This window comes from Paraburkholderia sp., assembly GCF_036488795.1.
GTDB lineage: Bacteria > Pseudomonadota > Gammaproteobacteria > Burkholderiales > Burkholderiaceae > Paraburkholderia.
The window spans coordinates 1-56,548 of record NZ_DASXHA010000095.1 but is presented as its reverse complement, the minus strand read 5'-3'; the positions used below and the strand labels follow the sequence as shown (position 1 = coordinate 56,548).

The 56,548-nt window shown below is 64.0% G+C and carries 53 protein-coding genes and 2 tRNA genes; 29 read left to right on the top strand and 26 right to left on the bottom strand.

From position 1 onward, the window contains the following. Positions 1–82 precede the first annotated feature (82 nt). Positions 83–1,705: a glucose-6-phosphate isomerase gene (gene pgi, locus VGH41_RS12825; RefSeq protein WP_331597825.1), complete on the top strand. Its 1,623-nt coding sequence runs from the start codon at positions 83–85 to the stop codon at positions 1,703–1,705. A 305-nt stretch (positions 1,706–2,010) separates the two neighbouring features. On the opposite strand, the gene VGH41_RS12820 is transcribed toward pgi, so the two are convergent. Continuing rightward, positions 2,011–2,697, bottom strand: a complete 687-nt coding sequence (locus VGH41_RS12820; protein WP_331597824.1) for an ABC transporter ATP-binding protein — start codon at positions 2,695–2,697, stop codon at positions 2,011–2,013. Between VGH41_RS12820 and VGH41_RS12815 the strand changes: the two genes are divergently transcribed. Both VGH41_RS12815 and VGH41_RS12810 read left to right on the top strand, forming a co-directional pair. Next, positions 2,696–3,391 carry an arylesterase gene (locus tag VGH41_RS12815; protein ID WP_331597823.1) on the top strand — a complete coding sequence of 232 codons (696 nt, stop codon included), beginning with the start codon at positions 2,696–2,698 and terminating at the stop codon, positions 3,389–3,391. The two genes, VGH41_RS12820 and VGH41_RS12815, sit on opposite strands and share 2 nt — an antisense overlap. 119 nt (positions 3,392–3,510) lie before the next feature. After that, positions 3,511–3,846 (top strand): hypothetical protein, encoded by a 336-nt coding sequence (locus VGH41_RS12810; protein WP_331597822.1) that lies wholly within the window; start codon positions 3,511–3,513, stop codon positions 3,844–3,846. 124 nt (positions 3,847–3,970) lie between these two features. Here the strand turns inward: VGH41_RS12810 and VGH41_RS12805 are convergent, their stop codons facing one another. The 8 genes from VGH41_RS12805 to VGH41_RS12770 form a co-directional block, all read right to left on the bottom strand. Then, positions 3,971–5,902, bottom strand: coding sequence for a SurA N-terminal domain-containing protein (locus tag VGH41_RS12805; RefSeq protein ID WP_331597821.1), 1,932 nt, complete (start codon positions 5,900–5,902; stop codon positions 3,971–3,973). A gap of 86 nt (positions 5,903–5,988) precedes the next feature. Beyond that, a tRNA-Asp gene (locus VGH41_RS12800) sits at positions 5,989–6,065 on the bottom strand. Positions 6,066–6,366: 301 nt separating this feature from the next. Then, positions 6,367–6,909, bottom strand: coding sequence for a DUF3280 domain-containing protein (locus VGH41_RS12795; RefSeq protein ID WP_331597820.1), 543 nt, complete (start codon positions 6,907–6,909; stop codon positions 6,367–6,369). A 9-nt stretch (positions 6,910–6,918) separates the two neighbouring features. Further along, complete coding sequence (locus VGH41_RS12790) at positions 6,919–7,890, bottom strand: LysR family transcriptional regulator (RefSeq protein WP_331597819.1); 972 nt, start codon at positions 7,888–7,890, stop codon at positions 6,919–6,921. A gap of 31 nt (positions 7,891–7,921) precedes the next feature. Beyond that, positions 7,922–8,680: a hypothetical protein gene (locus VGH41_RS12785; protein WP_331597818.1), complete on the bottom strand. Its 759-nt coding sequence runs from the start codon at positions 8,678–8,680 to the stop codon at positions 7,922–7,924. Further along, on the bottom strand, positions 8,677–9,588 hold the full coding sequence (locus VGH41_RS12780; RefSeq protein ID WP_331597816.1) for a substrate-binding domain-containing protein: 912 nt from the start codon (positions 9,586–9,588) through the stop codon (positions 8,677–8,679). The genes VGH41_RS12785 and VGH41_RS12780 overlap by 4 nt, the downstream gene beginning before the upstream one ends. 56 nt (positions 9,589–9,644) lie before the next feature. Continuing rightward, complete coding sequence (locus tag VGH41_RS12775) at positions 9,645–10,067, bottom strand: c-type cytochrome (RefSeq protein WP_331597814.1); 423 nt, start codon at positions 10,065–10,067, stop codon at positions 9,645–9,647. A gap of 157 nt (positions 10,068–10,224) precedes the next feature. Next, positions 10,225–12,033 carry a methanol/ethanol family PQQ-dependent dehydrogenase gene (locus VGH41_RS12770; RefSeq protein WP_331597842.1) on the bottom strand — a complete coding sequence of 603 codons (1,809 nt, stop codon included), beginning with the start codon at positions 12,031–12,033 and terminating at the stop codon, positions 10,225–10,227. Positions 12,034–12,490: 457 nt separating this feature from the next. Between VGH41_RS12770 and VGH41_RS12765 the strand changes: the two genes are divergently transcribed. The 9 genes from VGH41_RS12765 (at position 12,491) to VGH41_RS12725 (ending at position 20,616) form a co-directional block, all read left to right on the top strand. Next, the gene (locus VGH41_RS12765) at positions 12,491–12,889 is read left to right on the top strand and encodes a 4a-hydroxytetrahydrobiopterin dehydratase (protein ID WP_331597813.1); all 399 of its coding nucleotides are present in this window, start codon (positions 12,491–12,493) and stop codon (positions 12,887–12,889) included. Positions 12,890–13,191: 302 nt separating this feature from the next. Further along, positions 13,192–14,217: a beta-ribofuranosylaminobenzene 5'-phosphate synthase family protein gene (locus tag VGH41_RS12760; RefSeq protein ID WP_331597812.1), complete on the top strand. Its 1,026-nt coding sequence runs from the start codon at positions 13,192–13,194 to the stop codon at positions 14,215–14,217. A gap of 122 nt (positions 14,218–14,339) precedes the next feature. Next, a complete protein-coding gene (locus VGH41_RS12755) occupies positions 14,340–15,278 on the top strand; it encodes an NAD(P)-dependent methylenetetrahydromethanopterin dehydrogenase (protein ID WP_331597811.1) in 939 nt (312 codons plus the stop codon). 28 nt (positions 15,279–15,306) lie between these two features. Continuing rightward, complete coding sequence (locus VGH41_RS12750) at positions 15,307–16,533, top strand: ATP-grasp domain-containing protein (RefSeq protein ID WP_331597809.1); 1,227 nt, start codon at positions 15,307–15,309, stop codon at positions 16,531–16,533. Beyond that, positions 16,508–17,536, top strand: a complete 1,029-nt coding sequence (mch, locus tag VGH41_RS12745) for a methenyltetrahydromethanopterin cyclohydrolase (RefSeq protein WP_331597808.1) — start codon at positions 16,508–16,510, stop codon at positions 17,534–17,536. The genes VGH41_RS12750 and mch overlap by 26 nt, the downstream gene beginning before the upstream one ends. Then, positions 17,533–18,588, top strand: a complete 1,056-nt coding sequence (locus tag VGH41_RS12740; protein WP_331597806.1) for a RimK family alpha-L-glutamate ligase — start codon at positions 17,533–17,535, stop codon at positions 18,586–18,588. The genes mch and VGH41_RS12740 overlap by 4 nt, the downstream gene beginning before the upstream one ends. Next, positions 18,581–19,459, top strand: coding sequence for a triphosphoribosyl-dephospho-CoA synthase (locus VGH41_RS12735; RefSeq protein ID WP_331597805.1), 879 nt, complete (start codon positions 18,581–18,583; stop codon positions 19,457–19,459). The genes VGH41_RS12740 and VGH41_RS12735 overlap by 8 nt, the downstream gene beginning before the upstream one ends. 158 nt (positions 19,460–19,617) lie before the next feature. After that, positions 19,618–20,127 (top strand): formaldehyde-activating enzyme, encoded by a 510-nt coding sequence (gene fae, locus VGH41_RS12730; protein WP_331597804.1) that lies wholly within the window; start codon positions 19,618–19,620, stop codon positions 20,125–20,127. A gap of 84 nt (positions 20,128–20,211) precedes the next feature. After that, positions 20,212–20,616 carry a hypothetical protein gene (locus VGH41_RS12725; protein ID WP_331597803.1) on the top strand — a complete coding sequence of 135 codons (405 nt, stop codon included), beginning with the start codon at positions 20,212–20,214 and terminating at the stop codon, positions 20,614–20,616. Positions 20,617–20,727: 111 nt separating this feature from the next. On the opposite strand, the gene VGH41_RS12720 is transcribed toward VGH41_RS12725, so the two are convergent. Beyond that, on the bottom strand, positions 20,728–21,231 hold the full coding sequence (locus tag VGH41_RS12720) for a dihydroneopterin aldolase (RefSeq protein WP_331597801.1): 504 nt from the start codon (positions 21,229–21,231) through the stop codon (positions 20,728–20,730). Between the two features lie 407 nt (positions 21,232–21,638). Between VGH41_RS12720 and VGH41_RS12715 the strand changes: the two genes are divergently transcribed. Genes VGH41_RS12715 through VGH41_RS12705 form a run of 3 tightly spaced genes read left to right on the top strand, consistent with a single transcriptional unit; the run spans position 21,639 to position 25,659 of the window. After that, positions 21,639–23,693, top strand: coding sequence for a sigma-54-dependent Fis family transcriptional regulator (locus tag VGH41_RS12715; protein WP_331597800.1), 2,055 nt, complete (start codon positions 21,639–21,641; stop codon positions 23,691–23,693). 8 nt (positions 23,694–23,701) lie between these two features. Then, positions 23,702–24,298 carry a flavoprotein gene (locus VGH41_RS12710; protein WP_331597799.1) on the top strand — a complete coding sequence of 199 codons (597 nt, stop codon included), beginning with the start codon at positions 23,702–23,704 and terminating at the stop codon, positions 24,296–24,298. Then, positions 24,277–25,659, top strand: coding sequence for a DUF6513 domain-containing protein (locus VGH41_RS12705; RefSeq protein WP_331597798.1), 1,383 nt, complete (start codon positions 24,277–24,279; stop codon positions 25,657–25,659). The genes VGH41_RS12710 and VGH41_RS12705 overlap by 22 nt, the downstream gene beginning before the upstream one ends. 64 nt (positions 25,660–25,723) lie before the next feature. Here VGH41_RS12705 and rpe read toward each other — a convergent pair whose 3' ends face one another. From rpe to VGH41_RS12665, 8 genes are all read right to left on the bottom strand, one after another. Continuing rightward, on the bottom strand, positions 25,724–26,434 hold the full coding sequence (gene rpe / locus VGH41_RS12700) for a ribulose-phosphate 3-epimerase (protein WP_331597797.1): 711 nt from the start codon (positions 26,432–26,434) through the stop codon (positions 25,724–25,726). 69 nt (positions 26,435–26,503) lie between these two features. After that, positions 26,504–27,541, bottom strand: a complete 1,038-nt coding sequence (fba, locus tag VGH41_RS12695) for a class II fructose-bisphosphate aldolase (RefSeq protein ID WP_331597796.1) — start codon at positions 27,539–27,541, stop codon at positions 26,504–26,506. Between the two features lie 31 nt (positions 27,542–27,572). Next, positions 27,573–29,624: a transketolase gene (tkt, locus tag VGH41_RS12690; protein WP_331597794.1), complete on the bottom strand. Its 2,052-nt coding sequence runs from the start codon at positions 29,622–29,624 to the stop codon at positions 27,573–27,575. Between the two features lie 40 nt (positions 29,625–29,664). Further along, positions 29,665–30,537, bottom strand: coding sequence for a phosphoribulokinase (locus VGH41_RS12685; RefSeq protein ID WP_331597793.1), 873 nt, complete (start codon positions 30,535–30,537; stop codon positions 29,665–29,667). 57 nt (positions 30,538–30,594) lie between these two features. After that, the gene (locus VGH41_RS12680; protein WP_331597792.1) at positions 30,595–31,698 is read right to left on the bottom strand and encodes a class 1 fructose-bisphosphatase; all 1,104 of its coding nucleotides are present in this window, start codon (positions 31,696–31,698) and stop codon (positions 30,595–30,597) included. Positions 31,699–31,791: 93 nt separating this feature from the next. After that, a complete protein-coding gene (gene cbbX / locus VGH41_RS12675) occupies positions 31,792–32,751 on the bottom strand; it encodes a CbbX protein (protein ID WP_331597791.1) in 960 nt (319 codons plus the stop codon). Between the two features lie 58 nt (positions 32,752–32,809). Then, a complete protein-coding gene (locus VGH41_RS12670) occupies positions 32,810–33,238 on the bottom strand; it encodes a ribulose bisphosphate carboxylase small subunit (protein ID WP_331597790.1) in 429 nt (142 codons plus the stop codon). Between the two features lie 123 nt (positions 33,239–33,361). Then, on the bottom strand, positions 33,362–34,888 hold the full coding sequence (locus tag VGH41_RS12665; protein ID WP_331597789.1) for a form I ribulose bisphosphate carboxylase large subunit: 1,527 nt from the start codon (positions 34,886–34,888) through the stop codon (positions 33,362–33,364). 457 nt (positions 34,889–35,345) lie between these two features. Here VGH41_RS12665 and pqqA point away from each other — a divergent pair, with 457 nt between their 5' ends. The 3 genes from pqqA (at position 35,346) to VGH41_RS12650 (ending at position 36,907) form a co-directional block, all read left to right on the top strand. After that, positions 35,346–35,420 (top strand): pyrroloquinoline quinone precursor peptide PqqA, encoded by a 75-nt coding sequence (gene pqqA, locus VGH41_RS12660; protein WP_013342881.1) that lies wholly within the window; start codon positions 35,346–35,348, stop codon positions 35,418–35,420. Positions 35,421–35,527: 107 nt separating this feature from the next. Further along, positions 35,528–36,136, top strand: a complete 609-nt coding sequence (locus tag VGH41_RS12655; protein ID WP_331597787.1) for a DUF447 domain-containing protein — start codon at positions 35,528–35,530, stop codon at positions 36,134–36,136. 18 nt (positions 36,137–36,154) lie between these two features. Beyond that, on the top strand, positions 36,155–36,907 hold the full coding sequence (locus VGH41_RS12650) for a (5-formylfuran-3-yl)methyl phosphate synthase (RefSeq protein ID WP_331597786.1): 753 nt from the start codon (positions 36,155–36,157) through the stop codon (positions 36,905–36,907). A 56-nt stretch (positions 36,908–36,963) separates the two neighbouring features. Here VGH41_RS12650 and VGH41_RS12645 read toward each other — a convergent pair whose 3' ends face one another. From VGH41_RS12645 to VGH41_RS12635, 3 genes are read right to left on the bottom strand one after another with little or no spacing between them, the layout of a single operon-like run. Then, entirely contained in the window at positions 36,964–37,554 is a 591-nt protein-coding gene (locus VGH41_RS12645; protein ID WP_331597785.1) for an aspartate kinase, read from the bottom strand. Continuing rightward, entirely contained in the window at positions 37,524–38,678 is a 1,155-nt protein-coding gene (locus tag VGH41_RS12640) for a hydantoinase/oxoprolinase family protein (RefSeq protein WP_331597784.1), read from the bottom strand. Before VGH41_RS12640 ends, VGH41_RS12645 begins: the two co-directional genes overlap by 31 nt. Then, on the bottom strand, positions 38,675–39,739 hold the full coding sequence (locus tag VGH41_RS12635; RefSeq protein WP_331597782.1) for an ATP-grasp domain-containing protein: 1,065 nt from the start codon (positions 39,737–39,739) through the stop codon (positions 38,675–38,677). Before VGH41_RS12635 ends, VGH41_RS12640 begins: the two co-directional genes overlap by 4 nt. 13 nt (positions 39,740–39,752) lie before the next feature. On the opposite strand from VGH41_RS12635, the gene VGH41_RS12630 reads away from it, so the two are divergent. The 9 genes from VGH41_RS12630 (at position 39,753) to VGH41_RS12590 (ending at position 48,949) form a co-directional block, all read left to right on the top strand. Further along, positions 39,753–40,532, top strand: a complete 780-nt coding sequence (locus tag VGH41_RS12630) for a HisA/HisF-related TIM barrel protein (protein WP_331597781.1) — start codon at positions 39,753–39,755, stop codon at positions 40,530–40,532. 319 nt (positions 40,533–40,851) lie between these two features. Then, a complete protein-coding gene (locus VGH41_RS12625; protein WP_331597780.1) occupies positions 40,852–42,207 on the top strand; it encodes a formylmethanofuran dehydrogenase in 1,356 nt (451 codons plus the stop codon). Further along, entirely contained in the window at positions 42,204–43,904 is a 1,701-nt protein-coding gene (locus VGH41_RS12620; protein ID WP_331597779.1) for a formylmethanofuran dehydrogenase subunit A, read from the top strand. The genes VGH41_RS12625 and VGH41_RS12620 overlap by 4 nt, the downstream gene beginning before the upstream one ends. A 55-nt stretch (positions 43,905–43,959) precedes the next feature. Next, entirely contained in the window at positions 43,960–44,919 is a 960-nt protein-coding gene (fhcD, locus tag VGH41_RS12615) for a formylmethanofuran--tetrahydromethanopterin N-formyltransferase (RefSeq protein ID WP_331597777.1), read from the top strand. Beyond that, entirely contained in the window at positions 44,916–45,773 is an 858-nt protein-coding gene (locus VGH41_RS12610; protein ID WP_331597776.1) for a formylmethanofuran dehydrogenase subunit C, read from the top strand. Before fhcD ends, VGH41_RS12610 begins: the two co-directional genes overlap by 4 nt. A 41-nt stretch (positions 45,774–45,814) precedes the next feature. Further along, positions 45,815–46,378 (top strand): cytochrome b, encoded by a 564-nt coding sequence (locus VGH41_RS12605; RefSeq protein ID WP_331597775.1) that lies wholly within the window; start codon positions 45,815–45,817, stop codon positions 46,376–46,378. After that, positions 46,375–47,088, top strand: coding sequence for a pyrroloquinoline-quinone synthase PqqC (gene pqqC / locus VGH41_RS12600; RefSeq protein WP_331597774.1), 714 nt, complete (start codon positions 46,375–46,377; stop codon positions 47,086–47,088). The genes VGH41_RS12605 and pqqC overlap by 4 nt, the downstream gene beginning before the upstream one ends. Further along, positions 47,085–48,284, top strand: a complete 1,200-nt coding sequence (gene pqqE, locus VGH41_RS12595; RefSeq protein WP_331597773.1) for a pyrroloquinoline quinone biosynthesis protein PqqE — start codon at positions 47,085–47,087, stop codon at positions 48,282–48,284. The genes pqqC and pqqE overlap by 4 nt, the downstream gene beginning before the upstream one ends. 2 nt (positions 48,285–48,286) lie before the next feature. After that, positions 48,287–48,949 (top strand): response regulator transcription factor, encoded by a 663-nt coding sequence (locus VGH41_RS12590; RefSeq protein ID WP_331597772.1) that lies wholly within the window; start codon positions 48,287–48,289, stop codon positions 48,947–48,949. Here VGH41_RS12590 and VGH41_RS12585 read toward each other — a convergent pair. Both VGH41_RS12585 and VGH41_RS12580 read right to left on the bottom strand, forming a co-directional pair. Then, positions 48,919–49,971 carry a histidine kinase gene (locus VGH41_RS12585; protein WP_331597771.1) on the bottom strand — a complete coding sequence of 351 codons (1,053 nt, stop codon included), beginning with the start codon at positions 49,969–49,971 and terminating at the stop codon, positions 48,919–48,921. The two genes, VGH41_RS12590 and VGH41_RS12585, sit on opposite strands and share 31 nt — an antisense overlap. 91 nt (positions 49,972–50,062) lie before the next feature. After that, positions 50,063–51,178 carry a beta-propeller fold lactonase family protein gene (locus tag VGH41_RS12580; protein WP_331597770.1) on the bottom strand — a complete coding sequence of 372 codons (1,116 nt, stop codon included), beginning with the start codon at positions 51,176–51,178 and terminating at the stop codon, positions 50,063–50,065. Positions 51,179–51,556: 378 nt separating this feature from the next. Here VGH41_RS12580 and VGH41_RS12575 point away from each other — a divergent pair, with 378 nt between their 5' ends. Further along, on the top strand, positions 51,557–52,321 hold the full coding sequence (locus VGH41_RS12575) for an HAD family hydrolase (RefSeq protein ID WP_331597769.1): 765 nt from the start codon (positions 51,557–51,559) through the stop codon (positions 52,319–52,321). Between the two features lie 162 nt (positions 52,322–52,483). Then, positions 52,484–53,218: a phosphoglycolate phosphatase gene (gph, locus tag VGH41_RS12570; protein WP_331597768.1), complete on the top strand. Its 735-nt coding sequence runs from the start codon at positions 52,484–52,486 to the stop codon at positions 53,216–53,218. A 191-nt stretch (positions 53,219–53,409) separates the two neighbouring features. Here the strand turns inward: gph and VGH41_RS12565 are convergent. The 3 genes from VGH41_RS12565 to lon all read right to left on the bottom strand — a co-directional run bounded on the left by VGH41_RS12565 (position 53,410) and on the right by lon (position 56,547). Continuing rightward, a tRNA-Val gene (locus VGH41_RS12565) sits at positions 53,410–53,485 on the bottom strand. A 95-nt stretch (positions 53,486–53,580) separates the two neighbouring features. Next, a complete protein-coding gene (locus VGH41_RS12560) occupies positions 53,581–53,853 on the bottom strand; it encodes an HU family DNA-binding protein (protein ID WP_091794386.1) in 273 nt (90 codons plus the stop codon). A 360-nt stretch (positions 53,854–54,213) separates the two neighbouring features. Further along, a complete protein-coding gene (lon, locus tag VGH41_RS12555; protein WP_331597767.1) occupies positions 54,214–56,547 on the bottom strand; it encodes an endopeptidase La in 2,334 nt (777 codons plus the stop codon). Between the last annotated feature and the right edge of the window lies 1 nt (position 56,548).

The window sequence follows — 56,548 nt, the reverse complement described above, 5'->3', positions numbered from 1 at the left end:
CGCCCGTGGCGCGCCAGAGCATCCCCCGGGCTGCGCCTCGCGCACTGCCTTTCTTTCGTGCCCCTTCGTTAGACGGACGATCATGACGTTGAACTCGCTCCCTGCCTGGTCCTCGCTGCAAGCCCATTACGAACAGATTCGCAATGCGCATATGCGCGACTGGTTCGCTCCCGCGAACGATCCCGCCCCTACTCGTGCCGAACGCTTCACGTTTGCCGGCGGCGGGCTCGCGGCCGACTTCTCGAAGAATCGCATTACCGACGAAACGCTCAAGCTGCTGGTGCAAGTGGCGCGCGAGGCCGGCGTCGAAAAACGCCGCGACGCGATGTTTGCCGGCGAGATCGTCAACCCCACCGAAGGCCGCGCCGCCCTGCACACCGCGTTGCGCGCGACCGATCCGAACGCGCCGTTTCACGCCCAGATCGCGGCCGAGCGCGCCAAAATGGCGGGGTTCGCCGACAAGGTCCGCAGCGGTGCGTGGACCGGCCATACCGGCAAGCGGATTCGCTACGTGGTGAACATTGGTATCGGCGGATCGGATCTCGGTCCGAAGATGGTCGTGCACGCCCTGCATCATCTGGCCTCGCCCGACATCACCAGCCACTTCGTGTCGAACGTCGACGGTGCCGATCTGTACCGCGTCTTGCAGCAGATCGACCCGGAAGAGACGCTGGCCATCATCGTCTCGAAGACCTTCACGACGCTTGAGACCATGACCAATGCGCGCTCGATGCGCGACTGGTTCGTCCAGAAAGGTTGTCCGGAGAGCGCGCTGTCGAAGCATTTCGTCGGCGTGTCGGCCAACCCGTCCGAGGTCGTCAAGTTCGGTATTGCGAAGGAAAACATCTTCGAGATGTGGGACTGGGTCGGCGGTCGCTATTCGCTTTGGTCGGCAGTCGGCCTGTCGATCATGATCGCGATCGGCCCGCAGCAGTTCGACGAACTGCTCGCCGGCGCGAACGAAATGGATCAGCACTTCCGCGAGGCGCCGCTCGATCGCAATTTGCCGGTGCTGATGGGCATGATCGGCATCTGGTATCGCAATCTGTTCGGCTCGCAAAGCTACCTGGTGGCGCCGTATTCCGAAGCGCTGCATTTCCTGCCGTCGTATCTGCAGCAGCTCGAGATGGAAAGCAACGGCAAGTCCGCGCGGCTCGACGGTGCAACGGTCGACTATCCGACTTCCGCCGTCACCTGGGGAGAGCCCGGCACGAACGGTCAGCATGCGTTCTTCCAGATGCTGCATCAGGGCCCGACCGTCGTGCCGATCAACTTCGTCGCCGTGCTCACGCCGGAACATCCGCTCGTGAGCCATCATCCGCAACTGCTTGCCAACTGCTTCGCGCAAAGCGAAGCGTTGATGCTGGGCCGCACCCTGGAAGAGGCGAAGAAGGTGGCGGGGCCGGACAAGCCGGATCTGGCGCCGCATCTGGTGTTCCCGGGCAATCGTCCAAGCAGCACGCTGCTCCTCGATTCGCTCACCGCGCGCTCGCTCGGCGCGTTGATCGCGCTGTACGAGCACAAGGTGCTGGTGCAGGCGTCGGTATGGAACATCAATCCGTTCGATCAGTGGGGCGTCGAGTTGGGCAAGATTCTCGGCAAGGTGGTCGAGTCGGACCTGAAGGCCGCGAGCGTCGATGCGGCGAAGCACGATTCGTCGACCTCGGCTTTGATCGCGCGGGCGCGCGCGTTGTTGAAGCGCTGAGCGCGCGCGGGGTTAAGCCTGGACTGACCTGCATGACGGTATGCCGGCGGCGCGATTGCCGCCGGCGTGCGATCTGGGCCTGGCAGACGGTCTCACTCAATCAGACACGGGCGCCTGGCGCTTTCGCTCTTGCCGCCCTGCCATCGATTTGCCTGGTTACGGGCAAGGAACGCGCGGCGCGTCGCCGCATGAGGTTTGTGCGGCTTTCACCCATCTTCATTATCACCACCGCAAGTCGGCCCGCTATTCTCTGCCACCCGCATTGAAGCGGCGTTGCCAGCATAGAGAATGACTGCGCGCGATACTCAGACCAGCCGCCCCGCCTCGATCGTCACCGTTGTGTCGCAACGGCGCGCCAGTTCGATGTCGTGGGTAACGAGGATCAGCGTGGCGCCATTGGCGCGATTCATCCGGAACATCAGATCGATCACGGCGTGACCCGTCGCGGCGTCGAGACTGCCGGTGGGCTCATCCGCAAACAGGATGGCCGGATGGGTGACGAACGCGCGCGCCAGTGCGACGCGCTGCTGCTCGCCGCCCGACAACAGCTTCGGGTAGTGGCGCATGCGCTGCCCCAGACCCACCTGTTCGAGCAGCCCGCGCGCCCGTTGCGCGGCATCGCGCGAGCTGATGCCGCCTTGCAGTTCGAGCGGCAAGGTCACGTTCTCGAGCGCGGTCAGATGCGGCATCAATTGAAACGACTGGAACACGAAGCCGACCGAGCCGTTGCGCAGCGCGGCGCGCTCGTCTTCGCCCAGCTCGGTGAGTTCGCGCCCGAGCAGCCGAACCGACCCCGCGCTCGCGCTGTCCAATCCTGCGAGCAGACCCAGCAGAGTAGACTTGCCGGACCCGGATGCGCCGACAATCGCCACGCTGCTGCCCCCTTCAATTGAAAGATCGATCTGATCGAGAATTGTCAGCTCGCCCGTCGCATCCTTAACCCTCTTGGACAAACCCCGCACTTCGATGACTGGATCAGTTTTCTTTTGCATGGTGAAGCGTAGTTTGAAAGTGCGCCTGGTCAGCTCTGGCGTCGCTGCGCTGAAGGCGACGCTGGGCGCGGTCGTCCTCGCCACAACGTTGCCGCTTGCGGCCCATGCCGCCAATTCCCCTGAAGCGCCCAAGCCGGTCATCGTGGTGCTCGGCGACAGCATCTCCGCCGAGTATGGCCTGCCGCACGACACCGGCTGGGTTGCCTTGATGCGTCAGCGCCTCGCGAGTGAGCGCATCGATTATAGCGTTGCGAACGCAAGCATCAGCGGCGACACCACCAGCGGCGGACGCGCCCGCATGCCCGAACTGATGCAGCGCTTAAAGCCCAGCATCGTGATCGTCGAACTGGGCGCCAACGACGCGTTGCGTGGCGTGCCGCTTGCCACCACCCAGGACAACTTGCGCACGATCATCGAGCAGGCTCAGCAGGGTCACGCGAAAGTCGTGCTGGTCGGCATGTACGTTCCGCCTAATTACGGCCCTGACTACACGCAAAAGTTCCACGGGCTGTACGGCGAACTGGCGAAGGAATTTCAGGTACCGCTCGTGCCGTTTCTGCTCGCGGGCATCGCCGACAAACCGGACATGTTCCAGGCCGATCAACTCCATCCGACCCAGCAGGCACAGCCAGTGCTACTCAACAACGTGTGGCCGACACTCAAACCCCTGCTGCACACCGGTTCCTCCCATTGACAAGCCTCTTACATCTTGTTGCCAACACAAGGGGAACGTGCTCAGGGAATGTCGATCTGACACTTTCGCTTAACCGCGAAATCCGGCTCGATTTTTGAGCGCTTTTGAGAGGAGATAACGTGAAATACTTACCGTTAATCGCTTTTACCGTGGCAATTTCTGCCTGCGCCGCTCAACCGCCGGCTGGTGTTCAGTCCGTTGGACAAAGTCAGCAACCGCCGAAGGCAGTCGCGCAGTGTATCGCCCAGAAGTGGGCTGACGGCTCGCAACAGCAAGTCGTCTCGCAGGATACGATGGCCAACGACCAGGCCATGGACGTCTATGTTCCGGGCCAGCAGCCGCCTGGCGGCGCGGCCGCGGTGGTCCGCCCGAACGGCTCGGGATCGTGGGTCGGCTTTCGCTCCGGCAGCGGTGCGGGTAGCGATGCCAGCGGTTCGATCACCGGCTGCCTCTAACTCGCCAGTTAGCACTATCCATCCGGCAATCGACCCAGTCGGCTCGCCGAATGAAAAAACCCCGCAAATGCGGGGTTTTTTCATTCTGATGGTGCGTCGTTCAGAGCGCGGCGCTGCTGGCCGATCAATCGCTGCCTGACTGCGAACTATCCAGTGAGCCGTAGAACTTGACCTTCGAGCGAGCGCGCAGCGCGGCGACATACGCTTCCATTTCGGACTGCGCCTGGGTCTGAGCGATCTGTTGCTGAGCCGCTGCCAGCATGTTCGGGTTGACCGCCGCCGACGGCACCACCGCGTTCACGCGATAGATTGCATACCCCTGGTCGCCCAGATCCACGCCCACGTAGGCCGGCAACTTCTTCCCGTCGACCTTGTAGATCGCGCTCAACGCTGCAGGCGGCACGCCTTGCGTGTCGTTGCGTGAGACCTTCACTGCCGGCGCGAAACCGGTGGTCGCATTCGACTTCTGCAGTTCAGCCAGCTTCGCCGCGCCGTCCTTGTGCGCAGCCTCGTCGGCCTGCACAGCGATCACCTTTTGACGCACCGCGTCCTTGATGGTGTCGAGCGGAGGTACCGCCGCCGGCTTGTAGTCGGTCACGTGCGCAGCGATCAGCGTGTTATTGCCGACGTCGATGGCCTGCGTGTTGTTGTGCGACTGCAAGGCATCGTTCGCGAACACGGCCGTCAGGAACTTCGGATTGTTCAGCGGGCTATCCGGCGGCAACGCGGCGTTCGGTTGTTGCGTGACGGTGGCCGTCTGGATCGGCAGCTTGTACTTGTCGGCGGCCGGCTGCAGGCTCTTCGCCTGTTCGTAGACGGTCGACGTAAAACCGTCGGAGTCGTCGCTGAATGCTTTGGCTGCCTGCTGCGCTTTCAGATCTTTGGCGATTGCTTCCTTCACCGTGTCGAACGGCTGCGTTTCCGACGGCTTCACGTCGGTGGCCTTGAGGATCAGGTAACCCACATCGGTCGCGACGACATCGCTGATCTCGTCCTTCTTCAGCTTGAACGCGGCGTCGTCGAACGCCTGACCGCCCGCCATCATCTTGTGGCCGAAGTAGCCGAGATCGCCGCCCTTCGACGCCGAGGCCGGATCCTGCGAATTCTGCTGGGCAATCTTCGCGAAGTCGTCCGGATGAGCCTTCACTTGCGCGAGCAGCGCATCTGCCTTTTGCTTCGCAGCAGCCTTGTCGGCCGCGCTGGCATTCGGCGCCAGGGAAATCAGGATCAGGCTCGCGCGCATCTGTGCTTCTGTCTGGTAATGCGCGATGTTGTCGTCGTAGAACTTCTTCAGGTCCGCATCCGATGGCTGGATGGCCGCAGCGAGCGACGCCGGCGACAACACGAGGTACTGGATCGAAGCGGTTGCCGGTGTGGCGAATTCCGTACGATGCGCGTCGTAGTACGCCTGCACTTGTGCATCGGTAGGCTGGACCTTCGCGGCGTAGTCTTTCGGAGTGAAGTTGAGCGCCTGTACTTCGCGCTGCTGTTCGGCAAGCTCCGTCAGACTCTGCGCGAGCGTCTTCGGCGTGAAGGCGCCGCTCTCGATGCTGGCCGGCAACTGCTGCATGGCAAGCGTGTAGCGCACGCGCTCGTCGTATTGGTCGGGCGTCATGCCTTGCATCGCGAGCAGTTCCTTGTAGCGGTTCACGTCGATTGAACCGTCAGGATTTTTCAGCGACGAGATGACCGGATCGCTCATCAAGGTGCGGCGCACGGCGTCGTCGGATGCCGTCAGATGCAGGCGCTGCGTTTCATCGGCGAGAACGCGTTGCTCGATCAGTCCGTCGAGCATCTGCTGGCGACGCTCAGGTGTGTCGAACGCCTTCATGTCGAACTGGCTGCCGAGCATCTGACGCGCCTGGTTCAACTGTTGACGCATCGCGTCGTCGTACTCGGCGCGCGTGATCTTGTGACCGTTGACGCTGGCGACGTTGGCACTTTCGTCAAAGAAGCCGCGGAAGCCTTGAATACCCACGAAGCCCAGGCCCGGTACGATGACCAGGATGAGCATGAACATCATCAGGCGTTTGTGATTGCGGAAGAAATCGAGCATGCGTTAAGGATGCCAAAAACAGAACGCCCGATATTACAACAGCGGGCAATAAAAAAGGCGAACCGGAGTTCGCCTTTCAAGGATACTGGCGGAGTGGACGGGACTCGAACCCGCGACCCCCGGCGTGACAGGCCGGTATTCTAACCGACTGAACTACCACTCCTGATACTGCTCGCCGAATCTGCAACCTGGCGTGTGCCGGACTGTCCTGAAGACAACCGCCAAAACCTGATGGAGCCATGCTCCCAGTGCTTCCACGCGGTTCGATTCGGTTCAATTGATACGCTGCAAATTGCAGTGATCCGCAATTCTAGCTGAAGTCGGCCCTGAAGCGCAACGTGCGCCTGTCCTCGCCGTGCGCCGTCATGTCTGCGCCGCCTTTGGTAATTTTCTGCAATTTTCGGCGCTGGCGCATGGGCAGGCGCGCAGCGTCGCACTCCTCCACTAACTTATATAGAGGCCGCTCACGAACTGCCAAGCAGAAGCGCGACCAGCGCCGCGGCGCCGCGGCGCCACGAGGCGTCGGTGTTGCCGCGAATGTCGACGGAACGCTGAAAGACGATTTTGCCGCTCGCGACGTCTTCGACGCGCAGGTTGATGTTCAGAATCAGGTTGCTGACTTTCTGCACCCAGCAGATACCGACCTGTTCGACGCCCAGCTTGCGCCCCACCTGCCGCTCGCAGCCGTTGCACGCGCTCAGGTCCTGGGTCGCGCCGAGCTGATCGAGCAGGCTCGCGGCCGCCGCGTTGTCGGCGACCCGGTAGCGCTGGCTGTCGCGCAGACCGCTGCGCATTGCGTCGCTCACCATGCCGATGCGCGCCTGCTGGATACGATTGATCTGCGCGTCGTTGTAGGCCGCGTTGTCGTCGAGCAGCCCGCAGTCGGGCACGGCAATCGAGGTTTGCGGCGGGACTGCATACGCCGCGGCGCTCGCCACGCACAGCGCCGCCGCGCCGCAGGCGCGCGCCGCGCGCTGCCGTAGCCGTTGCCACCGGACATTCGTCATTGGCCTCCCTCACCGGTCGTTCTTCGGTCCCACGGCCTTCCCCGGCAAGGTCGTGAACGCCGCGTACTCGCGCTCCAGATACGGCGCCGCATGTTCGAGCAGGAAGTGGCGAAACACCACACACGTCGGCGAGAGCTGCTTCGAACGCAGATGTACGATCTGCCACGTGCGCTCGATCGGTGTGCCGCTCACATCGAGCAGCGCCACTTCGCCGGTGCGCAATTCCAGCAGCAGCGTGTGCAGCGAAATCAGGCTCACCCCCATGCCCGCCATCACGGCCTGCTTGATGGTCTCGTTGCTGCCGAGCGTGACCACCTTCGCCGGCGTGAAAAGGTGCTGGCGAAACATCTCTTCGGCAGCCATGCGCGTGCCCGAGCCCGGTTCGCGCAGCAGGAAGGTGTCGCCGCGCAACTCCTGCAGATCGAAACGGCGTGCGTCGCGCAACGGATGCGTAAGCGGCGCGATCACGACTTGTGGATGCCACGCGAGCGGCTCGGTCGTGGTGTCGAGTTCCGGCGGCGGCCGTCCCATGATGGCGAGATCGATGGCATTGTCCTGCAGCATGCGCAAGAGTGCGTCGCGATTGCCAACGGAAAAGTGCACGTCGACCTTCGGATACAGATGCGAATACATCGCCAGCAGTTTCGGCGCGAAGTACGTGGCCGAGCTGACGATGCCCACCGCAATCGAGCCGCTGTCCGCCTGCTTGAGCGAAGTCATCGCATCCTCGGCATCCTTGATCTCGCCAAGAATCCGGCTTGCGTGATGCGTCAGCTTTTCGCCGGCTTCGGTCAGCATGAGTTTGCGCGCCACCCGTTCGAACAGGCGCAAGCCGACCGCCTCTTCGAGCTGATGAATCTGCATCGAAACGGCCGGCTGGGTCAGATGCAGTTCCTCGGCGGCGCGCGCGAAGCTCGTATAGCGGCTTGCCACCACGAAAATCTGCAACTGACGCAAGGTCAGCGAGCGGATGAAATTCACGTTGGTCTGAGTCGCTGCGCAAGGCGCACCGCTAGCGGCTCGCCCGCGGCGCGTTGGACGACTTCCCCGGCACATTGGCCGGTGACGGCAGCTTGTGCAGCTCGGCCTGAAAACTGAGCGTCTCCGTTGCCACCGGATGCGTGAAATCGTTGTTCGGTCCCGGCACTTCGGTACGGATCAGCGCGACCTGACCGGGGATGGTGTCCGCAATCTGAAACGTATAGCGCTTGCCGGTGTATTGCGCGAAGCGTTGTGCGTTCGGATCGTCGAGGTACGGCTGAACGACGATCTGTTGCGCGGTCACGGTCTTGCCGCCAATCTGACGCGAGACCGTTTCGATGTGCGGCCCCGCGGCCAGTGCCAGACGCAGGCGCTGCTGGAAATAGCGGCGCTGGCCGCCGGTGAGGCGTTCCATCTCCGCGATGTCGCGTTCCAGAAAATAGATGATCACCGGATTGCACGCGAGCCCAGAGTTCGGCAACGGCACTGTGCCGCTATGATCCGACACCTGGGCATCTCCTTTGGCGTTGTCGGGACTGACCACCAGTACCTTGACGAGATCCGCGCTACGCGATGGCTGGTCTGAACGGAGCACCGCATAGTCGAGTTCCGTTTGGGCCGCGACGCCGTGCAGGTGCTCCGTCGTGAAGATGAGCTTTTCGGCCGGCGTGATCGGGTCGCCGTCCGCGGCCCGGACGAGCTGCGCCCCGCCCGGCAAACCACCGGCAAGGCATACCGCGATCACGCCATGCAACAGTGTGCGGCGCATTCGCCGCGGTGTGCCCGTCATGGCGACGCGTCCGCTGGCTTGCCTGACGGCGTATCGATCGGCTTCAGAAGCGGCACTTCGTAGCTCGTGAGAATGCTGTCGATCTTGTCGTGGTTCGCGCCGATCCATTGATCGACCTTGTCTTTCCACGCTTTCTCGCCGTAACGCACGCCCATCGAAATCGTGTAGTCGAAACGGATGCCGGGCGTAGCGGGGAACGGCACGAGCTTCACCGAGTCGCCGGCTCGCTTGGCGAAGTAGCCGGCAATCGGTCCCCACAGAAACACCACATCCACGTTACCCGCCTGCAGATCGTGCTCGATCATCTGCCCGGGATATTCGCCCGGGTCGCCGCTTTGTACCTGATACGACACCGCCTGATCGATCAGGTTGTGCGCGAGCAGCCAGTCCACTGCGGGGGTCTGCGAGAAAATCCCGAAGCGCAGCTTTTTCAACTGGTCGGGCGGCAGGTTCAGCAGATCGTCCGGCGTCTTGATGCCGGCCAGTTCGGGACGATTCGTAAACACCATCGCGTACGTGGAGCGCAAGTACGGCTGCGTGGTCGAGGTCATGTCATAACCCTTGGGCACGCCAATGATCAGATCGCACCTGTAGCGCTCGGTATCCGGTACCTTTTCCCGCAGCGTGTGACGCACGAAGCCCATCCGCTGCGGAAAATAGGTGTATTCGAGCTTGTAGCCGAAGTCGCTTGCCATCTGGCTCGCGATGCGGTTCTCGTAGCCCTCGCCCTTGTTGTTGGACAGGGGCATGTTGTTCGGATCGGCACACACTCTGAGCACGCCGTCGGCGCCATCGTTATTGGGCAGCGCATCGCCGTCGGCGTGTACTGCGGCGCTCGCCAGAGCCGCGCAGCACAGCGCGGCGGCCAGCAGCGTGGCGTGCACGGGCAGTCGTTTGCCATGACGCATCGAAATCCTCCGAAAGAAGTGCGGCGCAGGCCGTCTATGTCGCGCGCGTGGCGCGCTTATTTGGCGTCGTCGATGGGCTGCAGATCGCCCGGCTTGATCTGACCATCCGAGCGCCCTTTCAGATAGGCGTACAGGTTCTCCCAATTCTTCTGCATCATCTGACTCGAACTGAAATCGGGCATGCCCTTGGCGACGCGTCCACCGAACACCGTCCGATGGAATTCATCCTTGTCGAGCGTCTTGAACGCGTCGACGAGCGACGGTCCAACCAGCCCCTGCTGTTGCGCACCGTGGCAACGTTCACAAGCGAGAGCACGCCAGGTCTTCCACCCTTGCAGCGTATTGCTATCGACCTTGCTGCCGTCGACCACCTTATACGCGACCTGAGCAACGGCGGGATTGTTCTGGGCGTATGCAGCAGGCAATACGGCGAGCGCGACGGGCAGCACCGTGCGCAACAAGATGGATCGGCCTTTCATGCACATATCTCCTTCTGGATAAGCCGCGCCCCAATCGCGATCGCGAGGCGCGGTAATTTGCTTCGTAAGACTGAGATCGCTTCCGGATGCCGTTCGCGCAGCAACGGCACGCCGGATGCGAATTTCACTGATGCGAGGACGTCTGACCCGACCGGCCTCAGCTCTTGCCGCCGCCGCCCGGAATGGCGAACACGAACAGCGTGCCGCCGAGCGCGGTGTACTTCGCCAGTTCACGATAGCCGCCCACCGCGCCCAGGCCTTCCGTCGATTTTTCCAGACCCGCCGCCATGCCGATGCCGGCCCAGCCGCCAATGCCCGAATACACGCCGACGTACTGCTTGCCCTGATACTCATACGTAAAGACGTTGCCGATAATCCCCGACGGCGTCTTGAAGCGCCACAACTCCTTACCGTCGCTGATGCGCACCGCCTTCAGGTAGCCTTCGAGGGTGCCGTAGAACGCAATGCCGCCTGCGGTAGCCAGCGCGCCGGACCATACCGAGAAACGCTCCGGCTTGGACCAGACGATCTTGCCCTTCGACGCATCCCACGCAATGAAGTTACCCATCGAGTTGTTGTCGTTCGGGCCGGGATACATCGACAGCGTGGCGCCCACATACGGTTGACCGGATACGTAGTCGACATCGAACGGTTCGTAGTCCATACACACGTGATTGGTCGGCACGAGGAACAGATGACTTGCCGGATCGAAGGCCGCCGGCTGCTGGTCTTTGGAACCGAGCGCCGCCGGGCAGATACCCTTCACGTTGTGATCGGCTCCCGCCGCCTGGGTCGAATAGGCCGCATTGCGAATCGGCAGGCCGCTCTTCAGATCGACATGGTCAGCCCAGTTCACCGCCGGATCGTACTTTTGTGCAACCAGCAGTTGCCCCGTCGCGCGATTCAACGTGTAGCCGAAACCATTGCGGTCGAAGTGCACGATCGCGGGCACCTGTTTGCCGTCGATCGAGAGATCGGACAGGATCATTTCATTGACGCCGTCGTAGTCCCACTCGTCGTGCGGCGTCATCTGGTAGACCCACTTCGCTTCACCGGTATTCAGATCGCGGGCGATGATCGACATTGACCATTTGTTGTCACCCGGGCGTTGCGACGGATTCCACGTGCCCGGATTGCCCGTGCCGTAGTAGACAAGATTGAGTTTCGGATCCCACGCATACCAGCCCCATGTGGTGCCGCCACCCAACTTCCACTGATCACCCTTCCACGACTTGAGCGACGAGTCCGCACCGACCGGCACCATCTTGCCGTCGGCATACGTCATGGTCTTGTCGGGGTCCATCAGCATTTCCTTGTCAGGACCTGTGCTGTACGCCGTCCAGGCCGTCTTGCCGGTCTTGATGTCGTACGCGATCAGACGACCCCGCACGCCGAACTCACCGCCCGAGATACCGGTCAGCACCTTGTCGCCGAATACGTGCGGCGCGTTGGTGTTGGTTTCACCGGCTTTCGGATTGCCGTTCTGCGCGGTCCAGACCACGTCGCCCGTCTTCGCGTCCAGCGCGACGAGTTTGGTGTCGGCCTGTTGCAGGAAGATCTTGCCGTCGCCGTAAGCGAGCCCCCGGTTGACGGTGTCGCAGCACATCACGGACACCACCTGCTCATCCTGTTTAGGCAGGTATTGCCAGATGAACGTCTGATCCTTCAGGTTGATTGCAATGACCTTGTTAGGGAACGGCGAGTGAATGTACATCGTGTCGCCTATCACGAGCGGCGAGCCTTCGTGACCACGCAGCACGCCGGTGGACATGGTCCATGCGACCTGTAGTTTGCCGACGTTGCTTTCGTTGATCTGCTTGAGCGGGCTGTAGCGGTGATTGGAATAATCACCGGCCTGAGCTGCCCAGTCAGATGGATTTTTGATGAGCCCGTCCAACTGCGAATCGGCCTGTGCAACTAAAGAGCTAAAAGCCGCCGACGCGAGGATCGCGAGCCCAAGAACCATGGTGCGTAAGTTCATGTCTCCTCCAGAATTGTCTTGCTGTTCAACTCACGAATGACCCACGCTACCTGGTTGCATCGGGCGCGCCTCCACGGATGCAGGTAACGAGCAGCGTCTTTGCCCGATCAATGTCGGCTTGGCGACGCACGAATGGCCAACGCATATTCCATGCCGGAAACGAGCCGCGCCTTTCGCCATCCATCGCAAGACCGGGTTTCCGCACGCTGCACCACGCAGCGCGAGCGTGCGCCGCCTGCGCGCTCAGGCCATCAGGTGTCACACCCCTGATGAGTTGCGCCGGAGGACGCGAGACATACTGTGTCAATTCCGCGATTCGCAGCGCGCTCGTCTCACGCACTGCGCAGCCTGAGCGGGGCTTGCCCGGCAAGCCGCGTCTGGCCCGTGACTTGCGACTTTCCTTTCTCTGATGGGTCGGTCCAACACGCGAGGAGCAGCGGTCATGGCAAACGCAGAGCACGTCTACAGCGACGAGGAAATCCAGCAACGCCTCACCGGGCCGCTACAGCACTGGTATATGGAGGACGGCTGGCTGCGCCGCAAATATCGCACCGAAGGCTGGAAAGGCACGCTGATGGTGGTGAACGCCGTCGGTCATCTCGCCGAGGCCGCCTGGCATCACCCGGATCTGACGGTGTCCTATGCTTTCGTCACCGTAAAACTCAAGACGCATAGCGCCAAAGGCATCACGGATAAAGACTTTGCGCTAGCCGAAAAGATGGAATCGTTCATTCAATGGCAGCCGCGGCTGGAGGGCGGCCCGCTCGAAGGCACGCCGGCGGACGACCAGCGTTTTCGCTACATCAAATACGACGCCCCGAAGGCCGCGCAGGGCAATTGAAAGCGGCTGCCTCGCGCAGATGCGCTTAGCCTGCGCCGCATCTCGCGCACAGGTGACACAGTGCACCTCTGGTGGCGCAAAGCGTCGGGCGTGCCGCGCGGGCAGCGCGCGGAGCGCCACGCGCAACGCGTCAGGACCGCTGCATCTGCAACGACGATGTCTCATGCCGGCGTACCCCGCGCAAGCGTTGCAGCCGCCTGGTATGGCTTCTGCTTGAACTCGCCCGGCGAGCCGTCGCATGGCGGCACACGCTGCCTTGATGCGTTGACCGACGAGCCCCGCCCACTCAAAAGGACCTTGCGATGCAGCTTCCCTTTCGCCGCCTCCCGCCTCAGTCCACCGTGAACGTCGATGCGCCCGCCCGCCTGCATCTGGGTTTTCTTGACCCGAATGCCTCGCTCGGACGCGCGTTCGGTAGCCTCGGGGTGGTCATCGACGGACCGGCTACCAGCATCGAAGCGCGGCTCGCTGAACGCGAACAGATCGACGGCGCGGCGAGCGAGGCGGAACACGAACGCATCGCCCTCTGTCTCGCACGCCTGCAAGCGGCGTTCGGCGCGGCGCCGCTCGCCATCCGCGTAAATCACACGCCGCGTGCCCACAGCGGCCTCGGTTCCGGCACGCAACTGGCGCTCGCCGTGGGCACGGCCTTCGTGCGCCTGCTCGGCCATCACGCCAGCAGCGCCGAACTCGCGAGCCTGCTCGGGCGTGGCGCGCGCTCCGGCATCGGCATCCTCGGCTTCGATGCGGGCGGCCTGCTGGTGGATGGCGGCTCCGCAGGCGCGCTGCATTCGAGCGTGCCGCCCCTGCTGGCACGCCAGCCGTTTCCGGAAAGCTGGCGGGTGCTGCTGGTCAGCGACAACTCGCGCGAAGGCTTGCACGGCGCCGAAGAGCGCCGCGGACTGGCCGCGCTCGAGCCTTTCCCGCAGAAGCTCGCCGCCCATCTGTGTCATCTCGTACTGATGAAGATCCTGCCGGGCGCGGCCGAGCGCAATATCGTGCCCTTCGCCCACGGCGTGACCGAAATGCAGCAAACCATCGGCGAATACTTTGCGCCGGTGCAAGGCGGCGTGTTCGCGAGTCCCGAGGTCGAGCGCGCGCTGCGCGCGGTGGCCGCACAGTGCACCGCGGGCATCGGTCAGACCTCGTGGGGGCCGACCGGTTTTGCGATCGTCGCCAATGCGCGCGAAGCCGAAAGCGCGCTGGCCACTGCGCGCGAGGCCACTCGCGGCATGCCGCAGATCGACTGCGCGATCGTCACGGGACGCAATCGCGGCGCGACGATCCGCTCGACGCAAGCGCGCGAGCCGCACAGCGACGCCGCATGATGCACTGCCAGATCCGGGCGCCCGCGCGGCGACGCGCCTCTCTCACCGACTCTCACCGCACAGACACACGAGCCCTTCCCTTGCGCGGTCCATGCGATTGCCACTGAAACGAGCCTGCTGCCATGTCCGAAACCACTGAAAAGCCCGCTGAACGGCCGTATATCCTGCACATGTTTACGGCCACCCCGCAGATGAGTCCGTTCGACGTCAACATGGCCGCCGACGCCGGCTACCAGGTGATCGTGCCGTATTGCGGCGTCGACGCCGGCATGGTGGCGAACCTGACCCAGGACGCGATCTTTTCGCGTGGTCCGAAAGGCGTGTCGCGCACCGGTATTTTCATTGGCGGACGCGACGTGATGCTCGCCGCCGACATGCTCGACACCGCCCGCAAAGCGATGGTGCCGCCCTTCGAAGTGTCGGTGTTCGCCGATCCAAGCGGCTCATACACTACCGCGGCCGCGCTTGTCGCGCTGGTCGAGCGGCATCTGGCCAAACAGCACGGCATGGAACTGGGCGGCAAGCGCGTGCTGATTCTGGGCGGCACCGGTGCAGTGGGACGGGTGGCCGCGGCAATGGCCACCTCGCTCGGCGCCGACGTCTCGATTGCCAGCCACTCCGAGCTCGCGCGCGCAGTGCGCGTGAGCGATGAAATCAACCACCGTTTCGGCATCCTGACCAAGGGGGTCAGCACGGCGAGCTCCGCGGAACTCAGACAGGCGCTCGCCGACGCGGAAATCGTCCTCGCCACCGCCGTGGCAGGCGTGCAAGTGGTGAGCGCCGCCGACCTCGCCTATGCAAAACGCTTACTGATCGCCGCCGACGTGAACGCCGTGCCGCCTGAAGGGATTGCCGGCGTGAACGTGATGAACGACGGCAAGCCGATCGACGGCGTGCCGGATGCGGGCGCCATCGGCATTGGCGCGCTCGCGATCGGCAACGTCAAATATCAGGTCGAGCACCGGCTGTTCATGCAGATGCGTACCGCCGGCAAACCGGTTTACCTCGGTTTTCCGCAGGCGTTCGACGAGGCCCGCGCCGTCGCCGCGGGCCTCGGTTGAGCGGATGCCGGACGGTGCGCGCGCCATCATGAGTTCGCGTTCCTCGCTTGCGCATGCGCCGTTGGTCGCCGTCGCCGGGCTGTCGGCGCGCATGCTTGCGCAATCGGCCGTGCGTGCCGGCCTGCGGGTCGTCGCGCTCGACGTCTTCGGCGACCGCGATACGCGCGCCGCGGCGGAACTATGGTTCGACATCGGCGGCGACGGGTTGTGCATCGACAGCGCGCGGCTCGTTCAGGCACTCGAGAGAATCGCGCGGCTGCCCCGGCTGCTCGGCTGGATCAGCAGCAGCGGCTTGGAGCCGCTCATCGCACCGCTGTGCCACACGCGCGGGCTGCCGGGTCTGATTGGCAACCGCGCGGAAGCGACGGCAGCGGTGCGCGATCCGCTGCGCTTTTTCCCCTTGCTCGATGAGTTGCGCATACCGCATCCGGAGGTCGCCCTCGCGCATCCGGCCGCGCCGCACGAGTGGCTCCTCAAGCGCGCCGACGGTTGCGGCGGCACGCATATCGAATCGGCCACCGGGTTCAGCGACCTGCACACGCCCGGCGCAGGCTATTTCCAGCGCGTGAGCCCAGGCCGCTCGCTGTCGGCGCTGTTCGTCGCGGCGCGCGGCAGCGCTCACGTGTTCGGCTTCGCTGAGCAGACCGCACAAAGGATGGGCCATCTGCCGTTCGTGCATACCGGCTCGCTCGGCCCGATCGATTTGCCGCCGCACGTCAGCGCGTGCGTACAGGACGCCATCGAAGCACTGTGCGCGCGAACCGGCCTCGTCGGCATCAACAGCTGCGATTTCCTGCTCGACGGCGACGCGTTTCAGATCCTCGAAATCAACGCCCGCCCGTCGTCGACGCTGACACTCTACGAAACCGCCGCGCCGCAAGCGTGGCCGCGCGGACTGCTGGCCTGCCATCTCGAAGCATGCCGCCACGGCCGCCTGCCGCTGCCGGCGCATCCGCCGCCGCACGGAGCACCTGCGGATCACGCATGGCGCGCCGGCCAGCAGGTGCTGTTCGCGCCGCGCCCGTTCGGCGTCTCGCAGGCCTTCAGCGACGCCTGTCTGCAAGACCCCCACTGCCGCGACGTGCCGATGCCTGGCACCTGGATCGAAGCCGGCCAGCCGGTCTGCACGCTGCTCGCGCGCGCCACCTCCATGGACGCCGTACGGCGCGCGCTGCAGCGTCAGGAGGCGCGCGTCCTGCAACGCATCGAAACCTGTCACGAGCCCGACTATGCCTTCATCCAATGCCACTCCTGATGCCTCACCGCCGCTCGCCGGTGCCGCCGCACTGAGCGTCAACGCGCTCAGTGCGCCGCTCGTCGAGCGGCTGGTCGACGCTGCCGCGCGGCTCGGCGTCGCCATCACCCATACCCAGGGCGGCACCGTGCTGGTGGACGCCGGCGTAGCGGCCGCCGGCAGCATCGACGCGGGGGTGCTGATCGCGCGCATCTGCATGGGCGGGCTGGGCCGGGTCGCCATGCGGCCCAGCCTCGAAGCGGCACCGTTGTGGCCCAGCATGATCGAGGTGCGGACTTCCGCGCCGGTACTTGCGTGTCTGGGCAGCCAGTACGCCGGCTGGAGCCTGTCCGCCACCAAGGAGCAAACCGGCGGCAAAAAATTTTTCTCGCTGGGTTCGGGCCCCGCGCGCGCACTGTCCGTCAAGGAACCGCTCTTCGCCGAACTGGGTTATCGCGACGCGCACGACCGTGGGGTGCTGGTGCTCGAAGTAGACCGTCTGCCGCCGCAAGTGGTGATCGACAAGGTGCTGCACGACTGTGGCCTCGCGCCCGACCGGCTGACCCTGGTGATTACGCCGACACACTCTGTCGCAGGTACGGTACAGGTGGTCGCGCGGGTCGTCGAAGTTGCATTGCACAAAACCCACGTGCTCGGCGTGGACCTGGGCGAAGTGGTCGAAGGCTCCGGCTCGGCGCCTTTGCCGCCGCCCGCGCCCGACGGCATTCAGGCCATGGGCCGCACCAACGACGCGATTCTTTACGGCGGCCGCGTCCACCTCACGGTGCGGCACGACGCAGTCGCGAAGCAGCTCGCCGCGGAACTGCCCGCGTCGAATTCGCGCGACTATGGGCGCCCGTTTGCGGACATCTTCACGTCGTTCAATTACGACTTCTACCAGATCGATCCAGCGCTGTTCGCGCCCGCGCAAGTGTGGGTGAGCAGCCTCGAAAGCGGCGCAACCTATCGCGGCGGTGCGCTCGACGCCGCGTTGCTGCAAGCTCAATGGAGCGGCCAGTCATGACGCTGCCGCTCGCCGCCGAAAGCCCACGCCATACCCCCGCGACGCTGCGCATTGCCATCATGTGCGACGAGACCGGCTGGCACACCGGGCGCCTGAAAAAAGCCTTCCGCGCGCGCGGCGCGGAAGCGCGCTGCATCGATCTGGCCGATTGCCGGATCGACACGACCTGGGAACCGTACGGCCTCGCGCTGCCGGGTTTCGGCCACACCCTGCCGGATGCGGTGTTCGTGCGCGGCATTGCCGGCGGCACCTTCGAGCAGGTGACCTTGCGGCTCGGCATCCTGCATGCGCTGCGTGAATCGGGTGTGCCCGTGTACAACGACGCCCGGGCCATCGAGCGCAGCGTCGATAAATCGATGACGAGTTTTCTGCTGCACCGCAACGGCGTAGCCACGCCGGCGACCTGGGCCGGCGAATCCGCCGCGTTCGCCCAGCGGGTGCTGATGCGCGAAGCGGCCGCCGGGCGGCAGGTCGTCCTCAAGCCGTTGTTCGGCTCGCAAGGCCATGGCTTGAAACGGCTCGGCGCGCGCCGCAGCAAAGGCGCGCAAAGCGGCGTTCTCGCGCCCTTGCCTTCGCTCGTGCCGTACCGGCAGGTGGCGTATCTGCAGCGCTACGTCGACGCTGGACGGCCGGGTTTCGACTGGCGCGTGCTGGTGATCGGCGGGCGTGCCGTGGCGGCGATGCGGCGCGTCGGCGGCAAGGGCTGGATCCACAACTTCGCGCAAGGCGCCGTCTGTGAGGCAGCCGAGCTCGATCTGCCGCTCGCGCAAAGCGCGGTGCGCGCCACCCAGGCGCTGGGGCTCGACTACGCGGGCGTCGATCTGATCGCCGATCCGCACGACGCCATGCGTCCGCTCGTGCTCGAAGTCAACGGCGTGGCGGCATGGCGCGGCCTGCAGTCGGTTAGCTCGGTCGATCTCGCCGCGGCGCTGGTCGACGATCTGCTGTACCGCAAGCTGGCCGCGCACCGGCTCGCCGTGGCGCAAGCCGACGGCGCGCCAGGCGAGCCCAGCGAAGCCGCCGTTGTCGCGTTGCCGGAACGCCATGTCTGAAACGATCCGCTCGCCGCTCGCGCTCGAGCTTGAGCACACCGCCCACGCCGCCTTCCTCGGCGCGTGCCGGCTCGATGTGACAACCCGCAAGCCAGGCAACGTCAGCCAGCAAAGCGCCGGACATGGAATGAGCGCGTCCCAGTTCCTGACAAGCGCCGCGGTCGCCGTCGACGCCCTGTTCGCGCACGGCGCACCGGTCGGCCAGCGGATCCTCGACGCGGTGACCCGCACGCGTGAGGCGGTCGGCTGCAATACGAATCTCGGCATCGTGCTGCTGGTGGCGCCGCTCGCAAGGGCGCTGGAGGAAACCGCCGGCTCGCTCTCCATCGAACGCTGGCGCGACGCAACCGAGCGTGTGCTGGCCCGGCTCGATGTCGACGATGCGCGGCTCGCCTACCGCGCCATTGCGCTGGCGAATCCCGGCGGTCTTGGCGATGCGCCCGAACAATCGGTGCACGCGCCGCCCACCACCGGCTTGCGCGAGGCGATGCGGCTCGCCGCGGAGCGCGACAGCATCGCGCGCCAGTACGTCAACGGCTTTCGCGACATCTTCGAAACGGGGCTCGGCGCGTTTCGCGAAGCCGCGCCGGATCAGCCAGAAGCCGCCACGCTCAACGTGTTTCTGACTTTTCTCGGCAACTGGCCCGACTCACACATTGTGCGCAAGCAAGGCATGGCGCTGGCGCAGAGTGTCACGCTTGCGGCACGCGACCATCACGCGCAATCGCGCGTGGCGCAGCTCGACGAGACCCGCATAGCGCTCGATGCATGGGATGCCGACCTGAAGGCCCGCGCAATCAACCCCGGCACCAGTGCGGACCTGACGGTGGCGACGCTGTTCGTCGCCGGCTGTCTCGACGCCCGTACTTGAGCCGCGCTGCGCCGCAGGGAAGGCACCCACTCGCCACTGGCACGGAACATGTTAGTTAGTGCCACCGTGCATCAATCCGCTGCCTTGAGATCGCCATCCGCGACCGCTTCGGGCGGCGCCTAGTCGGCAAGTCCCTATCCACACATCGGAGGAACAGAATGGCCAAGATCAATCGCGTCCTGATAGGAGAGTCGCTGGTGGGCGACGGCAACGAAGTCGCACACATCGACCTGCTGATCGGACCGCGAGGTTCGGCTGCAGAAACCGCGTTCTGCAATGCGCTGACCAACAATAAGGATGGCTTCACATCGCTGCTCGCCGTGGTCGCACCGAACCTGCTCACCAAGCCGAACACGATCCTGTTCAACAAGGTGACGATCAAGGGCGCCAAGCAGGCCGTGCAGATGTTCGGGCCGGCCCAGCATGCGGTGGCGCTCGCGGTCGCGGACAGCGTCGAAGACGGCACGATCCCCAAGGACGAAGCGGACGACCTGTTCCTGTGCGTCGGCGTCTTCATTCACTGGCAGGCAGACGACGACAAGAAGATCCAGCAATTCAACTACGAGGCGACGCGCGAGGCCATCAAGCGTGCCGTCAACGGCGAACCGAGCGCCGCGGAGGTCGTGGCGAAAAAAGGCAGCGTGGCGCACCCGTTTGCGCCGAATTGACCACGCGCCGGTTCGCGAGCATACGACGGGCCCGCTATCGTGCGGGCCTTCGCCGTGGCGCGAACCTTTTTTTAGAGGCATGAGATGACCATACGAAGTCGTGTGTTGCTGGCCGGGTGCTGTCTTGCGCTCGCCGGTCCGCTCGCATGGGCCGACGGCGACGCGCCCCAGGCACAGGCGCCGGCCGGAGGCTACAACTACCCGACGCAGGGGCGCGTCGAATATGTGCTGACCTGCATGGACGATAACGGGCACGATTTCGTGAACGTCTACAAATGTTCGTGCGTGATCGACAAGATGGCGACTGCGCTGCCCTACGACGAGTTCGTCGATCAGTCGACCTTCTCGAAGTACGCAACGCTCGGCGGCGAAGGCGGCTCGGAGTTTCGCGTCGATCAGGCCAAAGCCCAGACGAAGAAATTCCGCACCCTGCAAGCCGCCGCCTATCAGTCGTGTGGACTCGGGACGCAGAAGACGACGGCGAAGTGAGCGGGCGATGATCACGCTCTGATGCAATGCACACCGCGCCTGGAACGGCGCGGTGTGCGTATTTGCGCGTTGCAGCAACGACCGGCTCGCGGCCGGCCGCCCAGTTCATCCTCAATTCGGAATCAGTCCTTCGCCTAGCGAAGCGTAAGTGACGGCCTTCGCGTCTCGTGTAGAGAACTCGCTGCGGCGGCGTTCGATCTGCACGCCGACGGCGTCGACGTCTTCGAATTTGGCGGGCTTGGCGAGCGAAACGCGCACCCAATGCGCGCCAAAATCGGCAATCAGCAGTTGCGCGACGGCTTCAGCCAGCGCTTCGAGGAGCCGCACCTGATGCGTCTGCAGCAGCGTGTGCAGCGCCGTCCTTACCGCAGCGTAATTGACGGTGTCTTCGATGCGGTCCGTCGTACAGGCCCGCAGGGACGGCACGCCGATGGCCAGGTTCATCCGTACCGGTTGCGTGACGTGCAGCTCGCTCGTGTCGATTCCAATGATGGTTTGCCCGACGAAGTTCTCGATGAAGACGATATCCATGGCGTCGGAGGATGCCCCGGCGTCGATGGAACTCGCGCGGACAGCGGGAAAGGAAGCGAGGCGAACGGTATCGATACGGTCCATGGTGGGCTCCGCCGCAGCGCGGCTCGTCAATCGTGCGTAATGGATAAGTGCGTAATGGATAAAGATGGATCAGACGCCAGGCGACAGCGCAGAGCCGGTGGCGCAGCACTGTGTGCCGAAGCTGCAACAATCACCCGCTCATGGGCCTCCTGCACAGGTCACTGCAAGAGCACAGCGCAACGACAAGCAAGTTCCGGGCGCACCCAGTAGGGTTAATGCGACTACTTATTGAATCCGCTCGCCATCGGGCGTAGAGTTTTAAATGATCGCCTGATTCGAGGGTCGGTCGCTTTCAGCGCATACGGGCAGCCAGAACCCGTAGCGTTTCGGGGAACATACTATCGATAAAGCGGCACTCGTGGCACGCAGCATCGCGCGCCTGAATTGACGCACCGGAGACAAACCCCATGTCGTTGCTTGCTGATAGCAATTCGCACGTCCGAGAGGTTTTGAACGTCGTCAATCATCAGTTGACGACCCGTCCAACCAGCCAGTCCGTGGCCCAGTCCTGGACGCGCTGCATCAACGACTTCCAGCTGGACCCCTCGCGTTTCGTCACCCCACCCGTCCTGACGGACTACGAATTAAGCGTGCGCCGCGAGGCACTGGGCGACCTGATTGCGTGCTCCAAACTGGAGATGACCACGCTCTATCAGCAACTCGCCGATCCTGAGCTCGCGGTGGTGCTGGTCGATTCGGGCGGCGTGATCGTCCATCAGGTGTCGTCCGTGCCGTTTGCCGAGGCGGTTGCCGCAGACGGCTTTCGCGTCGGCGCGATCTGGAGCGAACGCGAAGCCGGCACCAATGGCATGGGCACGTGTCTCGCGGAGCGCGACTGCATTGCCGTGTGCCAGCACGAACATTTCTATCCGCGCTATACGTCCCTCACCTGCTCCGCTGCACCCATCTTCGACGACAGCGGCGAAATTGCCGGTGTGCTCGACGTCACGAGCCGCTCGAAGCTGCTGCAGCAGCACTCGCTGGTGCTGGTCGGCATGTCGCGGCAAATGATCGAAAACCGCTTGCTGGATGCACGCTACCGGCACGCCAACATGATCCACTTTCATAGCCGCCCGGAATTCGTCGGCACCTTGCACGGCGGCAAGCTCGCGGTGGCCGACGACAGCACCGTGCTGGCCGCGAACCGCAGTGCGCTATTCCAGCTCGGTTTCCGCTCGCTGAGCGAATTGCGTGGCCGGCGTATCGAAGAGGCCTTCAATGCGTCGCTGGAAGACATGATTGCGCGCAGCATCCGCGGCTCTTTCCATCCGGTCACGGTCTATAGCGCGAACGCCACCAACCGCTTCTTCCTCGTCGCGCAGACGCCGCAAAACAGCGCGGGCCGCGGCACACGCGTGGCCGTCAGCAGTCCGCTGCCCCGCAGCAGCGCGCCCGAAAAACGGCCGCCGCCGGCGCGGCTCGACGAAATTGCGCACCTGGAATTCGGCGACCCGCGCGTGGCTTCGCAAATCCAGCTTGCCGCGCGCGTGATCCAGCGCAAGATTCCGATCATCCTGCGCGGCCAGACCGGCACCGGCAAGGAAGTATTCGCGCAAGGACTGCACAGCATCAGTCCGCACGCAGCCGGTCCGTTCGTGCCGGTGAACTGCGCATCGTTGCCGGAAAACCTCATCGAAAGCGAGTTGTTCGGCTATCGTGCGGGCGCGTTTACCGGCGCGCAGCGCGAAGGACGACGTGGCAAGATCGTCCAGGCCAATGGCGGCACGCTGTTTCTGGATGAAATCGGCGACATGCCGCTCGCATTGCAGGCGCGGCTGCTACGCGTGATCGAAGAACACGAGGTCACGCCATTGGGCGCGGAAACCACCGTCAAGGTGGATTTTCAGCTGATCAGCGCGAGTCACCGCAACCTGCTCGAACTCGTGCATGGCGGGCAATTCCGCGAGGACCTGTATTACCGGCTCAAGGGCGTCGAACTCAATCTGCCGCCGTTGAGCGAGCGGCTCGACAAGCTCGCGCTGATTCACCATCTGCTCGAAAGCGAAACCAGTAACGATCCACCCGAGCTGACGCCTGAGGCCGAGCATGCATTGCTGAGCTATGCGTGGCCAGGCAACATCCGGCAGTTGCGTCACGTGCTGCAGATGGCGATCGCGTTGTGCGACGGTCAGCCGATCCGTTGCGACGATCTGCCCGCGGAAATCACACAACGTGTGCCGGATGCGGACAGGCCGGCGGTTCTACGCGCCTCTACTGCTGAAACCGAAGCGCATCCTGCTGAGGACGTGGACCTCTCCGCGCTGAACGCCATCCAGTTGAACGAGCGCGAAACCGTGTTGTCGCTGCTCGACGAGCATCGCTGGAATGTGAGCAATGTCGCGAAGGCGCTCGGCATCAGCCGCAATACGCTGTACCGCAAGATGCGCCGGCTGCATATCCGGCTGTCGCATGACGGCTCCACGCCCGACGGTCTGCCGTCCGACGCAGACGTCGACGCATAACCAGGCCTATGACCCAGGCCCCTGCGCGCGATCTCGCCGAGTTCAAGCCCGACGCGCGCTTCGCATGGTGCGTAACCGGCTCCGGGCATCTGCTGGAAGAGTCCATCGCGCTCGCACAGCGCTTGCCGCGCGCCGATCTGTTCCTGTCGGCAGCGGCGGAGGAAGTCTTGCCCCTTTATGGCTGGCCGTTGCCGAAACTGCGCAAGCAGTTTCGCGTGTTTCGCGACAATAGCGCGAGCGGCGTGCCGGTCGGCATGCTGTATCACGGCATCTATCACACAGTGGTGATCGCACCGGCCACCAGCAATACGGTCGCCAAATGCGCCTTTGGCATCTCCGATACGCTACCTACCAACATGTATGCGCAGGCCGGCAAGCAATGCATTCCGGGCATCGTCTTTGCATGCGATACGGAGCCCACCGTGGTGACGCAAAGCCCGAATGAATGGGTCGAACTGCGCCCGCGGACGGTCGAACTCGACAACGTAGAGCGCCTGTCGCGCTTCGAATACACCACGCTCGTCCGTTCACTCGACGAACTGAAGACGGCGCTCGATCAACGTTTGTCGACGCTCGATCTCGCATGGACCATATCGTCTTCCTGACCGGGCGTCTCGCCGAACAGAGCCTGTCACGCGTACTCGAAAGCATGGCGCCGACGCCATTCAGTTGGGAGATCCGCGAAATCGGCCTGCAAGTAGCGGCGTTGATGACCGCGGAGATGATTCGCCGCCGGGTGGCCACGCCCGTTGCCGCGCAACGCATCATCGTCCCGGGACGCTGCCGGGGCGACCTCGCGGCCTTGAGCGAACACTTCGGCATGCCTGTGGAGCGCGGGCCCGAAGAAGTGAAGGATCTGCCGCAGTTCTTCGGACGCAAAGCGAAGCCGTTCGATCTGACGCAGTACGAGACCGAGATTTTCGCGGAGATCGTCGATGCGCCGCGCCTCGATCTGGAGGGCATCGCGCAGCGGGCGCGCGAGTATGCCGCGCAAGGCGCCGATGTGATCGACATCGGCTGTCTGCCCGAAACGCCGTTTCCGCATCTCGAAGATGCGGTGCGAATGCTGAAAGCGCAGGGTTATCGCGTGAGTGTCGATTCGATGCGCAGCGACGAATTGCTGCGCGGCGGGCGCGCGGGCGCCGATTACCTGATGAGCCTGAACCTCGATACGCTGTGGATCACAGACGAAGTGCCGGCCACGCCGATTCTCGTCGCGCGCGAACCGCGCGATGCCGCCTCGCTCGATGCCGCGATCGACGCGCTAAGCGCACGTGGCCGGCCGTTTCTCGCCGACCCGATTCTCGATCCGATTCCGTTCGGACTGGCCGCGTCGATTGCGCGTTATGTAGGGCTGCGCGAACGCTATCCGCACATTGCGATCATGATGGGCATCGGCAATGTCACCGAATTGACCGAAGCCGATACCAGCGGCATCAACGCGGTGCTGCTGGGGCTGGCCGCCGAACTGCGCATCAGCGCGGTCCTGACGACCTCGGTGAGTCTGCACGCACGGCGCGCGCTGCGCGAAGCCGATGTGGCACGCCGTGTGATGCATGCCGCCCGTGAAGCGCAGGTGCTGCCCAAGGGCATCAACAGCGAGCTTGCCACCACGCACGCGAAACGCCCGTTTCCCTATAGCGCCGCCGAAATCGACGAGTTCGCCGGCGCCGTGCGCGATCCGAATTTCCGCGTTCAGGTCAGCGCGCAAGGCATCCACGTGTACAACCGCGACGGCCATCAACGCGGCAATGATCCGTTCGCGCTCTACCCTGCGTTGAATCTCGAATCCGACGGCGGCCATGCGTTTTATATGGGCGTGCAGCTCGCCCGGGCGGAAATTGCGTGGCAACTCGGCAAGCGTTTCGATCAGGACCAGCCGCTCGATTGGGGCTGCGCGGTCGAGCGGCCCGAGCAGGACCTCAACGCGTGGTGCGCGCCGGGTGAGACGCTGAAGAAACGGTAACGCGGGTACGTATCGCCGCTTTCCGCGCTTTCCGCGCTTTCCGCGTTTCAGCGTTTTCCGCGTATCAGCGCGCCTCGGCCAGTACTTGCATGTCTTCATCCACGGCGGCCAGTTCGCCGCGCATCTGGCCAATCGCCCGGGCATAGTCATCAGCGCCGAACACGGCCGAACCCGCGACGAACACATCCGCGCCCGCTGCAGCAATCTGCGCGATGTTGTCCGCCTTCACACCGCCATCCACCTCGATCAGCAACGGCCTTCCGGTGCGCTGCATGGTCGCGTCGACCCGCTCACGCAGGATCCGCAGCTTGTCGAGCGTCGCCGGAATGAACGCTTGCCCGCCGAAGCCCGGATTGACCGACATCACGAGCACCACGTCCAGCATTTCCAGCACATGATCGAGCAGGGCGAGCGGCGTGGCCGGATTGAGCGCCAGTCCTGCACGCGCGCCCTTTGACCTGATCAGATGAATGGTTCGATGCACGTGCAACGAGGCTTCAGGATGGAAGCTGATGGTATTCGCGCCGGCCTCGGCAAAGGCGACGACGAGCGGGTCGACCGGCATCGTCATCAGATGCACGTCGATCGGCACGGACGTGTGCGGCCGGATCGCCGCGCACACGAGCGGCCCCACCGTGAGGTTCGGCACGTAGTGGTTGTCCATCACATCCAGATGAATCCAGTCCGCACCCGCTGCGGTCACATTGCGAATCTCGCCGGCGAGACACGCGAAGTCCGCCGACAACAGCGATGGAGCAATCAGGAATTCGCGCATGGGCTTCTCCTTGCAAACGCTTTGAATACTCGAAGTGCTACAGATGATTCAGAGGCCCGCTCGAGCCGCTCAGTGATAACGCCGCGCCATCGCCTCGAGCGGCAGCGGCTTGATGCGCGACGCCTGGCCCGCGCAGCCGAACGCTTCGAAGCGCTCCACGCACACCGCGCGCGCCGCTGCGGTGGCCGCCTTCAAGGCCGCGCGCGGATCGAATTCGGAACGCGCATTGGCGAGCGATTTGCGCATCGCACCGCTCATCGCCAGCCGGATGTCGGTGTCGATATTGACCTTGCGCACGCCATGCGCAATGCCGCGCCGGATCTCTTCGACGGGCACGCCATAGGTGGTCGGAATCTCGCCGCCGTACTCGCGGATTACCGCAAGCCATTCTTGCGGCACGGATGACGACCCATGCATCACGAGATGCGTATTGGGAATCCGCTCATGAATCTCGACGATGCGGTCGATCGCGAGGATGTCGCCGGTCGGCTCACGGCTGAACTTGTACGCGCCGTGCGAGGTGCCGATCGCAATCGCCAGCGCATCGACGCCGGTGGCTTCGACGAAAATCTGCGCCTCGTGCGGGTCGGTGAGCAGTTCGTCGCGGGTGAGCTTGCCCGCGGCACCCACACCGTCCTCCTCGCCCGCCGCGCCGGTTTCGAGCGAGCCGAGGCACCCCAGTTCGCCTTCGACCGACACGCCCACCGCATGCGCCGCGTCGACTACCCGGCGGCTCACGTCGACGTTGTATTCATATGCAGCAGGCGTCTTCTGATCGGGCAATAACGAACCGTCCATCATCACTGACGTGAAGCCCGAGCGGATTGCCTGCTGACACACCGCCGGACTCGCGCCGTGATCCTGATGCAACACGAGCGGTAGATCGGGGTGCGCTTCGAGCGCGGCGAGCACCAGATGCCGCAGGTAGGGCTCGCCCGCATATTTGCGCGCGCCCGCCGACGCCTGCAGGATCACCGGGCTCGCGGTTTGCTCGGCGGCCTGCATGATGGCCTGAATCTGCTCCATGTTGTTGACGTTGAATGCGGGCACGCCATAGCCGTGTTCGGCTGCGTGATCTAAAAGTTGCCGCAGTGCGATGAAGGCCATTGCCATCTCCTTGAGGTCGAATCGAATCCGGTCATGCCGCGGCGTCGACGACCCGACGGGCTTCGTGCACCACCGCCTGCGCGGTCAGGTTGAAATGGGCAAAGAGCGCCGCGGCAGGCGCGGATTCGCCGAAGGTGTCGAGCCCCACCACGCCGCCCTCCAGCCCAACGTATTGCCGCCAGAAAGCGCGCACGCCCGCTTCCACGGCGACGCGCGGCACGCCACGCGGCAACACCGCGTCGCGGACGGCTTGCGCTTGCCGGTCGAACACGCTGGTTGACGGCATCGAGACGACGCGCGCCGCGATGCCCGCTTCGGCGAGCGGTTTAACCGCCTCGAGCGCGAGCGCGACTTCGGAACCGGTGGCGAGCAACACCACCCGCTTGTCCGGCGTACCACCGGTTTGCACTGGCCAGTCGCGCAGCACATAACCGCCCTGCGCAATCGCATCGATCTGCTCGGCGCTGCGGGCGGCAAACGGCAGGTTCTGGCGGCTCAGCAACAGACACGACGGCCCTTCGCGCTCAACCGCACACGCCCACGCCTGCGCGGTTTCGACCGTGTCGCACGGACGCCATACATCGAGACCCGGAATCAGCCGCAAGCACGCTGCATGCTCGACGGATTGATGGGTCGGTCCGTCTTCGCCGAGACCGATCGAATCGTGCGTGAAGACGAAGATCGAACGCGTCTTCATCAATGCGGCCATGCGCAAGGCGTTGCGCGAATAGTCGGAGAACGTGAGGAATGTGCCGCCGAATGGAAGGTGGCCGCGATGCAGCGCAATGCCGTTCATCACCGCGCTCATGCCGAATTCGCGCACGCCGTAGTGCAGATAGTTGCCGCCTTGCAGCCCGGTATCGTCCGTGTGCACGTCCACGGCGTTCTTCCAGTTCGTGAGGTTCGAACCCGTGAGGTCGGCGGAACCTCCCAGCATTTCCGGCAACGTGCGCGCCAGCACGTCGATTGCCTGCTGCGAGGCTTTGCGTGTGGCGATGGATTCGGCTGCTGCGTTTGCGTCACTGATCATCGCGCGGACCGCGTCGCGCCATTGCGCGGGCAGCGTGCCTTGCGTCCTGCGTTCGAACTCCGCGGCTTCGGCCGGATAGTGCTTGCGGTACGCTGCAAGGCGCGTCGACCAGTCGGCTTCGTCGGCGGCGCCGCGCTCGCTCGCGTTCCACAGTTCGTAAGCTTGCGCCGGAATCGCGAACGGTGGATGCGGCCAACCGAGCGCGCGCCGCGTATGCGCGGCCTCGTCGGCACCGAGCGGCGCGCCGTGCACATCGTGCGTGCCGGCTTTCGAAGGCGAGCCTTTGCCGATCACCGTCTGACAGCAGATGAGCGTCGGCCGGCCCGCAAGACGCGCGCCCTTGAGCGCGCGATCGACCGCGTCGACGTCATGGCCATCCACCTCGCGCACCACGTGCCAGCCATACGCGGCAAAACGGGCGGGCGTGTCGTCGCTGAACCACTGTGCGACGTGGCCATCAATGGAAATGCCGTTGTCGTCGTAGAGCACCGTCAGCTTGTCGAGCTTCAGCGTGCCCGCAAGCGACGCGGCCTCGTGTGAAATGCCCTCCATCAGGCAGCCGTCACCCGCAAACACGTAGGTACGGTGATCGACAATCGGGTGACCAGGACGGTTGAACTCGCGCGCGAGTAACGCCTCGGCGAGCGCCATCCCCACCGCGTTCGCCAGACCCTGCCCGAGCGGTCCGGTGGTGGTTTCGACGCCGGGCGTCACGCCCACTTCGGGATGTCCCGGCGTCCTGCTGTGCAGCTGGCGAAAGCGTTTCAGTTCGTCGATGGGCAAGTCGTAGCCGCTCAGATGCAATAGCCCGTATAACAGCATCGAACCATGTCCGTTCGACAGCACGAAGCGATCGCGATCGGGCCACGCCGGATTGCGCGGATTGTGCTTCAGATGCCGGTCCCACAACGCGACGGCAATCTCCGCCATGCCCATCGGCATGCCCGGATGGCCGGACTTCGCGGCTTCCACGGCATCGATTGCAAGCATGCGCAGCGCGTCGGCCATCAGCCGTGTGGCGGGCGCAGCATCTGTTTCGGCGACGGCACTCATTGGACTCTCCTTGCACGTATTGAGAACGAGCGTTTGCGCTTCAGGCTCGCGCCTGCCGGTCGATCAGTTGCAAAATCATCGGCGTGAAAATCAGCTGCATCGCGAGACCCATCTTGCCGCCCGGCACGACGATCACGTTCGGGCGCGACATGAAGGAGTCGTGCAGCATCGTCAGCAGATACTGGAAGTCGATTCCCTTGGGACGCGCAAAGCGGATCACGACAAAGCTCTCGTCCGGCTGCGGAATCTCACGCGCGATAAACGGATTGGACGTATCCACCGTGGGCACGCGCTGGAAGTTCACATGCGTGCGCGAAAACTGCGGGCAGATGTAGTTCACGTAGTCCGGCATGCGCCGCAGGATCGTATCGACCACCGCCTCGTGCGAATAGCCGCGCATGGTCTGGTCGCGGTGCAGCTTCTGGATCCATTCGAGGTTGATGATGGGCACCACGCCGATCAGCAGATCCGCATGCCGTGCAATGTCGACCCGGTCCGTCACTGCCGCGCCGTGCAGTCCTTCGTAGAACATCAGATCGGTGCCGGGTGTGACGTCCTCCCATGGCGTAAATGTGCCGGCGTCCTGCTTGTAAAGACGCGTTTCCACTTCGTCGTGCACGTAGTGGCGCATCCTGCCGGTGCCGTTTTCCGCATAGCTGATGAAGAGCGCTTCCAGTTCTTCCAGCAGGTTGGCTTCCGGCCCGAAGTGGCTGAAGTTGGGTGCGCCTTCGTGCTCATGCTGTTTCAGCGCCTCGCGCATGCCGTTGCGGTCATAACGGTGAAACGCATCGCCTTCGACGACTTGCGCCTTGATATGCTCGCGCCGGAAGATATGCGTGAAGCTTTTCATGACGGTCGTGGTGCCGGCACCGCTCGAACCCGTCACTGCAATGATCGGATGTCTGGTTGACATGCCCTTGTCTCCGTAAGGTGATGTTCCGGTCGGGCCGTATTGAACGCGTGCGCGCCGCTAAGCCGTGAAATCCGGCAAAAACAGCGAGCGGCGGCTGAACAGCGGCGACGAAAACGGCTTGTCTTCACCACGGTCGTATTCGCCGTGATAGCGGCCAATGCGCTCGACCTCGTTGCGCGAACCCAGAATCACCGGCACACGGCCATGCAGCGAGCGCGGGCAGACCTCGAGAATGCGTTCACGTCCGGTGATCGACAGGCCGCCCGCCTGTTCGACCAGAAAGCTCATCGGATTTGCTTCGTACAGCAGGCGCAGACGCCCTTCCATCGCCGCCGTTTTCGAATCGCGCGGATACATGAACACGCCGCCGCGCATCAGGATGCGATGCACCTCGGCCACCATCGAAGCAATCCAGCGCATATTGAAGTCGCAGTCGCGGCAACCGCTGCGGCCGTCCTTGCACTCCTGCACATAGCGGCGCACGGGCGGCTCCCAGAAGCGCTCGTTCGATGCGTTGATGGCAAACTCGACGGTGTCGTCCGGAATGCGGATGTTCGAATGCGTGAGCACAAAGTTGCCGATCTCGCGCTCCAGCGTGAAGCCATGCGTGCCGGTGCCGACCGACAGCACCAGCATGGTCGAAGGTCCGTAGACCGCGTAGCCCGCGGCAACCTGCTCGTAGCCGGGGCGCAGAAACGCGGCTTCACCGACCTCTGCGTCTGGCTCGCCGGTGTTGCGCAGCACCGAAAAGATCGAACCCACCACACCGTTGATGTCGATATTCGACGAACCGTCGAGCGGATCGAATGCCAGCAGATAATCACCGCGCGGATAACGCTGCGGAATCGCGTAGACATCCTCCATTTCCTCGGAAACCATCGCGGCGAGCAAACCATCCCACTCACACTGCTGCACGAAAATTTCGTTGGTCGCGACATCCAGTTTCTTTTGCTCCTCGCCGTGTGTGTTGATGGTCTGCGCGGACCCGTAGTTACCCCCTAGTGCGCCTTTGGTGAGCATCGCCGAAATCGACTTGATCGCGGCGGCCACGTCGATCAGCAAAGCGGAGAGGCCCGCGGTCCCCGTCATGCCCGCCGCAGCCGGTGGCCGGTCGAGCGTGTCGATCAGGAACTTCGAAAGAGTCGTACGTCCGTCTTGCATGGCGCTCTCCTGGTAGGGTCATCGTTCTTTTGCGTGGCTGCTCATTGGGCCAGCTGTTCAGGCAAGCCCAGTGCGCAAGCACAGCCCGCGAGTTCAACCAGACGGCGCCTCCATTGCGCGCGGCTCGTCGAACACGCGGCTCGCGCGGACATCGGCGGCGGCGATCAAGGTCAGCGCGGCGGCATCGAGCGGCGCTGCGCCTTGCATGGCGGTCGCGAACAGGCGGTTCGCCTGGCGCAGGCGCGCGCGGTCGAGCGCATTGCGCACCGAGCGCGCATTGGCAAAATTCGGCTGACGGATACGGCGTGCGAGATAGTCCGCAAAGGCGCGCTGCGATGCGGCGTCGAAACGGTAGTGCATGGTCGCGAGCATGCGCGCGGCAATATCGAGCAGTTCCGTTTCTTCGTAATCGGGAAAGGTGATGTGATGCGCAATCCGCGAACGAAAACCCGGATTGCTTTCGAAGAACACTTCCATCCGCGCGGCGTAGCCGGCCAGAATCACCACCAGATCGTCGCGCTGGTTTTCCATTGTCTGCAGCAGGATTTCGATGGCCTCCTGGCCGTAATCGCGCTCGTTTTCGGGGCGATACAGGTAATACGCTTCGTCGATGAACAGCACACCGCCCATCGCACGCTTCAGCACATCGCGCGTTTTCGGCGCGGTATGGCCAATGTATTGACCGACCAGATCGTCGCGCGTCACCGAAACGAGGTGATTGCGCCGGATATAGCCGAGCCGGTGCAACACCTCGGCCATGCGCAGTGCGACGGTGGTTTTGCCGGTGCCGGGATTGCCGGAAAAGCACATGTGCAGGGTCGGCGCGCCGCCTGCCAGACCCAGCGAAGCGCGCGCGCGTTCGACCAGCAGATGCGCGGCAATTTCGCGGATGCGGGTCTTGACCGGTACGAGGCCCACCAGATCGCGGTCCAGTTCGGCTAGCACGTCGCCGATGCCCGAATCGCGATAGAGCGCGGCCAGATCGACGGCTTGTGCTTCACCTGCATCGTGGACAGCAAGCCGGTCAGTCTGCGCAATGACAGCATCGCTCATGAGCTCTCCTTCGCCGCTCGCGCGGCGATGCGTGGACGTGGAAGCGTCCACGCATCAATTAACGTGCCGGGCCGTAACGTTCACCTTCGGGCCGGTTGCTGGCGTAGCTCGTCAGGCTGTAGCGCTGGACCCGTCCATGCGCGTCCTGACGGGTCAGACGGAAGCCCGGCTCGGCGTCCGGCCGGTTGACGATGAACGACAGCCGCATCGTCTCGAAGCCGCGCACCGAATCGAATGCATTGACCTTGATGTAGTGCTGCGGCCGCGCATCGCGGCATGCCTTCACTTCCTGCAGCACACCGGCCGCATCGTGCAGATCGAACATCGGCAGGCCCCACATGTCCCAATACGTATTGCGCGGATGCGGGTCATCCGTAAACTCGACCGAGCATGCCCAGCCCTGGCGCAGCGCGTAGTCGATCTGCAAGCTGATCTCTGCGTCGCTCAGCTCCGGCAAGAAAGAAAATGTTCCCTGTGTAATGCGCATGACGAACCTCGTGAAAGAGTGTCGCGGTTTGGACGGGCGCGACGCAGACCCCAGGCGCTTCCCGCGCAGTGCGCGAGCGGCACCGCTGCTGCACCTGCGAGGAAGAGCGGTAACTGCGACTGGCTAGGCGGCCGTCGGCGTCGCGGCGAAATCAGGTGTATCCGTGGACGCATAGTTGAACGTCACGTCGCGCCACGTATCGAGCGCCTGCTTGAGCGGGGTGCACCAACGTGCGGCGGCTTCGAGAATCTCGGGGCCTTCGTTGGCAATGTCGCGGCCTTCGTTGCGCGCCTTCACCATGGCTTCGAGCGCGACGCGGTTCGCCACCGCACCGGCCTGAATGCCCGCCGGGTGGCCGATCGTGCCGCCACCGAACTGCAGGATCGCGTCGTCGCCGAACAGGTCGAGCAATTGATGCATCTGCCCGGCGTGAATGCCGCCCGAAGCCACCGGCATCACCTTGCGCAAGCCGGCCCATGGCTGATCGAAGAAGAGACCGCGTGACAGATCGACCTCGTTGTGCGCTTCACGGCACACGTTGTAATAGCCCTGTACCGAAAGCGGATCACCTTCGAGCTTGCCGACTGCGGTGCCGGCATGCGCATGATCGACGCCCGCCATGCGCAGCCACTTCGCGATCACGCGAAACGAGATGCCGTGGTTGCGTTGCCGTGTATACGTGCCGTGTCCGGCCCGATGCAGATGCAGGATCATGTCGTTCTTGCGCGCCCAGCGGCCCATCGACTGAATCGCGGTCCAGCCGACCACCAGATCGATCATCACGATGCACGAACCGAGATCCCTCGCGAATTCGGCGCGCTCGTACATATCCTCCATCGTGCCGGCCGTCACATTCAGATAGTGGCCTTTGACCTCGCCCGTTTCAGCCTGGGCGCGGTTCACCGCTTCCATTGCAAACAGGAACCGGTCGCGCCAGTGCATGAAGGCTTGCGAGTTGATGTTCTCGTCGTCCTTCAGAAAGTCCAGGCCGCCTCGCAGGCCTTCGTACACGACCCGGCCATAGTTCTTGCCGGACAGGCCCAGCTTCGGTTTGACGGTGGCGCCGAGCAGCGGTCGTCCGTATTTGTCGAGCCGCTCGCGCTCGACGACGATACCGGTCGGCGGCCCCTGAAAGGTCTTCAGATACGCCACGGGGATGCGCATGTCTTCGAGACGCAACGCCTTGAGTGGCTTGAAGCCGAACACATTGCCGATGATCGACGCCGTGAGGTTCGCGACCGAGCCCTCTTCGAACAGATCGAGTTCATAGGCGATATAGGCGAAGTACTGCGGCTCGTCAGCGCGCGAAGCCGGCACCGGTTCTACCCGATAGGCCTTCGCGCGATACATGTCGCAAGCGGTCAGCCGGTCGGTCCAGACGACGGTCCACGTCGCCGTCGACGATTCGCCGGCCACCGCGGCGGCCGCCTCTTCGGGTTCGACACCGGGTTGCGGCGTGATGCGAAACAGCGCAATGATGTCCGTCTCTTTCGGCGTGTAATCCGGCTGCCAGTACCCCATCTCGCGGTACTTCATCACGCCTGCGGCATAGCGTTCGCGTGGATTGTGCGGATCGCGCGAATGAGGCTGGCCGCTCGCACTGCCCTGGCTACGCGTTGGCTCGATCACCGGTTGACTGAAATCGTTCATGACGTATCCTCGATTGTGGCAAGCGCGTTGCCGGAAGAACGAAGCGCTTGTGATGCACTGTAAGCAAGGACACGATCATTGGGAATTCACGATTTTATTTGGCAGACTTAACGGATCCCTTATCGATCTCACATCGCAATGTGCGTTTTCATTTGATGCCCGAAGCGTTGCTTACGGATACGTTGCACCATGCAAGCGAAGCGCGTGACAGCAGCGCGGCAATCTTCATACGGTGATGGCACACTTTGCTGCAATATCGGCACACTGCGCGGACGCTTGCCGGTATGCCTGCCCGCGTGGCGCCACGCGGAGCAATTCGGCGGTCGCTGCAAAGCTCGCGAAGCGGCGCCACGACGTTCGTCCGGCATGAACTTTGCGTGACACGCTTTGCCAATGAAGTCCGGCATCATGCCGGGCCGACGGCGCAACGCAGTATCCAGTGACGGAGGAAAGATCTATGCAATGGACGACACCGAGCTACACCGATATGCGTTTTGGTTTTGAAATCACGATGTATATCGCAACGCGTTAAGCCCGCGCGGGCCGCGCATACGCTGCGGCCCTTCTGCGGATCGTGAGTAACCTGTAACCCGTAGCACGGCCGGCTGTTCGGCGCTGCCAGGACACGCGTTCCCATCCATGATCCACGAAACGATCGTCACCACGGCAGCGTGCGATGGCCGCCCTCATATCGCGCCGATGGGCGCCCGCTTCGAGGGCGATTTCGTCGTCCTCTCGCCGTTCCGGCCGTCCGTGACGCTCGACAATATCGTCGCGTCGGGTGCGGCCGTGCTGAACTTCACCACCGACGTGCGGATCTTCGCCGGCTGCGTGACGCACTGCGCGACCGAGTGGCCCACCGTGGCCGCGACGCGCGTGGCAAGCGTGCGGCTCGCCGAATCGCTCGCGCACGCCGAACTCGAACTGGATGAATTGCGCGACGACAAGGAGCGCCCCGTGCTGCGCATGAAGTGCGTACACCGCGAAACCCATGCGCCGTTCGCGGGTTTCAACCGCGCGCAGGCCGCGGTCGTAGAAGGCGCCATTCTTGTCAGCCGGCTCTTCATGCTGCCGCCCGACAAGGTCGATCGTGAGATGGCGTATCTGCAGATCGCCATCGACAAGACCGCGGGCGAGGCCGAACGCACCGCCTGGGGCTGGCTCACCTCGGCCATCGCGCGGCACCGCGCGAGTCTCGAATCAACCGGCGGCGCCGCTGCCGGGCACGTATCCCACCAGGCTCACTAGTCTTTTCGGAGAAACTCGATGACCGCATTGCTCGCAAGCGTCCGCTCGGACGACGAGGCGTTCGCTGCTGCCCAGGCCGGCGCCGAACTGATCGACCTGAAGGAGCCGAACGAGGGTGCGCTGGGCGGCCTGTCGGTTCCCGAGATCAGAGCGATCGCCCGCCATCTGCGTGCACACTATCCGGTCAAGCCGATCAGCGCGACGATCGGTGACGTGCCGGCCGACGAGCTCGACGAAATCGCCATGCGTGTCATCGAAGTCAGCGATGCGGGCATCGACTACGTCAAGGTCGGCGTCGCGCCAGGACCCGCCGCGCGTCGTTGCCTCGACGAGCTTGCCACGCTGCCGGCCGCCGTCGTGCCGGTGCTGCTGTGCGACGGCGGCGTGGACGACACACTGGTCGCGCATGCGGCCTCGCTCGGCTTCGTGGGTGTGATGTTCGACACCGCTGGCAAGGACGGCAGCACGCTGTTCGACCACGTGGATGCGCATACGCTTGCGCGCTGGTTGAGCATGACGCGTGAACGTGGCGCGATGAGCGGCATCGCCGGCTCGCTCGGCTGGGCCCAACTCGCGCAGATCCGCACGCTCGCGCCGGACGTCGCGGGCTTTCGCACCGCATTGTGTGTCGACGGGCGGCGCTCCAGCCTCGATCCGCAACGGGTTGCGCAATGGGCCGACGCGCTGCATCGACCGATTGGCGAGATCGTGCGCAGCAGCAGCGCGGCAAGCGACGCGGGACTCTCCGGCTCTGTCTCTGTACGCGTGTAGACCTCAACGAAGCTTGCGCCGCTTGCCCAAAACAACCGCTCTCAAGCGGCGCAACGCTAGGTGACAGGCATGTTCAGCAAACGATCGCGCATCAACGCTACGTTGTCCTTGTTGAACAGCTCCACCACGTAATTGGCCTCGCTCACATAGTCGACAAAACGGCGGTCCACCACGCCGTTTGCAGCCAGCGTTTCGAGCCGCATGTCCTCGGCAATCGGGCATGACTTCACTACGATCAACCGCTCCGCGTTGAGCATGGTCGACAGCCATGCGGCGAGGCTGTCCGAGGTCGTATCCCAATTGCTCATGGCGTCCGGCGTGTCGCGCATCAATGCGGTCGGCACCCAGACCGCCACGTGGCCGTCGCGCAACGCGCGGCGAATCTTCGCCTCGCTCGAGGCGAGCACGAGTTCAGGCAACACGCCCTGCATCATGATCGCGTATTGCGTCATCGCGAGCAGACACATGTTGTGTGCCGCGAGATCGTCAAAATGCCATTCGCTCTGATATTGCCGCACCTTGTCGGCGAAATCGCCGCCGCCCGGCACGATGACGATGCGCCCGCCGCCTACTTCGCATAGCTGGGTGAGCCAGTCGCGCAGCGTCGGCTCGTGACTCAGGCTGCCCCCGATCTTGACCACCCACATGACCGTTGTCCTCGCGTCCGATTAACTGCGTTTGCCCGTTGCGTCGTGTTGCGATCCGCCACCGCCAGCAGCGCGACCGCGACACTCGGCGCGCACGTAGCGGCCCAATCCGCACAGTGCTCCGGCACACCCGCAAGCGCACCGAAGTCGATATAGCTGCGCGCTTCCTCGCGCGCGAGAGCCGCCGTGACAAAGCGCCCGCATCCCGCGCCCACCAGCGGCGCGGCCGCGAGTGCCGGCTGTGCCGCCATCACGCGGGCGAGATTGATGCCGATTTCGCGCCGCTGCAGATCGCGCCAGCGTAAAGCGAACTGCCGCCATGCGGCGTCGCTCGCCTCGTACGCGTCGCGGCCAATCATCCGCGCCACGCGGACCCGGCTTGCCGCTTCGGTCTTCGGTCCGTTGTCGGCGCTCGGATGCAGATCGTAGTGCGCTTGCAATTCGCCGCTCAGCCGATAGATATCCGCTGAGGTCGCGAACCATTCGTTCATCACGTTGACCATTTCGCCGGCGAATTCGATGCGATGTGCGATTCCGCAGAGCGGCGTGCGCACGATGCCTTGATAGACGAGCTCGCCCGTCGCGAGGCGCCCGGCGTCGGTGGTTGCGCGGGCAACCACCTGGCCGTGTGCGATCGGAATGATGTCCGTCGTGGTGCTGCCGATGTCGACCAGCACCGCGTCCGGCACGCGGCTCGCCACCCAGCGCGCGGTCGCGAGCCAGTTGGCCGACGCCACCGCGCGCCAGCCGTCCGCGCAGTCTTTCGCGAGGAGCCAGTCATCACCCGCATAGAAGCGCAGGTCCGGGCCGAGCCGCTGCGCCAGCGCACCGGCGATCGACCGCACACCTTGTGCGCGGTCCGCGAACAGGTCGACCATTTCGCCCGTCATGGTCACCGCGTGCCGCACAGCGGACGCTCGCGCCGCCGGCCAGCGTTCGAAGACGAGACCGATGACGCGCTCCAGATGATCCAGTCCTTGCCACAACGGACAAGCCCACTGCGCGACATCGAGCACCTTGCCGTCGCTATCGGCCATGCACACCTTCACATGGGCGCCGCCGACGTCCCAGCCGAACGCCGCTGCGTGAGCGGTGCTCACGTCAGTCAGATGAGTCGCGCTCATGGGCGCGCTCCGCACGCCTGCGATCCACAGGCACGGGCAGCGGTCCTGGGGCGCGCCACGCGCACGCCGTGCGCCGCCAGCAAAGCATGGGTGAGCGTGCCTGCCGACGTCGCGACAAGGCCCGCATACGCCATGGTGATACGCGGGTTCACTTCGATCACGACCGGTCCGCGCTGCGGATGCCACACCACGTCGATGCCGACGAAGCCGCGCAAACCCGGCAGCGCGCGCGCCACGCGCTGCGCGAGCGCGCCGAGCAGGCGTCCCTGTTCGCCGCGACGATCGATCTGATCGACCGTCACGCCGTCGAACTCGACGATCTGCGCTTGCCGGCCCGCTCCCTCGCGTCCACGCAGGCCGATCTGCTGCCGGTTGATGCTGATGAGCTCCGCGTGGTCAGGCTCGCAGATCAGCGAGAGGCTGAGCGGCTCGCCCTCCACCCACGCTTGCAGCACCGGATTGCGGACGGCAGCGGCACGCGCATCGTATTCCGCGCAGGCGTCGGCGAAGCGGTCGAACACGAAGGTATCGAGACCGCCTGCGCCATCGTCCGGTTTCACGACCCAGCGAGCGGCCGGGTCAGCGTGCTCCTCTGCCTCCTGTGCGCGGCCGGGTTCGAGCGCGGGCGTGGTCGCGATGCCGTGGGCAGTCAGCAGTGCTGCGCTTGCGCTCTTGCTGGACGTCATCCGTATGGCTTCTTTCGCGCAGCCGAGCCAGCGCGCCGTGCCGACCGCGTCGTGCAGATGCAGCAGCAGACCATCGCATTCCGGCGCGATGATCCACGCGTAATCGTGCTCGCGCGCCACGCGAGCCACAAACGCCGTCATCGATTCGCCCGGCGCGGCTCTACAATGCGCGAGCGCCGGGTCGACTTTTTCGAAGCGCGAGCTCGCGAACGTCACCTCTACCCCGTCGATTTCACGCAACTCCGCGACGAGCGCATCGCGCATCACGCGGCCTTCGACAATCAGCGCGCTAAGATCGGCGAGACTGCTTGAGCCGGCGAGTACCGGATCGATGCCCCCGCCGGTGAGATACTCATAGACAAAGATCTTGGTCAAGGAACGCGCCCCTATGCAGGTGATACCGGTTCTCGATCTGCTCAACGGCCATGTCGTGCGCGCGGTGCGCGGCGAGCGGACAGCCTATCGGCCCATCCGGTCGCCGCTCGCCGCCACCAGCGAGCCGCTCCCCGTCGCCCGTGCGCTGCTGGCAGCAAGCGGCGCACACACGCTGTACATCGCGGACCTCGGCGCGATCCTGAACCACGACGCTCATGCCGAAACGCTCGCCATGCTGCGCGCCGCCCTCCCCGGCACGCAGATCTGGCTCGATGCGGGCTATACCGACTACGCATCGATGCGCACGCTGTTCGACCGTATCGACGACATCGTCACCCGCAACGGCCACCCCATCGACCACACTGCTCACCCCTCCGCCAGCCCCGAACTCGCCACGCTCGTTCCCGTGTTCGGCACTGAAACCTTGCGCGAGCCTCATGCGCTGCGCGAAGCCGGATACGCCGGCCTTGCGCCCATCCTGTCGCTCGATCATCGCGCCGGCCAGATGCTCGTCGCACCGTCGCTCGCCCATCTCGCGCAGTCGTCATCGTGGTGGCCGCAGCGGGTGATCGCGATGACGCTCGATCAGGTCGGCAGCTACGACGGACCCGACCTCGCGACCTTCGAACGCATTCGCGCCAACGCCCCTGCGCATACCACCGTGATCGGCGCGGGCGGCATCCGCCATCCCGACGACCTGCGCTGCGCGAGCCGTACTGGCGCAAGCGCGTGGCTGATCGCCTCGGCGCTGCATGACGGCTTGCTCGGCGCCCCGCTTTGCGCATCCACATAGGTGTGCCATACAAATTCCATGCCACTCGCCAACTCACCCGCATCAGCGCTCACATGTAAACGAAAGGCAAGGCGACGCTCCAGCGCGGGCGCAGCGAGTGACACTCTGTTGCAGAACGACACACAACCTGTGCGGCGCGACAAGGCCCCGAGAGCCCGCGGCGCTTGTACCCACCCGCGTTAATGGGCTGGCGTTTTCTCCGTCAGGCGCTTTTAAGTGCGCGACCGTACAGGACCGACTTCCTTCGTTTGTGTAGACGTTTGCGCAGGCGCTGCGGCAGCGCGAGATCAATCGGCATGGAGTTTGCTAAAAACGCCCCATGCACCTCTCGCCTATCGATCCGTCGAACACGAACCCATCGGGCGCGGCCTATGTGCCTGCGCTATCGAGTACGCATAACTGGACGTGTCCGTTCTGTCCGCTGCTGTGCGACGACCTTAGCGTCGCTTTATATGACGACGGCACGCTCAGTGCCGCGAACACCGATTGCCCGCGGCTCGCGCAAGCGCTCACACGCTTTGGCGCGGCCGATGCGCAGTGCCGCAACCTGATTGATGGACAGGACGCCGACTTCGACAGCGCCCTCGAGCGAGCCGCGCAGATTCTGTCGCAGGCCCGTCGACCGCTGTTCGCCGGACTGGCCACCGACGTCGCCGGTGCGCGCGCGCTATACACGCTCGCCGCAAGCTGTGGTGCGATTCTCGATCATCTGCACGGCGACGCGTTGAGCGCGGCGACGCTTGCGCTACAGGACCGCGGCTCGTTCTTCACGACGCTTTCCGAAGTGCGAAGCCGCGCCGATCTGGTGGTGGTGTTCGGCTGCCAGCCGTCGCAGCACTTTCCGCGCTTCTACGCACGGCTTCTGGACGGCATCGACACGCCGCGCGAATGGATCTTCGTGGGTTGCGACGTGCCGGACCCGGGATTGAGCGGCTTTCAGCAGACGCGGGGCGAGACGATCCTGAGCGGCTGCGATCCGTACGACACGCTGGCGCTCTGGTCGGCGCTCAGCGAAGGACGCAAGCCGGACACGCTGAACGACGGCGGTTCAGGGGCCGCCGCGGCGCTCGCCGCGCTGCAGGCACGCATCGCCGCCGCACGCTACGCCGTGATCGTCTACGAACCTGCCGCGCTGCCCGGTCCGCATGCTGCGTTGTTAGTCGAAGCCTTGAACCGGATCGTCAAGACGGTCAACCGTACCTCCCGCGCCGGGTGTCTTGCGCTCGGCGGCGGCGATGGCGCGTTGACGGTCAATCAAACCGTGACGTGGCTGTCCGGCTGGCCGCTGCGCACGCGCGTGTCGACCCCGGCGCGTCTGGCCGGCACGGCGGCGCTCGAACACGATCCGTACCGTTATCGCACCGGCCGGCTGCTCGCAAACGGTGAGGTCGACGCGTTGCTATGGGTGGCGAGCTTTGCGCCGCACGCGTGGCCGCACGCGCTGGCTCATGACGTCCCTACCGTCGTGCTCGGCCATCCCGCGCTCGCCGAGGCCGCCAGGGCGCGCGGTGCGCCCACCGTCTTCCTGCCGGTCGCGACGCCCGGGATCGACAGCGGCGGCCATCTGTTTCGCGTCGACACCTCAGTGGTGCTGCCGCTCGCCGCCGCGCGCGGCGCCGCGTTGCCCACGGTCGAGACCCTCGCCGTACAACTGGCCGCCCGGGTGCAGCCATGAGCGTGATCCGGCTCAAAGGCGGCACGCTTTACGACCCCGCCAACGGCGTCAACGGCGAGCGCCGCGACCTCGCCTTCCGCGACGGCCGGATCGTCGACCTTGCGGCCCATACGCCGGTCGATCGCGAATACGACGCCACCGGCATGATCGTGATGGCGGGTGGCATCGACCTGCATTCGCACATCGGCGGTGGCAAGACCAACCTGTCGCGCCTGCTGCTGCCCGAAGATCATCGCGACGACCCGGTGCGCGATGCCGCCTACGAAACGGTGCAGGACCACGCCGGACGCTATCTGCGCCTGCCCTCGTGCGGAGTCTGCGCGCCAGGCACGCTGGCAACGGGTTATCGCTACGCCGAAATGGGCTACACGGCCGCGTTCGAGCCGGCGATGATGCCCTCCAATGCGCGTCACACCCACCTTGAAATGGGCGACACGCCGATCATCGATCACGGCGCCTACGTGATGCTCGGCAATGACGAACTGTTCCTGCAAATGCTCGCCGCACGCGACGATTTCGAGCGCTTGCGCGACTACGTGGGCTGGACGATTCATGCCAGCAAGGCGCTCGGCGTAAAGGTGGTCAATCCCGGCGGCATCTCCGCCTTCAAGTTCAACCAGCGCTCGCTCAATGTCGACGAGCCGCACGTCCACTACGGCATCACGCCACGCGCCGTGTTGCACACGCTGTCGCGCGCGCTGACCGAACTGCGCGTGCCGCATCCGCTGCACGTCCATGCGAGCAATCTCGGCGTGCCGGGCAATCTCGACTCGACGATCGCAACCATGGACGCCGCCGACGGCCTGCCGATTCATCTGACGCATATCCAGTTTCATAGCTATGGCGTCGAGGGGCCGCAAAAGTTTTCGTCGGGCGCGCGTCAGATTGCCGATGCGGTGAACGCCCGGCCCAATGTGTCGATCGACGTGGGCCAGATCATCTTCGGACAGACCGTCACGGCTTCGGGTGACACGATGATGCAGTTCCGGAACACGCCGCTCGCGAGGCCGCACAAATGGGTGCTGGGCGATATCGAGTGCGACGCGGGTTGCGGCGTGGTGCCGTTTCGCTACCGCGAGCAAAGCTATGTGAACGCGTTGCAATGGATCATCGGCCTTGAAATATTCCTGCTGGTCGACGACCCGTGGCGCGTTTCGATGACCACGGATCATCCGAACGGCGGTCCGTTTACGAGCTATCCGCATCTGATCCGTCTGCTCATGGACAAGTCGTTTCGCGACGAGCAACTCGCACGGCTCAATCCCGACGCGCAAGTGGCCAGCGCGCTGCCTGAACTGAAGCGCGAGTTTTCGCTCTACGAGATCGCCATCATCACGCGCGCCGGGCCTGCCCGTCTGTTGGGATTGCGCGATCGCGGCCACCTGGGCGTGGGGGCCGCGGCGGACATTGCGGTGTATCGCGACGAGAAGGATCGCGAGCGGATGTTCACCTCGCCCGCGTATGTGTTCAAGGACGGCGAACTGGTGGCGCGCGACGGCACGCTGGTCGCCACGCCCACGGGAGGGATTCATTTCGTCACGCCGGATTTCGACCGTGGCATCGAAAAGACGCTGCGCGCCTACAGCCACGCCAATCTGGCGAGCAACTTCGCGCATGCCGCGATCAGCGACGACGAGGTGTGCAGTTGCTGCCGCGGTGGCCGCCTGTTGCCGGTCGAATGTCTGGCGAACGCCTGATGGCGCGCCCGCAGCCTTGCCCAACCTGCCTGATTGGCCCAATGAACCGCAGACGATGAGCGACCCCGCGACCCTGCAGATCAACGGCACGACGATTGACGCCACCTTCGCGGAAGCCTTTCCGATGAAGGCGACCCGGCTCGTCATCACCGCGCACACCCCGCTTTGGGCCATGCATGCGGCCACTTCGCTGACGGGCTTTGCGACATCGGTGATCGGCTGCGGCTGCGAGGCCGGGGTCGAGCGCCTGCTGACATCCGATGAAACACCCGATGGCCGCCCGGGCGTGACGGTATTGCTGTTTGCGGTGTCGTCGAAGGAATTGGCAAAACAGATCGAACGGCGCGTCGGGCAATCCGTGCTGACCTGCCCGACCACGGCGGTGTTCGCCGGCATCGATCCCGCGACGAGCCGCGCACCGCTTTCCGATCGCGCATCGCTCGGCAGCGGCCTGCGTTTTTTCGGCGACGGCTGGCAGATTTCGAAGATGCTCGGCAGTACCCGTTACTGGCGTGTGCCGGTGATGGACGGCGAATTTGTCTGTGAAGACACGGCGCCCACGGTCAAGGCGGTGGGCGGCGGCAATCTGTTGCTGCTGGCGCGTGACATCGACGCCGCGCTCGCCGCCGCCGAAGCCGCGGTCGCCGCGATGCGCCGGCTGCCGAACGTGATCATGCCGTTTCCGGGCGGCGTGGTCCGCTCGGGATCGAAGGTCGGCTCGAAGTACAAGGGCGCGAGCGCTTCAACCAATGACGCGTTTTGCCCCACCCTGATGGGACTTTCGCCGCGCAGCGAACTGAGCGCGGAAGTCGGCTGTGTGCTGGAGATCGTGATTGACGGCCTGACCGATGCAGACGTCGGCGCGGCCATGCAGGCGGGTATCGCGGCGGCCACCCGGATGGGCCGCGCGGCCGGCATGCTGCGGATTTCGGCGGGCAATTACGGCGGCAAGCTCGGGCCGTATCACTTCCATCTGCATGCGCTTGCGGCAGCGCTCGACGGGAGCCGCCCATGAGCACGACGACCACCTTGCGCGTGAACACGCCACCCGGGTTTCGCGTCGATGCGGCCGCGCTGCAGCCTGCTGCGTTGGCGGACTTGAGTGTGGCCGAGATCGAGCGCATCGTGCTGCCGGCCGGCAACCAGCGGTGCGTGGTGGGCGATCTGTTCGACGTGCTGCGCAGCGACGCTGCGGTGGGCTCGGAGCCGGCGGTGGATGCGTCTCGGAGCGGCGCGGCACTCCTGATCGAAGGTGCAGGGCCGTGGCTCGACCGCGTGGGCGCGCAGCTTGGCGAGGGCCACCTCGTCGTGCACGGTTCAACCGGCGACTACACCGGCCTGCGGATGACGGGCGGCGTGCTGCGGATCGAAGGCAACGCGGGACATTTCACCGCCTGCGAAATGCGCGGCGGCCGCCTCACGGTGAACGGCGACAGCGGCGATTTCGCCGCGGGCGCGCTGACCGGCGACATGGAAGGCATGACGGGCGGCACGCTGACCATCCACGGCAATGCGGGCGCGCGCCTCGCTGACCGGATGCGTCGCGGTCTCGTGCTGGTTGGGGGCGACGCAGGCGATTTTGCCGCGGCACGGCTCGTCGCCGGCACGGTTGGCATCGCCGGCCAGCTGGGCTCGCATTATGCGTACGGTATGAGGCGCGGCACGCTGTTGCTCGCGCGGCAGCCGGCATCCGTGCCGCCGACCTTCACAGCGGGCGGCCACGGCTTCGACGTTTTCTGGGCGCTTCTCGCGCGCAGTCTCGCGGATGAAATTGCGCCCTTTTCGCAGTGGCGCGCGGCACGGCTGCCGGCGCGCCTTACGGGCGACCTGGCCGTCGACGGACGCGGCGAAATCCTGATCGTGGGCTAAGCTGAGATCAGGCGGCAGCACTCATAACAAAGGAGACAGGCATGACGATGGCACATTCTCCCGCAACGCCAGCGTCTGACGCCGGCGAGCCGCGCTATGCCGGCTCGCTGATCGCGCTGCACTGGTTGATTGCGGTGGGCATCATTGGCTTGCTCGCACTCGGTCTGTATATGGTTGGGCTGCCAAAGGGGCTACCTGTCAAAGCGACGCTGCTCAGTCTGCACAAATCGCTTGGGATCACGGTTTTCCTGCTGGTGCTTCTTCGCATCCTGGCGCGTGCGGCCTTCCACCGGCCGCCCTTGCCGCCGATGCGTCCGTGGCAACGCGCCGCCGCGCGCACTACGCAGGTTCTTTTATATGTAGGGATGGTCGCGATGCCGCTGTTCGGCTACCTCGGCTCGTCGTTCAACCGGTACGGAACGCGTTTCTGGGGGATTCTGCTGCCCAGCTGGGGCTGGGACGACGCGGGATTGCGCGCGCTTTTCTTCGGGCTGCATAAGGCTGTCGGGTATACGTTGATCGTGCTGATTGCGCTGCACGTAGCGGGCGCGCTCAAGCATCAATGGATCGACCGCGACAATCTGCTCGCAAGGATGCTGCCATGACGCTGCAATCCGCTCGCGAGGGGCAACCCGCCTGGACGCGCGACGAATTCGAGGCGCAGTTGCGTGCGAGGGGCGCCGCGTATCACATCCACCATCCGTTCAACGTGAAAATGAATAGCGGCGGCTGTTCGCCCGCACAGATTCGTGGCTGGGTCGCGAACCGCTTCTACTATCAGATCAACATTCCGCTGAAGGATGCCGCGGTGCTGTCCAACTGTCCCGACCGCGAGACGCGCCGCCGCTGGGTGCTGCGCATTCTCGATCACGACGGTTACGGCAACGAGGCAGGTGGCATCGAAACGTGGGCCCGTCTTGGCGACGCGGTGGGTCTGTCGCGCGACGATCTGTGGTCGTTGAAGCATGTGACGCCGGGCGTGCGCTTCGCCGTCGACGCCTACGTGAACTTCGCGCGGCGTGCGCCGTGGCAGGAGGCGGTGTGCTCTTCGCTCACCGAAATGTTCGCGCCACAGGTGCATCGCGACCGGCTCGCCAACTGGCCGGAATGCTACCCGTGGATCGAGCCCGCCGGACTCGGCTATTTCCGCTCGCGCATCACGCTCGCGCAGCGTGATGTGCAGCATGGGCTCGAAGTCACGCTGAATTACTTCACGCAGCGCGATCAGCAGGAACGCGCGCTCGAGATCCTGCAGTTCAAGCTCGACATTCTGTGGACCATGCTCGATTCGATCGAAAAGGCTTTCCCGCAATGACCGATCTTTCACACCCCGTTGCCGGCGCACAGCCCGCCAAGCCCGCAGCTGGCGTGGCGCCGCCGCTGTGGCTGCTTGCCGAGCTGACGTATCGTTGCCCGCTGCATTGTGCGTTCTGCTACAACCCGGTGGACTACACCGATCACAGCCGCGAACTGAGTACCGCGCAATGGATCGACGTGCTGCGCGAAGCGCGCGCGCTGGGCGCGGCGCAACTGGGCTTTTCCGGCGGCGAACCTTTGGTGCGCGACGACCTTGAAGTGCTCGTCGGCGAAGCGCGCAAGCTCGGCTTTTATACGAACCTGATCACCTCCGGCATTGGCTTGACCGATCAGCGACTCGGCGATCTCAAAGCGGCGGGTCTCGATCACATTCAACTGTCGTTCCAGGATTCGACGCAGCAACTCAACGACTTCCTGAGCAGCACGCGTACCTTCGACCTGAAACAGCGGGTTGCCGCGTCGATCAAGCGGCATGGTTTCCCGATGGTGCTCAACTGCGTGCTGCATCGCTACAACCTGCCGCACGTCGACAAGATCATCGATATGGCGCTCGCGATGGGCGCCGAATATCTGGAACTCGCCAACACGCAGTATTACGGCTGGGCGCACGCGAACGAGGCGCAACTGATGCCGACGCGCGAGCAGCTGGATGAAGCCGAAGCAGTCGTCGACCGTTATCGGCGCACGCATGGCGAGCGCTGCAAGATCTTCTTCGTCGTGCCGGATTACTTCGAACGTCGGCCGAAGCGGTGTATGAACGGCTGGGGCGCGGTGTTTCTCGGCGTCGCTCCGGACGGTGCGGCGCTGCCGTGTCACGCGGCGCGGAGCCTGCCCGGCCTCGTGCTGCCGAACGTAAAAGACATGACGTTGCGCGAGATCTGGTACGAGAGCGACGCATTCAACCGTTTCCGGGGTTTCGAATGGATGAAGGAGCCGTGCCGCGGTTGCGATGAAAAAGAGCGCGACCTGGGTGGCTGCCGCTGTCAGGCGTATCTGCTCACCGGCGATCCCGCCAATGCCGATCCCGTTTGCGACAAGTCGCCGATGCATGAAAAAGTGGTGACGCTGGTCCGTCACGCTGCCGTCGCGGCCGAGCCGCGCGAACAGCCGATCCTGTTTCGTAACGACGCCAACTCGCGCAAGCTTGCGTCCGTCTCGCACGAGCCGAACGGACGCAGCCGCACAGGAGCCTGACCATGATTGCCGGTGACATTTCCGTCCTGCTCGTCGACGACCATGCGGTGGTGCGCGAAGGCTACCGGCGTCTGCTCGAGCTCAACGCCGATGTGCACGTGTGCGGCGAAGCGGCCGATGCGGCGCAAGCCTATCAGCGTTTCTGCGCGCTTGGCCCGGATGTGGTCGTGATGGACGTAGCGCTGCCGGGCGCGAGCGGCATCGAAGCCATGCGGCGCATGCTCGCCCGGGTGCCGGACGCGCGCGTGCTGATCTTCAGCGTGCATGAGGAAGCGATTTTCGTGCGGCGCGCGCTCGACGCCGGCGCGCTCGGTTATGTCACCAAGGCCAGCGCACCGGATGTGCTGGTGCAAGCCGTGCGCACGGTCGCGCGGCGTGAGAGCTACCTCAGCCCCGATATTTCGCAGACGCTCGCGCTGCGCAATGTCATCAGCGAAGGGCCGCCCGGGCGGCAGTTGTCGCCGCGCGAATTCGAAGTGCTGCGTCTGCTCGTGCAAGGCTATACGCTGCCGAGCATCGCAGAACGGCTGGGGCTGAGCCAGAAGACGGTGGCCAATCATCAATCGGTGATCCGGCAAAAATTCGGTGCCGACAATGGCGTGCAGCTGGCGCAGATGGCGAGCCGGCTCGGGCTTCAGTTCACCGGCTCGGCAAGCCCGGCCTGACTGGCCGCATTGGCAGGCGCATTGGCCGGAATGCGAGCGCAGAACAGAAAGCCGTTGCCAGGTTCGCTCGCCATGTGGAATTCGCCGCCAAGCGCCTCGACGCGCTCGCGCATGCCGATCAGGCCGAGTCCGCTGCGGGGTCTGGAAAGATCGAAGCCGGGGCCGTCGTCCGCCATCGTGACGACGATCTCGTCGATCGGCTGCCTGCTCCCAACCGGCTGTTCAGGCTGTCCGGGCGGTGCTTCGCGCGGCGCCCGCACCATGAACACTTCCACGCGCGCGCTGCGGGCGAACTTCGAGACGTTGGTCAGCCCTTCCTGCACCAGCCGGTACAGCGTGATGGTCAAGGCGTCGCTGAGTCCGGCAAAGTCTCCTTCCACGGTCAGCGAGAAGGACGCTTCCGGCAAACGCTCACGCCAGCCGTCGACGCAGTGTTCGAGCGCGCTCGGCAAGCCGAACTCATCCAGACCGATGGGCCGCAGACGCCGGATCATGCCGCCGATCTGCCGGTAGACATGATTCGCGCTCTGGATCAGCCCGAGCGTCACCCGATGGACCTCCGGCTCGCGACCGCTCGCCAGATCACGGATACGCGCGGCGTCGAGCGCAATGGCGTTCAGATACTGGCCGAGTTCGTCGTGCAGTTCGCGCGCGAGATACCGGCGTTCGTGTTCCTGCGCCTGCAGCGCCTGATTCGCGAGACGCCGGTTGTCGGCGAGCAGCTGTTCGGCCTGCTCTTCCAGCGCGCGGCGCCGGCTCAGTTCGCGCTGGGTCTCGCGATAACGGCGCCATGCGAACCACGCGAGCCCGGTGGCGAGCACGCAGAGGGTCTCCGGCAACTCGTCGAGCTGAAAGCGTTCGAAGCCGCGCGTCCAGCGATAAGCCAGCTCGTTGACATTGAAGAGCGCGCCGAGCACGGCCGCCAGTACGGTCAACCCGAGCACCCAGGCAAGATCGCGCCACACCGTCGAATGCGGCGGCGGGCGTTGAAGCGAAGATGGGGTCGAAGGATCGCTGGACATCACGTTTGCATTCTACTCAGCCCGATCGTGCGTGGCAGGTTCAACGCGGCGCAACGTACTGCATGGCGCCGGCTGGCGGCGCCCGAAGCGATCACTGCGATTCGATCGAACCGTCGCTGCGCGGATACGTGACGATCCCCCAGGCAAGCGGCAATTCGCCGATCTGCTTGACCGGCTGGTAGGTCTGTGCGTCCAGCACGTAGACCGCATCCGAGCGCCCGCACGCCACCATCAGTTTCGCGCCATCGGGCGTGAAGCTGAAATGCCAGCAGCGCTGCCCGACCGGGACGTCGGCGACGTGCTCGTAGCTGTGGGCGTCGAACACCTGGACGGTCTTGTCGCGCGCCGCGGCGATGAACAGACGCCGGCCTTGCGGACCGAATGCGACGCCATAGGGACCCAGCTTCGTATCGACGGTTTTCGTCACCTGGAACGTGTGGGCGTCGATGACGACAAACTTGCTCAGCGATTCGAGCGTCACGATATAGTCCTTGCCGTCCGGCGACAGACGAATACCGCGCGGCCGCCCGCCCGCTGCAAGCTTCACGGTTCTGACCGGCGCGCCGGTCCCGGTACGGTAGATGGATACCGTATCGTCGCCTTCGTTGGTGACGAGCATGGACTTGCCGTCACGCGAAAATTCGATGCCTTCGGTTTCGTGTCCGCTCGTCACCGAATGGACCACACGCCAGCTTTTCATGTCGACGATGGCGATTTCCGCGGGCGGCTTGTTGGCGTCATCGTCGTCGCCGCCGGGTTTGCCGCCGGCCTGATTGTCCGGCTTGCCGCCCGCCTCGCCACTCGCGGGTTTGCCTGCCGGCGGGCCGCCATCCTCACCGGGCTCGTATGTGACGTACGCATAGCCGTTGTGCACGCGCACATATTCAGGGTTCTTGCCGATCTTCACGCGTTGCACGACTTCGCCCGAGGCCGTATCGATGACAGCCAGATCATTCGTGTTCTTGTTGGCGACGAGGAGGCGCGTGCCGTCCGCATTCAGACTCAGGCCACGCGGGCCGTCCGCGCCGACCGGAAAGGTCTTCGCGAGCGTCATCTGATTCAGATCGATTACGCCCACGCCCGCTTTCTCGCTCGTCACATAGGCAGTCGGCGTCGCAGCCTGCGCGGCCGACGCGGCCAACACAACCACTGCGGCCAACGCGAGCGAATGAATGGATGTTGTCAGGGAACTGCATGTCTCCGGCATATTTGAACTCCGTTCTGCGTGATGTCATTGCCGTGCCGCGGAAGCTCGCGTCATCCAGTCAAAGTAGCCTATTGGGCGATTGTTTGACAACCGCCTTCAGGCGGGAGAATTTCCCGAATTGACGAAATCTGCGGGTGAGCTTTCAAAAGCACTGTAAAGGATGGCTTATCGGAGTCCAAATAATCACTGAATTCAAATGGGTGCGCGGCTCGGTTATCGTGGCTACCTGTAAGCGGCGCAACGGCGCACCGGCGCACCGGCATGGCTGCCAGGGCAAGCGCCGTGCATCCCCCGGCGGGCCGTGCCTTGCCGTTTCGTGACGAGGTGCAGGCGTCCCGCTTGTGCATCGGGTCATTACCCCAAGCAAAGGATCGCATCATGCAAGCGCTCATCTTCGACGTGGACGGCACGCTCGCCGATACCGAAACCGCGCATCTGCAGGCCTTCAATGCCGCCTTCGCGGAAGTGGGACTCGGCTGGTACTGGGACGAGGCGCTTTACACGCGTCTGCTCAAGGTGACGGGCGGCAAGGAACGTCTGATGCACTACTGGCACGTGGCCGACCTCGAAGAAGCCGACGGAACGAAGGTGAAGGAAATCATCGATGCGGTGCACGCCATCAAAACGCGACATTATGCAGAACGGGTACGCGACGGCGGCTTGCCACTACGGCCCGGCATTGCGCGTCTGATTGATGAAGCGAATGCTGCGGGTATCCGGGTGGCGATTGCAACGACGACGACGTCGGCCAACCTCGACGCGCTGCTGCAGACACCGTTCGGCACGAGCTGGCGCAATCGCTTCGCGGCGATCTGCGACGCCAGTACGACCCGCGTGAAGAAGCCCGCACCCGACGTCTATTTCGACGTATTGCGTCGGCTCGGTCTGCAAGGCACGCAATGCATCGCTTTCGAAGACTCTGAAAACGGCCTGAGCGCCGCGCGCGCGGCGGGCGTGCCCACGGTGGTGACGCCTACGGCGTACACGTTGCGCGACTGCTTCGATGGTGCGCTTACCGTGCTGCCTCACCTGGGTGAGCCGCATGCGCCGGTTTCATACGCCGGTGTCGACGAGCCGCCCGGCTGGGTCGATCTGGCGGCGCTACGCCGCTGGCATTGGCAAGCTGTGTCCGAGGTCGTCTGAGATGCGGGTGAACTACGCATGGAGTGCGCTGCGCTGTCAATCACGTTGCTGTTCGGCATTTGATAAGGATGCCGGATCAACTGACACCTTGATGTTGCGTTCGAGCAGATCGCTAGATGCAGCCTTCGGGATGGTTGCGTGTCACTTGCGTGCCGGTGTGTCATGGTGAGGGACAGCCACGCTCACGCGGTTCTCATCGATCTGGACGGCACCATGATCGATACCGCGCCGGATATCGTCGATGCGGCTAACCGCATGCTCGGCGAGTTCAGGTTAACCCCGCTGCCGTTTGCGACGGTGAGCGGCTTCATCGGCAAAGGCGTGCCCAATCTGGTTCGACGGGTACTGCAGACAGCGAGGATGGAAGAACGCGTCGACGACGCCGCGCATGCGCTCGCCGTGTTCAATCGGCACTATGCAGAAACCAACGGCCGGCTGGGCCACGTGTTCCCGGGTGTCGTCGCCGGTCTGGATGCATTGCAACGATGCGGGTACCGGCTCGCTTGCGTGACCAATAAGCCGCAGGCCTTGGCTGCGCCGCTGCTGTTGATGAGCGGACTCAGCGGTTATCTGGATGTGCTGGTGGCCGGCGACTCCATTGCGGAGATGAAGCCGGAACCTGAACCACTGTGGCATGCATGCCGGCTGCTCGGCGCAAAGCCCGAACAAAGCGTGCTGGCAGGTGATTCCCCGGTCGACGTGGCAGCGGCGCATGCTGCCGGTATGCCGGTGTTTATTGTGCGTTACGGATATGCGGGCCCGGGCGGATCTGAGGCACTGGCATGCGATGCATTGATCGATTCGCTGGAAGCGCTGCCCGCCCTGCTTGCTGAGCGCGGCTGCGTTCCGGCGGAAAGGGCCGCGTCATTGTCGCCGCGACGGCCTGAACAAGGTTAGCTGCCGTGCCTCTGTGCACTTGGAAAGCAGGCTAAATCCGTATGGCTCCCAGCGCAGCCTGATTGAACATACCAGGCATTGCGACGCAAATTGAGTGCAATAAAAAACCCGCAGAGCGATTTAGCTGTGCGGGTTTTCTGGAATGCCGTGAACGTCTTCAAACTACTCGAGACGTTGCTCGCGAAACGGAATGGTGGGTGCTGAGAGGCTCGAACTCCCGACCTACGCCTTGTAAGGGCGCCGCTCTACCAACTGAGCTAAGCACCCGCCTCGCGATTCTGCGTGCTGCCCGTTCGCGCCGCGTTTCTCAGTTGCCCAACTCCCAACCTTTCGAACCGCGCCACTCTCAAGCAGCGAGCCCATTAGTTTAGCGCATCTTTTAGCGCTTTGCCAGGCCTAAATTTCGGCACCTTGGCTGCCTTGATTTTGATCGCCGCACCGGTGCGCGGGTTACGACCCGTGCGCGCCGTGCGTTTGCCAACCGCGAACGTTCCGAAGCCAACCAGCGTGACTGAACCACCCTTCTTCAACGTGCCTTTGACTCCACCGATCACGGCATCCAGCGCACGTCCTGCCGCCGCCTTCGAAATGTCGGCTTCTTGTGCGATGTGATCGATCAATTCCGTCTTGTTCATTCCAGCCCCCGAGAATGTTATTGGGCAATCGTAATGGCGCTTTTTTGATTGAGAGCGCCGGGTACCAACGCGGCACGGCACGAACACCGAGCCCGCCAATTAGAATTGGACGAAACCCTTGTGTCAAGCGGGGTTGAGCCGGATAAATCGAGGCGTGAGGCCCTTTTTGATGACGAAATCTTGCGGCTGATAGATGCGCGCACAACCATCGATCATCCGCAAACGTTGACGTCCAAAAGTTGGGACAATTACCGACGGGTGACACACAAATGTGCCTCTTGCAGACAAAAAAAGCCCGCGGACAATGCCGCGGGCTTTCGATGCACAAACTACGTGACGAGCTGGCTTACTGCTTCAGCATTAATGCTTCACCACATCCGTTGCCGCGTCCTTGCCTGGCTCAGCCGCAACCGGCGTGGCCGGCTTCGGCTCTTCCTCGGGCAATGCTGCCGGCACACGTTCGAGCGCGAGTTCGAGCACCTTGTCGATCCAGCGGACCGGCACGATTTCAATCGCGTTCTTCACATTGTCCGGAATCTCCGTCAAATCCTTGACGTTTTCTTCCGGGATCAGCACCAGCTTGATGCCGCCGCGATGCGCTGCGAGCAGCTTTTCCTTCAGGCCGCCGATAGGCAGAACTTCGCCACGCAGCGTGATTTCGCCTGTCATTGCCACGTCGGCGCGCACCGGAATACCGGTCAGCACGGACACCAGCGCGGTCGTCATGGCGATACCCGCCGAAGGACCATCCTTCGGGGTCGCGCCTTCCGGCACGTGGATGTGAATGTCCTGCTTCTCGAACGCTTCGTCCTTGACGCCCAGACGACGCGAACGCGAGCGGACTACCGAGCGCGCCGCTTCAACCGATTCCTTCATGACGTCGCCGAGCGAACCCGTGCGGATCACGTTGCCCTTACCCGGCATCACCGCAGCTTCGATGGTCAGCAGATCGCCGCCCACTTCCGTCCACGCGAGACCCGTGACCTGGCCCACCTGATTTTCCTTCGCGGCCAGACCGAAGTCGAACTTGCGCACGCCGAGGAAAGTGTCGAGGTTGCTGCCGTCGACCTTCACCGCGCCTTCTGCCTTCTTCAGCAGAAGCATCTTCACGACCTTGCGGCAGATCTTCGAGATTTCACGCTCGAGCGAACGAACACCCGCTTCACGCGTGTAGTAACGAATGATGTCGCGGATCGCGGTTTCCGTCACATCGACCTCGCCATCCTTGAGGCCGTTGTTCTTCTTCTGCTTCGGCAACAGATAACGTTGCGCGATGCTGACCTTCTCGTCTTCCGTGTAACCCGACAGACGAATCACTTCCATCCGGTCGAGCAACGGCGGCGGAATGTTCAGCGAGTTCGACGTCGCCACGAACATCACGTCCGACAGGTCGAAGTCGACTTCGACGTAGTGGTCAGCGAAGGTATGGTTCTGTTCCGGATCAAGCACTTCCAGCAGAGCCGACGACGGGTCGCCGCGGAAATCCTGGCCCATCTTGTCGACTTCGTCGAGCAGGAAGAGCGGATTGCGCACGCCCACCTTCGTGAGGCTTTGCAGGATCTTGCCCGGCATGGAGCCGATATACGTGCGGCGATGGCCGCGAATCTCGGCCTCGTCGCGCACGCCACCGAGCGCCATACGCACGAACTTGCGATTCGTTGCGCGTGCAATCGATTGGCCCAGCGACGTCTTACCGACACCCGGAGGCCCAACGAGGCACAGGATCGGCGCCTTCACCTTGTCCACGCGTTGCTGGACCGCGAGATATTCGAGAATGCGTTCTTTAACTTTCTCGAGACCGAAGTGGTCTTCGTCGAGCACGCGTTCCGCATTCGAGAGGTCGTTGTTGACCTTGCTCTTCTTGCGCCACGGCAAGCCGATCAGCGTGTCGATGTAATTACGCACGACGGTCGCTTCAGCCGACATCGGCGACATCAACTTGAGCTTCTTCAGCTCGGCGTCGGCCTTCTTCTTGGCTTCCTTCGGCATGCGCGCGGCCGTGATGCGCTTCTCGAGTTCTTCGAGATCCGCACCTTCTTCGCCCTCGCCCAGTTCCTTCTGGATCGCCTTGACCTGTTCGTTCAGGTAGTACTCGCGCTGGCTCTTCTCCATCTGGCGTTTCACACGCCCACGGATGCGCTTTTCGACCTGCAGGATGTCGATCTCCGCTTCGAGCTGCGCGAGCAGATGCTCGAGACGCTCGATAACCGGGAACATCTCGAGAATGTGTTGCTTCTGGTCGAGCTTCAACGGCAGATGTGCCGCGATCGTATCGGCCAGACGGCCAGCTTCGTCGATGCCCGAAAGCGAAGTCAGAATCTCCGGCGGGATCTTCTTGTTCAGCTTCACGTACTGGTCGAACTGCGACACGATCGCGCGGCGCAGCGCTTCGGTTTCAGCGCTGTCGGCGTGGTCGGGTTCGAGCGGCATGACTTCGCACGAGAACTGCGTTTCCTGTTCTTCAATGGAAAGCGTCTTCGCGCGCTGCAAGCCTTCGACGAGCACCTTCACGGTGCCGTCCGGCAGCTTCAGCATTTGCAGGATGTTGGCAATACACCCTACTTCGTACATGTCCTTTTCGGTCGGCTCATCTTTCGCAGCCGTTTTCTGGGCGACGAGCATGATGTGCTTGCCGCCTTCCATCGCTGCTTCGAGAGCCTTGATCGACTTCGGGCGGCCTACGAAGAGCGGAATC

Excerpts from the sequence above, each read along its gene's own strand:
- pqqC (WP_331597774.1), top strand. The coding sequence starts at position 46,375 with ATGACGCTGCAATCCGCTCGCGAGGGGCAACCCGCCTGGACGCGCGAC.
- cbbX (WP_331597791.1), bottom strand. The coding sequence starts at position 32,751 with ATGAGCGATGCTGTCATTGCGCAGACTGACCGGCTTGCTGTCCACGAT.
- VGH41_RS12655 (WP_331597787.1), top strand. The coding sequence starts at position 35,528 with ATGATCCACGAAACGATCGTCACCACGGCAGCGTGCGATGGCCGCCCT.
- VGH41_RS12680 (WP_331597792.1), bottom strand. The coding sequence starts at position 31,698 with ATGCAAGACGGACGTACGACTCTTTCGAAGTTCCTGATCGACACGCTC.
- fhcD (WP_331597777.1), top strand. The coding sequence starts at position 43,960 with ATGAGCGACCCCGCGACCCTGCAGATCAACGGCACGACGATTGACGCC.
- VGH41_RS12750 (WP_331597809.1), top strand. The coding sequence starts at position 15,307 with ATGAGTTCGCGTTCCTCGCTTGCGCATGCGCCGTTGGTCGCCGTCGCC.
- pqqE (WP_331597773.1), top strand. The coding sequence starts at position 47,085 with ATGACCGATCTTTCACACCCCGTTGCCGGCGCACAGCCCGCCAAGCCC.
- VGH41_RS12560 (WP_091794386.1), bottom strand. The coding sequence starts at position 53,853 with ATGAACAAGACGGAATTGATCGATCACATCGCACAAGAAGCCGACATT.
- VGH41_RS12735 (WP_331597805.1), top strand. The coding sequence starts at position 18,581 with ATGTCTGAAACGATCCGCTCGCCGCTCGCGCTCGAGCTTGAGCACACC.
- VGH41_RS12795 (WP_331597820.1), bottom strand. The coding sequence starts at position 6,909 with ATGACGAATGTCCGGTGGCAACGGCTACGGCAGCGCGCGGCGCGCGCC.
- VGH41_RS12625 (WP_331597780.1), top strand. The coding sequence starts at position 40,852 with ATGCACCTCTCGCCTATCGATCCGTCGAACACGAACCCATCGGGCGCG.
- VGH41_RS12630 (WP_331597781.1), top strand. The coding sequence starts at position 39,753 with ATGCAGGTGATACCGGTTCTCGATCTGCTCAACGGCCATGTCGTGCGC.
- VGH41_RS12760 (WP_331597812.1), top strand. The coding sequence starts at position 13,192 with ATGCAGCTTCCCTTTCGCCGCCTCCCGCCTCAGTCCACCGTGAACGTC.
- VGH41_RS12770 (WP_331597842.1), bottom strand. The coding sequence starts at position 12,033 with ATGGTTCTTGGGCTCGCGATCCTCGCGTCGGCGGCTTTTAGCTCTTTA.
- VGH41_RS12805 (WP_331597821.1), bottom strand. The coding sequence starts at position 5,902 with ATGCTCGATTTCTTCCGCAATCACAAACGCCTGATGATGTTCATGCTC.
- VGH41_RS12665 (WP_331597789.1), bottom strand. The coding sequence starts at position 34,888 with ATGAACGATTTCAGTCAACCGGTGATCGAGCCAACGCGTAGCCAGGGC.
- VGH41_RS12715 (WP_331597800.1), top strand. The coding sequence starts at position 21,639 with ATGTCGTTGCTTGCTGATAGCAATTCGCACGTCCGAGAGGTTTTGAAC.
- VGH41_RS12775 (WP_331597814.1), bottom strand. The coding sequence starts at position 10,067 with ATGAAAGGCCGATCCATCTTGTTGCGCACGGTGCTGCCCGTCGCGCTC.
- pgi (WP_331597825.1), top strand. The coding sequence starts at position 83 with ATGACGTTGAACTCGCTCCCTGCCTGGTCCTCGCTGCAAGCCCATTAC.
- VGH41_RS12670 (WP_331597790.1), bottom strand. The coding sequence starts at position 33,238 with ATGCGCATTACACAGGGAACATTTTCTTTCTTGCCGGAGCTGAGCGAC.
- tkt (WP_331597794.1), bottom strand. The coding sequence starts at position 29,624 with ATGAGTGCCGTCGCCGAAACAGATGCTGCGCCCGCCACACGGCTGATG.
- VGH41_RS12575 (WP_331597769.1), top strand. The coding sequence starts at position 51,557 with ATGCAAGCGCTCATCTTCGACGTGGACGGCACGCTCGCCGATACCGAA.
- VGH41_RS12815 (WP_331597823.1), top strand. The coding sequence starts at position 2,696 with ATGGTGAAGCGTAGTTTGAAAGTGCGCCTGGTCAGCTCTGGCGTCGCT.
- VGH41_RS12705 (WP_331597798.1), top strand. The coding sequence starts at position 24,277 with ATGGACCATATCGTCTTCCTGACCGGGCGTCTCGCCGAACAGAGCCTG.
- VGH41_RS12640 (WP_331597784.1), bottom strand. The coding sequence starts at position 38,678 with ATGAGCGCGACTCATCTGACTGACGTGAGCACCGCTCACGCAGCGGCG.
- VGH41_RS12585 (WP_331597771.1), bottom strand. The coding sequence starts at position 49,971 with ATGTCCAGCGATCCTTCGACCCCATCTTCGCTTCAACGCCCGCCGCCG.
- VGH41_RS12720 (WP_331597801.1), bottom strand. The coding sequence starts at position 21,231 with ATGGACCGTATCGATACCGTTCGCCTCGCTTCCTTTCCCGCTGTCCGC.
- VGH41_RS12710 (WP_331597799.1), top strand. The coding sequence starts at position 23,702 with ATGACCCAGGCCCCTGCGCGCGATCTCGCCGAGTTCAAGCCCGACGCG.
- VGH41_RS12610 (WP_331597776.1), top strand. The coding sequence starts at position 44,916 with ATGAGCACGACGACCACCTTGCGCGTGAACACGCCACCCGGGTTTCGC.
- VGH41_RS12755 (WP_331597811.1), top strand. The coding sequence starts at position 14,340 with ATGTCCGAAACCACTGAAAAGCCCGCTGAACGGCCGTATATCCTGCAC.
- VGH41_RS12765 (WP_331597813.1), top strand. The coding sequence starts at position 12,491 with ATGGCAAACGCAGAGCACGTCTACAGCGACGAGGAAATCCAGCAACGC.
- fae (WP_331597804.1), top strand. The coding sequence starts at position 19,618 with ATGGCCAAGATCAATCGCGTCCTGATAGGAGAGTCGCTGGTGGGCGAC.
- VGH41_RS12605 (WP_331597775.1), top strand. The coding sequence starts at position 45,815 with ATGACGATGGCACATTCTCCCGCAACGCCAGCGTCTGACGCCGGCGAG.
- VGH41_RS12645 (WP_331597785.1), bottom strand. The coding sequence starts at position 37,554 with ATGTGGGTGGTCAAGATCGGGGGCAGCCTGAGTCACGAGCCGACGCTG.
- VGH41_RS12780 (WP_331597816.1), bottom strand. The coding sequence starts at position 9,588 with ATGCGTCATGGCAAACGACTGCCCGTGCACGCCACGCTGCTGGCCGCC.
- VGH41_RS12820 (WP_331597824.1), bottom strand. The coding sequence starts at position 2,697 with ATGCAAAAGAAAACTGATCCAGTCATCGAAGTGCGGGGTTTGTCCAAG.
- VGH41_RS12650 (WP_331597786.1), top strand. The coding sequence starts at position 36,155 with ATGACCGCATTGCTCGCAAGCGTCCGCTCGGACGACGAGGCGTTCGCT.
- rpe (WP_331597797.1), bottom strand. The coding sequence starts at position 26,434 with ATGCGCGAATTCCTGATTGCTCCATCGCTGTTGTCGGCGGACTTCGCG.
- VGH41_RS12620 (WP_331597779.1), top strand. The coding sequence starts at position 42,204 with ATGAGCGTGATCCGGCTCAAAGGCGGCACGCTTTACGACCCCGCCAAC.
- VGH41_RS12740 (WP_331597806.1), top strand. The coding sequence starts at position 17,533 with ATGACGCTGCCGCTCGCCGCCGAAAGCCCACGCCATACCCCCGCGACG.
- VGH41_RS12685 (WP_331597793.1), bottom strand. The coding sequence starts at position 30,537 with ATGTCAACCAGACATCCGATCATTGCAGTGACGGGTTCGAGCGGTGCC.
- VGH41_RS12590 (WP_331597772.1), top strand. The coding sequence starts at position 48,287 with ATGATTGCCGGTGACATTTCCGTCCTGCTCGTCGACGACCATGCGGTG.
- gph (WP_331597768.1), top strand. The coding sequence starts at position 52,484 with ATGGTGAGGGACAGCCACGCTCACGCGGTTCTCATCGATCTGGACGGC.
- mch (WP_331597808.1), top strand. The coding sequence starts at position 16,508 with ATGCCTTCATCCAATGCCACTCCTGATGCCTCACCGCCGCTCGCCGGT.
- VGH41_RS12580 (WP_331597770.1), bottom strand. The coding sequence starts at position 51,178 with ATGCCGGAGACATGCAGTTCCCTGACAACATCCATTCATTCGCTCGCG.
- VGH41_RS12785 (WP_331597818.1), bottom strand. The coding sequence starts at position 8,680 with ATGACGGGCACACCGCGGCGAATGCGCCGCACACTGTTGCATGGCGTG.
- fba (WP_331597796.1), bottom strand. The coding sequence starts at position 27,541 with ATGGCCTTCATCGCACTGCGGCAACTTTTAGATCACGCAGCCGAACAC.
- VGH41_RS12725 (WP_331597803.1), top strand. The coding sequence starts at position 20,212 with ATGACCATACGAAGTCGTGTGTTGCTGGCCGGGTGCTGTCTTGCGCTC.